Origin of the sequence: Stenotrophomonas sp. 2619, assembly GCF_040548725.1 — a bacterium.
Classification (GTDB): Bacteria; Pseudomonadota; Gammaproteobacteria; order Xanthomonadales; family Xanthomonadaceae; genus Stenotrophomonas; species Stenotrophomonas maltophilia_AP.
The window spans coordinates 169,611-224,318 of record NZ_JBEPSF010000005.1 but is presented as its reverse complement, the minus strand read 5'-3'; the positions used below and the strand labels follow the sequence as shown (position 1 = coordinate 224,318).

The window sequence follows — 54,708 nt, the reverse complement described above, 5'->3', positions numbered from 1 at the left end:
ACGCTGCGGGTGAACTCGGGCCTGGTCAACCATTTCAACGCGCACAGGTTCTACGTCTACAGCTTCCAGTGGCAGCCGCAGGGCAAGGACGCGGTGTGGAACCAGGTGCCGCTGCTGGCCAAGCCGGATGCGGCGCCCAGCGAATTCGTGTTCAAGACCACCGCGACCGCGGACTTCCCGTTGAGCGACGCCCGCGTGGTGCAGGCCGGCGGCAAGACCTGGCTGTCCACGGCTCAACTCAAGTATGAGGACACGCCGTACGACGACAACGCCAGCGTAGAAGTGAAGCGGTATGAGCTGGTGCGCCAGCCGGACGAAGACCGCTGGGTGTTCGTACTGCGCAGCACCCGCAACGTTGGCAAGAAAACCGTCACCCAGGCGCTGGCAGCGCCACCGTCCCCCTGAGCGTCGAGCCCATGACCACGTACATCAGCGCGGTATTTCACAAGGACATCCGCACGGTGGAATTCACCGCTGCGAACGGCGACAAGATGTTGCGCACCGGCGGTACGTTGGCGTGGCTGCTCAACAACCCGGGCAACCTGCGGCCAGGCGGCAAGTACGTCAGCATGATCGGCCAGGCCGACACGGCCAGCGGCAAGTTCGCCATCTTTTCCAGCGTCGAGGAAGGCCGCAAGGAGAAGCGCGCCCTGCTGCGCCGCAAGTACAACGACATGACGCTGTACAACGCGATGCACACCTACGCCCCGGAAGGCGAGAACGACACGGCCAAGTACCTGGCGTTCGTGCGCAAGAAATCCGGCGCCACCGACCAGACCGTCATCAAGGACATGACCGACGAGCAGTTCAACGGCATGGTCGCGGCGATGGAGCAGTACGAAGGCTTCAACGCCAATGCGGACACCCGCAAGGAAAAGATCGTGCACGCCACCCAGGTGTCGCTGTCCGATGGCGCCAAGCCGCTGCCGTCCTTCCCCGTGGTGGCCAAGACCAGCACCGGAAAGGAGAAGAAGCTGACCACCAACGCCTATGGCGTGCTGCCGGCCTTCATCACCAGCAAGCCGGGTGAGATGGTGCAGCTGTTCGCCGAAGAGGCCGGCAAGGTGGGCACCAAGATCGGCGAGTTCGTGCTGGACCAGGCGTCGACGTCGCTGCTGTTCGCGCGGCCACTGGTGACCGCGCTGGCCGGCTCGCAGCCACACAACCCGGACGGCGGTCCGCGCGATACCAAGCGCGCGCCGATCCGCTATGTGATCCAGCCAAAGGACACGCTTGGCACGGTGGCCAGCAAGTTCAAGACCAGCGTGGACGAACTGGTCAGCAACAACCGGATCCGGGACCGCAACAAGGTCTTTCCGGGCGAGGTGATCTGGATCTACGGGCCGGCGCCGCAGGGCAGCACGTCCGGGGCGGCCGCCAACGATGCCGCGCCAGCCGCCGCCAAAAACAGCTATGCGATCAAGCGCGGCGACACGCTGTCGGGCATCGCCGACCGCCACGGCGTGTCGGTGGACCAGCTCATGGCGGCCAACCCGGCGATCAAGGACCGCAACAAGATCAGCCCCGGGCAGTCGATCAACCTGCCGAGCGGCGCGAAGAAGGCCGAACCGGCGTCCACCGCCGTGACCAAGCCCAAGACCAGCCAACCGCCCGCCTCGAGCAAGCCGAGCGGGCCGGCACCCAGCCTGGTCAAGCCGCCGCCGGTGGCCCCGCCCAAGCAGCCGGCCGTGAAGCCGCCAGCGGCGGTGGACACCCGGCCGGTGCGCAGTGCGGAGAACCAGGCCCATCCGATCGCGTTGGTGCCGTATTCCCAGCAACGGGCGCCGTGGATCGAGCACGCCTACGCGCAGGCCAAGAAGTGGTCGGGCAAGAAGGAAGCGGTGATCACCAAGACGATCAACTTCCACGAGGAAATCGGCTACGGCAAGCAGTTCAAGACCATGGCTGGCGGAGACAACGCCTGGTGTGCCTCGTTCGTGAACTACTGCATGCGCAAGGCCGGGTACCCCATCTCCAGCCCGCATCCGTACCGCGCCCGCTCCTTCGCCGCCGATACCACCAACTACGTGCAGATCGATGCACCGGTGTTCGGCGCGATCGCGCTGGTCAAGACCAGCCACGTGGGCTTTGTGTACGCGCTTGATGGCAGCAGCCCGATCCTGCTGGGCGGCAACCAGAGCGACCAGATCAACTTCGTCAAATACAATCCTGCATCGCTGCGCTATTACGTGCCCAAGGCCTACCTGGCCTTCGCCAACAAAGAACTGAAGGACCCGAAACTCGATGCGACCCACGCCAAAACCCTCAATGACGCCCTCGGCATCGTCGTCGTCGTCAAAGCCAGCGGCAATGAGCGTTGACCGCAGCGGCTGGCTCGCCGTGGCCTGCGCGCTGGCGCTGGCCGCATGCGGCGGCCCCGGCAAGGCGGCGACGGATACCGGTGCCGCCCCTGAAGGCCCCGCCGCGACCGCAGCGACGGCAGCGCCTGCGCAGCCGGCTGCCGGTGGGTTTGCCGTCCTGCCCGCCCTGCCCGGCAGCGAAACCGACGGCCTGGGCATCCGCGAGCCGCTGAAGCTGGTGCATTACCGCGACACCGCCGGTGAAGGTCTGCTCGTGCTGACCCGCACCGATACCCGCACGCACGACGCCGAGAGTGACCAGGACATGGACGTGGCCACCCTGACCGCCACCCTGTACGGCCGCGCCACCGCCGACGCCCCCTTCGTGCAGCGTTGGCAGAGCGAAAGCCCGACCGAGTGCGAGGGCCTGGACCTGGACGCGGGCTACTTCCTCGACCAGGTCGGGGCCAGCGACCTGGACGCCGATGGCGTGGCCGAGCTCACCCTGGCCAGCCACAGCTTCTGCGGCGGCGGCGTGGACCCGCAGCAGATCGTGATCGAGCTGCGCCGCGACAACGATGTCTACCGCATCGACGGCGAATCGCTGGTCACCATCGAAGGCGACGCGCCGTTCGGCGGCGAGCGCCAGGACAGCGCCTCCTACAAGGATGCCCCGCCGCTGTTCCAGAAGCACATGGATGCCGTCTGGAAGGCCGTCTATACGCGGCGTGGCGGTCAGGATGCAACCACGCCGTAATCGCGCGGGCACACCGCTTCGTGCGTCCCGGAACGGCTGGCCTGCCGTTCTCTGCCTGCTGGTGTTGGCCAGCAGCGGTGTGGCGGCAGCCAGCACGGAACGCCCGGCCCTGTCCCAGCGCAGCGCGGCCTCGATCAGCGACGTCGCGGGCCGCGGCAATGACGTGGTGTTCAAGCGCGGCACCCGTGCGGTGCGGATACGGCTGGGATCGCCGGTGGTTGGCGGGTGAACTGCGCCCACACCCGCGCGCTCGCCTGGGGCAGCCCCTGGGACCAGATGACGCCCGGCACCACGCCCTACTCCAATGTGTTCCTGCTGGACCTGCCGCAGGCGCGGATCCTGGCCCGCTTCTCCATCGTGCACGGGCCTTATGAAACTGCCTTCAGCGCGGATGGACAGTGGGCGCGGGTGGACGACATCGTCCTGCGCCAGCGCGATGGCGAGCGCGCAACGGTCACGGTGGCTGCAGCGGAGCAGGCCGAAACGTGCCCCTCCATCGACGGTCAGCCGGCGCCCACCGACTGACGTAGCCACGCCCCCGGGGCGCGCTCAGCCGATCACGATGTAATCGCTGACCAGCGTGATCTCGGCATGCGCGCCCGGCTGCAGCTGCACGTAGCGGCCGCCCACCTGGTCGATGGCGATGCAGTCGTCCACGTCCAGCACCGCGTCGGTGTGCGGCTTGATCCAACTCGCGTCGCGCAGGTGTTTGGCCTTCTGCCTGGCGTCGGCCACGTCGCCGGCGACCAGCAGCAGGTAGTCGTGCGCCTCGCCCAGCGCGCCCGGCACGTAGCCGCCCAGGTTGACGAAGAACAGGCGCGGCGCAGCGGGGCCCGGGGCGACGTCGCCGAAGCGGACCTGGTGCCCGTCCACCCCGTCCACCGCCAGCCAGCCGTCCACGTGCAGGCCCTTGGCGTCGCCGAACCATTCCCGGCGCAGTTGCGGGTAGGCATCTTCGGGGCGGTCGACATTGGCGAAGGCCACGTCATGAACTTCGATGCGCGCCCGCGCATGGCGCCCGCCCAGCATGAACACGTGCAGCACTGCTTTCTCCCGGTCTTTGCAAGGGCGTGCAGTGTAGCGTTGCCACCACGCGGAGATCGCGGCGGCAGTGGTATCGTCAGCGCCTGAATCCGCAGGAGCGACCCCATGCATTTCCCTTCGCGCAGCCTCACCTCCGGCCGGCTGGCCGCCGCACTGGCCCTTGTTGCGAGCCTGGCGCTTGGCGCCTGCGTCAGCACCCCCGGCCCGCAGGTCAAGGGCCCGGGCCTGTGCAAGGCCGATGGCCTGGACTGGGCGGTGGGGAAAGCGGCCGACGAAGCCACCATGCGCAAGCTGTCGGCGCAGAGCGGTGCCGGGCTGGTCAACCCGATCGGCCCGGAAACAATCACCACCCGTGACCTTCGCCAGGATCGCCTGCGCGTGTTCATCGACAAGCAGAACGTGATCACCGCCGTTCGCTGCGAGTGATGCCCCGCGAGTAGAGCCACCCCATGGGTGGCTGTGCCCGGGTGGCTGTGCCATCGGATTGCGGGAGTGCCCGGGTGGCCGTGCCATCGGATCGCGGGAGTTCCGTGCAGCCACCCATGGGGTGGCTCTACCCGGTTGCGCAGTCGCAGCCGTTCCAGTGGCGGGTTTTGGGGGTCTGGCCGATGCCCGGGTTGAACGTGTTGCTGGGGTCCAGCTGCTGGTAGAACGCTGCCAGCGCCGGCTTGGCCGGGTACAGGTGGCCGACGTTGTGTTCGGCCGGGTATTCGGCACCACGCGCGTCCAGCAACGTCCACATGGCGTGCTCGATCGCCAGCGGATCTTCGCCCTTGCGCACGATGTAGTCCTGGTGGAAGACGTGGCAGAAGAAGTGCCCGTAATACAGCTTGCCGGCCAGCTTGGCGTCGATGGCCGCCGGTAGCTGTTCCACCCACTGGCGGTCATCGCGGCGCAAGGCCACGTCCAGGGCGACGATATCCTCCACCGCGTCGCGATGGACTTCGCGATACCGCACTGCCGCGCCCGCCACCGCAAAGCGGTGCAGGAACGCCTTGCGGCCTTCATCGGCGGTGCACCGGAAGAAGTCGCCCTCGGCGGCGGCGAAGTGCGCGCGCAGGAAGGTCTCGGTGGCCGCCGCATCCGCGGCCGATACCTTCAGCAGCAGGTGGTGCTCGTAACGGTCACGGAACTGCGTCATGCGCGGCGGCAGGTGCCGCGGCAGCAGCCGCGTCATGGCCTGGATGACGCGGTCGGTTACCCCGCGCAGGCCAACCGACTCGAACCAACCGTCGATGCGGCTTTTCAGCGCGAACGCGGCCGGTACCCGCGCGGTGCCCAGCCGATCGATGAGCAGGAAGGTGTCCTTGCCGTAGCGCTCGCCGATATCAAAGGCGTCGCGATGCAGGTACTCGCCGGAAATCGGCAGGCGCTCAAAGGCCGTCAGCAGATGGCGGCGGACCGCGGTGAGATCCTCCATCGCGTTGCTGCCGATGTAGAACACCTCGGCCTGTTCGCGCGCGAAGGTATCCAGGCGTACCGCAAACACCGCCAGCTTGCCGGCCGACCCGGCCGCTTCGTAGTGGCGTGAGGGGTCGGCGTTATAGCGGGCCGGGGTGGATGCATCGACCTGACGTACCTGCTCGGCATAGCGCGGATCGGAGGCGGCGCGGTCCGTGTCGTTGTCCACGTCGGTGCGTGCGTAGTCGCCGCGCTGCAGCCGCTCCAGGATCTGCTCGGGGGTGTCGCCCAGCGCGATGCCGAGATGATTGACCAGCTGCAGCCGCCCGTCCGCGTCGACCTGGGCGAACAGCGCCATCTCGGTATACGCCGGACCTCGCCGCACCAGCGCGCCGCCGGAATTGTTGCAGACCCCGCCCAGCACCGAGGCGCCAATGCACGACGAGCCGATCACCGAGTGGGGTTCGCGGTCCAGTGGCGCCAGTTCCTTCTCCAACCGGTCCAACGTCGCCCCGGGCAGACAGACCACCTGTCGGCCCTCGTTGATCAGTTGCACGCCGGTCAGGCGTAGCGTGTTGATGATCACCACCGGCCGGTCGTAATCCGCGCCATCGGGCGTGGAGCCGCCGGTCAGGCCGGTGTTGGCGGCCTGCATGATGACCACGGCATCGGCGGCCACCACCGCCTGCAGCACGCGCCACTGCTCCAGCAGAGTGCCCGGGCGCACCACCGCCAGCACCGGGCCATCACCGAAGCGGTAGCCCTTGCGGAAGCGCCGGGTCGGCTTGTCGCCGCACAGCACGTGCGCATCGCCGACGATCGCGCGCAGCTGCGCCAACAGCGTCACTGCGCCCTGGGATGCAGTGTTCATGGCGCGGCCGCGAGGCGACGGGTGACGTCCACCAGCGAATCGCGGCTGATGTCGGCGATGGTCTTCGCCCCGGTGAGGGTCATCGCCACCCGCATTTCCTTGGCCATCAGGTCCAGCAGATGGGCGACGCCGGCCTCGCCCTGCGCGGCCAGCGCATAGACGAATGCACGGCCCAGCAGCACGCTGTCGGCACCGAGCGCGAGCATGCGCACCACGTCCAGGCCGGTGCGGATGCCCGAGTCGGCCAGGATCTTCAGCTCGCCCTTCACCGCATCGGCGATCGCCGGCAAGGCCCGCGCGGTCGACAGCACGCCGTCCAGCTGGCGGCCGCCGTGGTTGGAGACCACGATGCCGTCGGCGCCGAACCGCACTGCATCGCGCGCGTCGTCCGGGTCGAGGATGCCCTTGATCACCATGGGCCCGGTCCAGAATTCGCGGATCCACTCCAGGTCTTTCCAGGAGATGGACGGGTCGAAGTTGGCGCCCAGCCAGCCGATGTAGTCCGCCAGCCCGGTCGGGCTGCCGCGATACGTGGAAATGTTGCCCAGATCATGCGGACGGCCGAACAGGCCAACGTCCCACGCCCAGCGCGGGTGCGTCATCGCCTGCAGCATGCGCCGCGCCGGCGCATTCGGGCCACTCATGCCCGAATGCGCATCGCGGTAGCGCGCGCCCGGCGTGGGCATGTCCACGGTGAATACCAGCGTGGCCACCCCGGCCGCCTTGGCCCGCTCCAGCGCATTGCGCATGAAGCCGCGGTCCTTGAGCACATACAGCTGGAACCACATCGGGCGGTCGATGGCCGGTGCCACCTCCTCGATCGGGCAGACCGACACGGTGGACAGCGTGAACGGAATGCCGCGACTGGCCGCCGCCCGCGCCGCCTGCACTTCACCGCGGCGCGCATACATGCCGGTCAGCCCGACCGGTGCCAGCGCCACCGGCATCGCCAGGTGCTCACCGAACAGCTCGGTGTCCAGACGCAGCTCGGCCATGTTGCGCAGCACGCGCTGGCGCAGCGCGATGTCGGCCAGGTCGGACACGTTGCGCTTGAGCGTGTGTTCGGCATACGCGCCGCCATCGATGTAGTGGAACAGGAACGGCGGCAGCCTGCGCTGCGCGGCCGCGCGGTAATCGGTGGAGGCGGAGATGATCATGGGAATCAACCGTGGGCAGAAGGAAGCCGCGAGGCGCGCGTGCGCCGGGCCTCGTTGTCGTCAAGCGTGCGCAGCGAGGTGTGCACGAATTCCAGATGGGCGTGTGCGGCGGCACGCGCGCGTTCGGGATCGCCAGACAGCACCCCCTCCATCATTTCCCGGTGCTGCACCGACAACGGTTCGAAGGTGCGTGGCGAGGTGTACAGCTTTTCGCGGCTCTGCGAGATGTTGGTCTGCAACAGCTCGAACAGGCCGCGCATCACCTGCAGCAGCACCAGGTTGTGCGAAGCCTCGGCAATGGCCAGGTGGAAGGCCGCATCGGCGCGCGCCTCACCGGCCGGATCGTCCTTGCCGTGTGCGGCCATCATGGTGTCGAAGGCGTCGCGGATCTTCGCCCGGTCCGCATCGGTGGCGCGCAACGCGGCGTGCCAGGCGGTGGCGCCTTCCAGCGCGTGGCGGATCTCCAGCACGTCGAAGCGATACTCCGGGTCGCCCTGGAACAGCGGCAGGTATGGCATCAGCGGTTCGTCGATGGCCTGCCGGGCCCGCGCGGCGGGTTCGGCCACGTAGGTGCCACCGCCTACCCGCGCGGTCAGCAGGCCCTGGCTGGCGAGTTGGGCGATGGCCTCGCGCAGGGCGGTGCGCGACACCCCCAGCTGCACGGCCAGTGCCCGCTCGGCCGGCAGCCGATCCCCCGGCTGCAGGTTCTGCGTGCTCACCAGGCCACGCAGCTGCGTGGCCACCTTGTCGGACAGGCGTTCGTTCTTCATGCCGTCATTGTCGCCCGCGTGGCGTGATCCGCGCATGGCTCAGGGAATCATCCAGGTGAGCCAGTACGCCTGCAGCGTGGTGATGATGCCCACCATCACGGTGAAGATCAGGCTGTGCTTGACCGTGAAGCGGAACAGGTCGGACTCCTTGCCGGCCAGCCCCACCGCCGCGCAGGCGATGGCGATGGACTGCGGGGAAATCATCTTGCCGGTCACCCCGCCGGTGGTGTTGGCCGCCACCAGCAGCACCTCGGACACGCCGATCTGCTGGGCGGTGGTGGCCTGCAACGCCGAGAACAGCGCGTTGGACGAGGTGTCCGAGCCGGTCAGGAACACGCCCAGCCAGCCCAGGAACGGCGAGAAGAAGGTAAAGGCCTTGCCGGTATGGGCCAGGGCCAGCGCCAACGTGGCCGACAGCCCCGAGTAGTTGGCGATGAAGGCAAAGGCCAGCACCATGCCGATCGAGTAGATGGGCACTTTCAGCTCGTTGGCGGTCTCACCGAAGGTGCGCAGCGCCGCGGCCGGGCGCATTTTCAGCAGCACGATGGCCAGCACCGCGCCAAGCATGATGGCGGTGCCGGTGGCCGATACCGCATCGAACTTGTACACCGCCTCGTACGCGCTGGGCGATGGGACGATGGGCGGCATCTTCTGCACCAGCTGGTCCAGCCCCGGCACCGGCAGCTTCAGCACCCAGTGCTCCAGCGGCCCGCCGGGAGCGAACAACGCCTTGAACGGCTTGATGCTCCACACGGTGACCATCGCGGTGAGGATCAGGAACGGCGACCACGCCTTGATGATCTGCCCGGTGCTGTAACGCGGGGCGTCCAGCGCCTGCGCTGCGGCCTCGGCACTGGTTTCGGTATCGAAGCGGAAGATCCGCACCGGTTTCCAGCGGCGCAGGAACAGGGTCAGGCACACCAGCGAGGCCAACGAGGCGGTGATGTCGGGCAGTTCCGGCCCGATGAAGTTGGAGGTCAGGTACTGCGCGATGGCGAACGAGCCGCCGGCCACCAGCACTGCCGGCCAGGTTTCCTTGACGCCGCGCCAGCCGTCCATGATCGCCATGATCCAGAACAGCACGATGATGGTCAGGAACGGCAGCTGGCGGCCGGCCATCTGCCCGATCTCGAACGGATCCAGGCCGGTGACCTGGCCCGCCACGATGATCGGAATGCCCATCGCGCCGAAGGCGACCGGCGCGGTGTTGACGATCAGGCACAGCCCGGCCGCATACAGTGGTTTGAAGCCCAGCCCGACCAGCAGCGCGGCGGTGATCGCCACCGGCGCACCGAAACCGGCCGCCCCTTCCAGGAACGCACCGAAGGCGAAGCCGACCATCAGCATCTGCAGGCGCTGGTCTTCGGTGACCGAGAGGATCGAGGCACGGATGATGTCGAACTGACCGGTCTTGACCGAGACCTTGTACAGGAACACCGCGCCCAGGATGATCCAGGCGATCGGCCACAGCCCGTAGATGAACCCGTACGCGCCGGCCGCGAATGCCTGCTGCACCGGCATGCGGTAGAACAGCAGCGCCACCGCCAGCGCGATGGCCACGGTAAGCGTCCCGGCCAGCCAGCCCTTCATGCGCAGCACGGCCAGGGCGACGAAGAAGAAGGCGATCGGCAACAGCGCGATCAGGCTGGACAGCCACAGGTTGCCAGCGGGGTCATACAGTTGTTGCCAAGGCTGCATCGGCGGATCTCAACGGGACGGACGGAAGGCCGCGCAAAGAAGTGCGGGGCCGGCATGCTTTTCTACCCCCCGCCCTTATTGGTACGACCAATAAGTATCAGAAGGGTAGAAAGTGTCCGCATTGAAACGCCAATTGCGCGACAGGCCTATTAGACCATAGGTCTATGCCCTGTATTTTGGTATGACCATTAGCTGCAACCGCAGTCGCTGGCCGGGCCCTTCAACTCCACCCCGTTGCCGTCCGGGTCGTACAGGTACACCGACAGACCATCGCCTTCGGCACCGTAATTGCTCTCCGGCTTGCCCCGCAGTTCCACCGCGTGCATCTGCAGATGCGACCGCAGACGCTCCACATCGAACGGTTCCACGCGCAGGCACAGATGCTCCAGGTTGCGCCCCTGCGCACCCGCCGCCGCGCCACCGGGCGTGCCGAGCTTTCCGTCCACGGCGACCAGATCGATCATCGACGTGCCGGCGTGCAGGTGCACCATGCCCAGCGACGGTCGCTCCCGCGCCACCGTGCAGCCAAGCACATCGCGGTAGAACGCCACCGCACGCGGCAGGTCCTGCACGCGCAGCACGATGTGGTCGATATGCTGGATCTGGAAGGGACGGTCGCTGCTCATGATGCCTCCAGTTTCTTGGCGATCCGACTGAACACCGCCAGCACGATCAGACACAGAATGCTGACGCCGATGGCAATGACGTACTCGCCGATGCCTACCGCGATGCCGATCGACGCCGACATGATCAGCGAGCTGGCCGTGGTCAGGCCGCTGACCTGGTCATCGCGCGTCCCGCGCAGGATGGTGCCGGCCGCCACGAAACCGACGCAGGCCACCACCGCTTCGATCAAACGCACCGGATCGACCTGCAGCAGGTCGCGATAGCGCTCCTGCTGGAAGTGTTCGGCGATGCTGTCGCCGAGGCCCACGATCAAGGCGGCCGCGCCGGCAATGAGCATGTGGGTACGCAGCCCGGCCGCGTGTTTGCCCATCTCGCGTTCGATGCCGATCAAGCCACCAAACACCATGGCTGCGGCAATCCGCAGCAGTATCGATAGATCCTGTTCCAGTCCCATCCGTACGTCCTCGCCTGTTCGGCCCAGCCTTGCGTGGCGGACGTGGCAGCGCCGTGAAGAGGCGCGTGAGGCGGATGTGCACGGTCAGGCGGCAGTGGGTTGCCGCCATGACCGCCGGGCACCGGTTACTGCGCCAGGTAGCCGCCGTCGATGGCGTAATACGTGCCGGTCGCGAACGAGGCATCGTCGCTGGCCAGCCAGGCCACCAGCGCGGCCACCTCATCGGGCTGGCCGAGACGACCCAGTGCATGCTTGCTTTCCAACGCCTTCCTGACCGTCGGGTCCATCTTGTCCAGCAGCGGGGTGGCGATGAAGCCGGGGCCGACCGCATTGACCCGGATCCTGTCGCCGGCGTGCTCCCACGCCGCGGTTTGGGTCAACCCGACCACCCCGTGCTTGGCGGCCACGTAGGCAGCGGAATTGTTGAACCCCACCTGCCCCAGGATGGAGGCCATGTTGATGATGCTGCCCCCCTTGCCGCCGCTGCGCATGGCCTGGATCTGCGCACGCTGGCACAGGAACACACTGGTGAGATTGACGTCGATGACGCGCTTCCAGCCGTCCACCGGGTAGTCGCCACTGGTCGCCGACGGGCCGCCGATACCGGCGTTGTTGACGGCGATATGCAGGCCGCCCAGTTCCTGCACGGTGCGCTGTACCGCCGCTTCAACGGCCTTTTCGTCGGTCACGTCCAGCGCGATGCCGATCGCCTTGACGCCCTTGCCGCGCAGCGCCTCGGCGGTCTTCTGCACCGCGTCGTCCTTCAGATCCCACACCGCCACCGCTGCGCCGGATGCTGCGAGCAGTTCGGCGGCGGCCAGGCCGATGCCGGACACGCCACCGGTCACGATCGCCACCTTGCCCGTGAGCTGATAATCAATCATCGCGTTGTACCTCTGGTTGGAATATGTCGCAGGAAACACCTGCATCCCGCACTACGCTACGCCGGCCGTGCGTTACGCAACGTGCACACAGACGCCCGCAACAATGCTTCCCATCGCTGCAACGCACCTGTGCCTATGCTGGCGGTCGTACGCCCACATTCTGTTTGTCCAGGCTGCACCGACGCAGCCCTCCCCCCAAAGGTATGCCCATGACTTCCACCAGTGACGGCCCGTTGTTCACCCCTACCCGGCTCGGCGCGATTGCGGTGGCCAACCGCATCGCGATGGCCCCGCTTACCCGCAACCGCGCCATCGAAGGGCGCGTGCCCAATCCCCTGGCGATCCAGTACTACGAACAGCGCGCCAGCGCTGGCCTGATCATTGCCGAGGCGACCCAGATCAGTCCGCTGGGCCAGGGCTACCTGGACACCCCCGGGATCTACAGCCAGGGCCAGATCGACGCCTGGAAGAAGGTCACCGACGCAGTGCATGCGCGCGGCGGCAAGATCGTGCTGCAGCTGTGGCACGTCGGCCGGATCTCGCACACCAGCCTGCTGCCCGAAGGTGAGGTGCCAGTGGCGCCGAGTGCGCTGCCGGCCAAGGCCAAGACCTTCACCAGCAAGGGTTTTGAGGATGTTTCGGCGCCGCGCGCACTGGAACTCTCCGAGATTCCCGGCTTGATCCAGGACTACCGCCAGGCCGCGCGCAACGCGATCACCGCTGGCTTCGACGGCGTGGAAGTGCACGCCGCCAACGGCTACCTGATCGACCAGTTCCTGCGCGACGGCAGCAACCAGCGCACCGACGAATACGGTGGCAGCATCGAGAACCGCACGCGCCTGCTGGATGAGGTGGTGCGTGCGATCGCATCGGAGATTGGCCCCGAGCGTACCGGCGTGCGCCTGTCGCCGGTGACCCCGGCCAACGACGCCCACGATTCGCAGCCGCAGCCGTTGTTCGAACGCGCGGTGGAGCGCCTGGATGCGATTGGCCCGCTGGCGTTCATCCACGTCATCGAAGGCGCCACCGGCGGCCCGCGCGACAACATCGCGTTCGACTACGCCGCGCTGCGCGCGAAGTTCAAGGGGGCGTGGATCGCCAACAACGGCTACACCAAGGACACCGCCGAAGCCGCCATCGCCTCCGGCTACGCCGACGTCATCGCCTTTGGTCGTCCGTTCATTGCCAACCCCGATCTGGTCGAGCGCCTGCGCCTGGGCGTTGCATTGTCCGACCTCGACCCGGACACCCTGTACGGCGGCGGCTCGCGCGGCTACACCGATTACCCGAGCGTCTCGGGCGCATGACGCAGGCACCGACCCGGTAGAGCCGACCGTTGGTCGGCTGTTCTGGCGGGTAGAGCCGACCGTTGGTCGGCTGCACACGCATCCGGATCCGCGCGCGGGGAGCCGACCAACGGTCGGCTCTACCGGTGTTTGGGCCATCCGCGTGGAGCCGACCAACGGTCGGCTCTACCCGGGTCCTGCCGGGGTCAATACACCGGCAGCGAGATGAAGCTGGCCTGCTGCGGCGCGTGCCACACCTGCTGCGTCGCCTTCTGGTAATCGCCCGGCTTGGCCAGGTAGATGTTCGGCACGAAGGTCTGCGGATTGCGGTCGTACAGCGGGAACAGGCTGGACTGCACCTGCACCATCACCCGGTGGCCCGGCTGGAACACATGGTTGGCCGTGGGCAAGCCGAACCGGTAGTCCAGCACCTGGTTGGCCGCGATCGCCTTGGGCGCGCTGAAACTCTCGCGGTAGCGCCCGCGGAAGATCGCCATCGACACCGCCAGTTCATAGCCGCCCATCTCCGGCGTGGACGGGGTCTGGTCGGGGTACACGTCGATCAGCTTCACCACCCAGTCGGCATCGCTGCCGGTGGTCGCCGCGGCGAGGTTCACCTGCGGCGCACCGCCGATGCGCAGCGGTTCGGTCAACGGTTCGCTGACGAAGGTCAGCACATCGGGCCGCCCGTCCACGAAACGCTGGTCCTTCACCAGCCAGCTGGTCCACATGTCGCGGTCGGCGAAGCGCACCGGGCGCGGCACGAACGGCACCGGCTTGGCCGGGTCGGCCACGTACGCCTCATAGGTGGCTTCGCCCGGCTGCGGCGCCTCAAAGGACAGCTTGCCGCCCGCGCGCAGGTACAGCGGCTTGCTCCGGGCGGCGGTGCGCGGCCACTGCTGCAACTTGTCCCAGTGGTTCTCGCCAGTGTTGTAGATCAGCACCGGCGGCGTATCGGCCTTGGCCGCGCCGTCCACCAGGTACTGGTCGAAGAACGGCTTGAGCACGTCGCGGCGGAACTGCAAGGCGGTGTCGCCGTCGAACTTCAGCGCGCCCAGGCTGCTGCCGTCGTAATTCACCTGGCTGTGCCGCCACGGGCCCATCACCAGGTAGTTGAGCGTGTTGCTGCTGTCGCGCGGCTCCATCGCCGCATAGCTGTGCACCGCGCCCCACATGTCCTCCTGGTCCCACAGGCCCTGCAGCCACATGGTGGGCACCTTCAGCGGGGTCTTGGCCATCTGCGCGTCCAGCGCCTGTTCCTGCCAGAACGCATCGTAGGCCGGGTGCTCGATCAGCTTGTGCCACCACGGCAGCTGGTCCAGTCCGTTGGCGCGCGCGTAGTCGCCGGCCGAGCCGGCACGCAGGAAGGTGGTGTAGTCGTCGTAGCCGACGCTGGGAATCGACGGCCCCTTGCCGCGCTTGGCCAGCTGGCCGGTGAAATAACCGAAATTGACCTGGCGGAAGGCGCCGTAGTTGAGCCAGTCATCGCCCATCCAGCCGTCGATCATCGGACTCTGCGGCGCGGCCACCTTCAACGCCGGGTGCGGATTGGTCAGCGCCATCACCACGGTGAAGCCTTCATACGAGGAGCCCAGCATGCCGACCTTGCCGTTGCTTTCCGGCACGTGCTTGACCAGCCAGTCGATGGTGTCCCACGCATCGGTGGCATGGTCGACCTTGGTGCTGTTGAGTGGCCCGCGCAGCGGCCGGGTCATCACGTAATCGCCTTCAGAGCCGTACTTGCCGCGGATGTCCTGGAACACCCGGATGTAGCCACCATCAACGAAGACCTCATCGCCCTGGGGCAGGATGTCGCGCATGTTCGGCGAATCGATGCGTTTGGCGCGGTTGGCCGCGTCATACGGCGTGCGGGTCAGCAGGATCGGGGCGTTTTTCGCGCCCTTGGGCACCACGATCACCGTGTAGAGCTTTGTACCGTCATGCATCGGCACCATCACCACGCGCTTGTCGTAGTTGTCGGCAGCGGTGGGGGTCACAAATCCCTTGGCCGGGATATCCGGGGTCATCGGCGCGGTCTGCGCCGAGACGCTGGCGGCAACCATCAGGCTCAACAACACGACAGGCACGACACGGACACGCATGGGCTCTCTCCCGGCAGGTGGCGGCGAACAATCCCTGAAGCCTAGCGCCGCCCGCGCCGCGCCGGTAGATGCCGATGGTCCCGACGGACCGCCCGCGCCCGCATTCAGCCATCAACCACCGTTTCGTGCAAAGCCACGCGCGCCACCGCAGAATGGCCTCGGGGTCCACGGCGGCACTCGCCACCGGACCAGGCGGCTGATGATGAAGAACCACTACACACTGCAGGCACTGGTGCGCGCCGAGCTGGCGTCACGCGAGGAAGAGCAGCGCATCTACTTCCAGATGCGCGATGCCGTTGCCGCGGGCACCCCATTCCAGCCCATCGCCGACCTGGAAGCGCTGGCGGGTGTCCTGCAGGGCGACAGCTGCTACGTGGCACACAACGTGGTGACCTGGAAAGGGCGCACCGCCGTGTTCGGCGGGCGCACCTTCCGGGCCACGGCGGCCGATGTGGTCGCCTTCCTGCGCGGCGCAATGCCGGCCGGCGATGTGCGGCCGCTGCTCATCGCGCCCTGCTTCAGCGCGCGACCCGACTGCGTGGTGTTGGTCGACGAAGACCAGCTCGGCCTTTACCGCGTGTGCTGACTCAGGCGCTGGCTGTTTCATGCAGCGCCAACCAGCGCCATTGCCCGTGCTCCTGGCGAAGCACGGCCAGCGATTCCCGCCAGCGCAGTGCGCCCTCCTCCACCCCCTGGCCTTCGCGATAGCGCAGCATGGCCAGCGGCGACGGTAGGGCCGTGACCTGCACCGACTCGATGGCGATCACCAGCCCGGGGCGTGCGCCGTGGCTGCCAGCGAACAACGCCTGCACGGCGTCGCGATCCAGACGCTGGCCGGCGACGCCTACCATGCTGAAGTCTTCGCTGAAACGCGCCATCAGCGTGTCCAGTGCAGACACCGGGATACGCGCGTTGAACCAGTCTTCGATCAGCACATGCAGTGCGTGGATTTCATGCAGGGCGGAAGTGTCGGTCATGCGGAGGTCCTCAAGGTCAGGGTGGACGCCGGCAGGCGCCAGAGCAGAAGCAGCGGCAGCAGGCTCATGCCGGCCGCCAGCAGCAGGGTCAAGGTGAAGGCGCGGTCGGGCGTCAGCGACGACAGCACCGCCAGCACGCACGCCAGCAGCGCGGCGGCCAGGCAGAAACTGAGTTGGCGGTTGAGATTCCAGAGCGCGCTGCCCGGCAGCAGTTCGTCGTCGGCCATGCCTTGGAACGCGAGCGTCTGCGCGCTGCTGCTGCACAGGCTGCCGCCCAGCCCCATCAGCGCGAATGCCAGCACCGGCAGCCACGGCTGACCGGCCTGGATGCCGATCAACAGCACGATGCCCACGGCCTGGCACAGCATGCCCGCGCTCAACAGCGGCCGCGCACCGATGCGCGGCAGCCAGTGCCGCGTAGTGGCGATCGCGCAGGCCGAGGCCATCGCCCAAGGCAGCATGAAGCCGCCGATGGCCGCCGCGGTGTAGCCCTGCCGATGCAGCAGCAGCGTTGCCACCAGCTGGGTGCCGATGAACGTGCCCGGCACCAGCAGGTACACCAGCATGGCCAGGCGCAGCGTGGGGTGTCGCAGCAACGTCCAGTGCAGTACCGGCTGCGCGGTGCGTCGCGCGGTACGCGCATAGAGCACGAGCACGGCCGTAGCGGCGATCAGCAACCCGATGCCCAGCGTGCGCTGCTGCGCCTCGGCGATCTGGCTCAGGGCCACCAGCAGCAGGCTCAGGCCCAGCGAACCCAGCACCAGGCCGCGCCGGTCCAGCCGCGGCAGCGCCAGCGGCGCCTCGGAGCGGACCCACGCGGCAGCCAGCAGCAGGGTCAGCGCGGCCAGTGGCACGCTGGCCAGCACTACCCAGCGCCATGACCCCAGCCCGACCAGCCAGCCGCCCAGGGTCGGCGACAGCGCCGGCACCAACAGGGCCACGGCCATGATGCGTGCGGTGAGGCGGCCACGTTGTTCCGGTGGGCAATGCCGGTAGGCCATCGCCTGCCCGACCGGAATCAGCAACCCGCCGCCCAGTCCCTGCAGCAGCCGCCAGCCGATCAGCGCTTCGATGCTGGGCGCAGTGCCGGCCAGGATCGCGCCCAGCGCGAACACCGCCAGCGACAGGCACAGCAACCGGCGCTCGCCCAGCCGCGCAGCCAGCCAGCTGCCCAGCGGGATCACCAGGGTCAGGCCCAGCATGTAGGCGTTGCCGATCCACGCCAGCTGCGGCACCGAGGCGTGTAGTTCGGTTGCCACGGCCGGATAGGCCACCGTGCCGATGAACATGTTGACCAGGTCCAGCGAGAACCCGAGCAGGTACAGCAGCTCCACTTTGGCGCGATAGGTCATGCGGCACTCCGGTTGCGAGGCGGCAGCATGCGCGCTGGGCGGCGCTGGATAAACCGAACATCCAATGCAAGACTGTCAAACCATTTTTGACACACAAGGTGCGCGCGATGGTCAGCCTGGACCGCTTCGAGACCTTCAAGGCCGTGGTCGATGCCGGCAGCCTCACCGCGGCCGCGCAGCGCCTGGGCCAGAGCAAGGCGGTGGTGAGCTTCAATCTGAAGCGGCTGGAGCAGGAACTGGGCGTGACCCTGCTGGTGCGCAACACCCGCAGCCTGGCGCTGACCGAAGCCGGCGAGCGCTTCCACCAGCACTGTGTGGCGATGCTGGCCACCGCCGAGCGGGCCATCGAAGAGGCACGCAGCGAGCAGCTGCAGTTGCGTGGCACGCTGCGCCTGACCACCACGCCCGAATATGCGGCCGCCAAAGTGGTGCCGCTGCTGGAGGGATTCCGTGCCCTGCACCCGCAGCTGCGGCTGCACCTGTCGACCACGCCGGCGCATGCCGACCTGATTCCCGAACGTTTCGACCTGGCGATCCGCTTGGGGCGCATGGCCGATTCCGAGCTGCGCGCCACCCTGCTCGATGAGCATGCGTTGTGTGCGGTGGCCGCGCCGTCGGTGTTGGCGGGCTTGCCTGATGAAGCCGCGCGTGACGACCCGGACTGGGTGCGTACGCTGCCGCGGTTGGGCTATCCGCGTCTGGCGGACCTGCCGTTGATCGCCCCTGATGGCAGCGACCAGATGTTTGCCAGCAACCCCGCCGATGCGGTGGTCACGGTGGACAATGCGTCCACGCTGCGTGCGTTCGCGCTGGCCGGGGCCGGGGCGACGGTGCTGCCGCAGTGGTTGATTGCCGAGGATCTGGCGTCAGGCCGGCTGCTGCCGATCCTGCGCGGGCACCGCTTTCCGCGCCAGGGGGTATATGCGGTGTTTCCCAACACCGCACATCCTTCGCGACGGGTGCAGCTGTTGCTGGCGCACCTGCGCCAGCACTTACCCGGTTGATCGCGGCAGGTACCGACCGTAGGCCGGTACCTGCCGTTGCTCAACGCACTACTTCATCACCGAGCACGAACGCGCTGGTTTCCACCGGCTCGTTGGCCGAGCGCGACAGCTGCAGTTCGTAGCGGCCTTCGGCGATCTTCCACTGCTTGTCGGCGGTGTCGAAGCTGGCCAGCGTCTTCGGCTCGGCCTCGATGCGGATCCGGCGCGATTCGCCCGGCTGCAGCGTGACCTTCTGGAAGCCGATCAGGCGGATCGGCGTGGCGCTGCCTTCAGGCATCTTCAGGTACAGCTGGGCCACGTCCGCACCGGCAACCTTGCCGGTGTTGCGGATGTCCACCGTGGCCACCAGGCGCTGGCCCATCGAGGTGGCGCTCAGGTTTTCATACGTGAAGGTGGTGTAGGACAGGCCGTGGCCGAACGCGAACTGCGGGGTCAGACCCTTCGCCGCGAACCACTTGTAGCCAACGTTGGCCCCTTCGATGTTGTAGTCGATGGTGTCGTCCGGCTTGTGCTTGGGGTTGAAGCCCAGGCCGTTCACTTCCGGGCGCGGCAGCTGGCTGGCATCCACCGGCCATGTCACCGGCAGGCGGCCGGACGGGTTGACCTTGCCGGTCAGCAGCGCGGCAATGCCTTCGCCACCCCGGATGCCCGGGTACCACGCCTGCAGTACCGCCGGCACCTGCTGCAGCCACGGCAGCTCGACCGGGCCGTTGGTTTCCAGCACCACCACGGTCTTCGGGTTGGCCTTGGCCACCCCGGCGATCAGCGCGTCCTGGTTGTCGGGCAGCTTCATGTGCGGCAGGTCGACCGATTCGGCCGACCACTGCGTGGCAAACACGATCGCCACATCGGCGGCGGCGGCAGCGCGCGCGGCGGCGGCCACATCGCGGCCGTCCACGTATTCGATGCTGGCGTCCGGGCGCTCGGCGCGCAGGGCTTCCAGCGGCGAGGACGGATGGAAGATCACCGGGCCCGGCCAGGTGGTCGGCAGCACGCCCGGCACCGCATTGGTGCCCTTGGCGGTCCAGCCCACCATCGACGAGCCACCGCCGCCGATCACGCCCTTGTCGGCGTGGCCACCGATGATGACGATGCGCTTGATCTCCGGGCCCAGCGGCAGCACGTTGTTGGCGTTGCGCAGCAGCACGCTGCCCTCTTCCACGGTGCGCTGCGCGGCGGCGAAACCGGCGGCGTCATCGATCGGCTGGTGCTGCGGCGGCAGGTCGAAATTGCCGTTGGCGAACATCGCGCGCAGGATCCGCGACACCATGTCGTCCAGACGCGCACGCGGCACCACGCCGCCATTGACGGCCAGGCGCAGCGGTTCATCGAAATATACGGCCTTGTCGAACACTTCGCCGGCCGACTGCTGGTCCAGACCGGCCAGCGCCGCCTTCGAGCCGCTGTGCACGCCACCCCAGTCGGACATCACGAAACCGGGGAATTTCCACTCCTGCTTGAGCACCTGGTTCATCAGGTAGTCGTGCTCGCAGCCGTAGATGCCGTTGATGCGGTTGTAGGAGCACATCACCGAACCGGGCTTGCCGATGTCCAGTGCGATTTCGAACGCCAGCAGGTCCGATTCGCGCATGGCCTGCTCGCCGATCTCGGCGCTGTGGAAATTGCGCGAGGTTTCCATGTCGTTGAGCGCGAAGTGCTTCATCGTCGACACCACGTGCTGGCTCTGCACGCCGCGGATCGACTCGCCGACCAGGCGACCGGCCAGCAGCGGATCTTCACCGGCGTACTCGAAGTTGCGGCCGTTGCGCGGATCGCGCTGCAGGTTGACGCTGCCGGCCAGCAGGATGTTGAAGCGCTGCTGCCAGGCCTCGCGGCCCATGGTGGCGCCACCGGCGAAGGCGACTTCCGGGTTCCAGCTGGACGCGGTGGACGGGCCGGACGGCATCGCCGTGGCGTGGTCGCCCTTGCGGATGCCGCCCGGGTTGGTCACGCCCACGCCGGCATCGGCCGACTGCTGCGACGGAATGCCCAGGCGTGCCACGCCCGGCACGAAACCGGCCGAACCGACCGCGCCTTCCGGCAGCGGACCGCCATCCTTGCCCAGCCCGAAGTAGCTGTGCAGCATCTGGAACTTCTCGTCGTCGGTCATCTTCGCCACGATCAGCCGGGCGCGTGCGTCGGCGTTGAGCGAGGTGTCCATCCACGGCGTGTCGCCGCCGACCGGCGCGGCGTAGCCCAGGGTCAGCAGCTTGCCGGCGATGGCCGGGCTGTCGGCATCGATGCGCAGCTTGACCGCGGTGCTGGAGGCCGACTGGAACCCGTTGGAGCGGGCCACGTCGCCGTTGGCGTCGAAGCCGTTCACGGCGGCATCGTTGGCACCCAGCAGTACGGCCGGCGCGCCCACGCGCGAGGCATCGATGAGCTGTTTGAAGCGCGCGCCATCGGCGGCGGCGGTATGGGTGTACAGCGCCACCACGTGGCGGCCGTCATTCAGGCGCAGGTAGTTCATGCCCGGGGCTTCGATGCCCGACTCCGCTTCCACCGGCAGACGCGAGATCACGATGCTGCCACGGCGCTCGGCCGACGCCGGGTCCGCACTGACGAAGCGGTAGGTGTAACCCAGCTGGTCGGCCAGCGCTTCCAGCGGATCCGGCACGTGGCTGGTGCCGCTGGTGTCCGCTTCGCGGTGCACGTTGCCGATGGTCAGCGCGTCCACGTTCATGGCCTGCAGCTGGGCCGCAACGTCGGCGGCATTGAGCCATTTCGGCGCCTGTTCCAGGCTGAGCACGGTGAAGGCGTCGGTACCGGCGGTGGCGGCGGTGGGCGCGGCCCAGGCCGAGGCGGCCAGCGAGAGCGTGATGGCGGCCGTCAGGGCCAGTGGCTTTGTAATCGTTTTCATAAGCGGGCGAAACACCTTTGCTTGCGCAAAAAATCCAGGGAGTCGTGCCGCAGAAGGGTGCAGCGCCAAGATGGCGGATGCCGGCGCCTTGCAGGCCGGTATCGGGTACTACCAGGCAATGCAGCTACGACCAGGCCCCTCCGCCCGTCGATACAGCCACCCTGCCCGGTGGGCGCCGCAGGCGGCACCCATCCGGAGAAGAGTCGTCCACCCTGTTCATCCCTGTCAACAGCGTGTTCAGTTTCGTCGGCGTAGGGCCGCCCCGTCGATCACGGCGTGGCGGGCTTGACGACGTGCGTTGCCGCGGCCGCCAGCACCCGCCCTTCCCTGTCCTGCGGCAGCAGCGGCGCCAACGGCTGGCCGTCGGCCAGGGTGAGCAGCTGCGAACGTGGTTCATGTTCGGCGAACAGGAACGCTTCGCCCCACTGCCGCAGCGCCACCACCAGCGTGAACAGCGCCTGCCCTTTCGGTGTCAGGACGTAGTCGTGGTACCGGCTGCCATCGGCCGCCGGCTGCTGGGCGAGCACGCCGGACTCCTGCAGCGCCTGCAGGCGCTGGCTGAGCATGCTGCGCGACATGCCCAGGCTGCGTTGGAAATCACTGAACCGGTGCACCCCATCGAAGGCATCGCGCACGATCAGCAGCGACCAGCGGTCGCCGATCAGGTCCAGCGCACGGGCCACCGGGCAGGTGGCGTTGGGCTCGTCGTGCATGGGGCACCTCCCTAAGTGGTTTTATTTTAGAACCAGATCATCCAGAATCAACTGGTTCTATTTTGAGACCATCAGATGTTCGTCGCCGCACCGCTGCCCCGTACCGCCACGCCCCTGCTGTTGTTGTTCGCCTGCGCCGCCGGGCTCAGCGTGGCCAACGTCTACTACGCCCAACCGCTGCTGGATGCGCTGGCCGCCGACCTGCACATCGGCACCGCCCGGATCGGCGCGGTCATCGCCGCCACCCAGCTCGGCTCGGTGATCGCGCTGCTGTGGCTGGTGCCGCTGGGTGACCGGTTGGAGCGCAGGCGCCTGATGGCGGCGCAGAGCGTGGCGCTGGTCGTGGCCCTGCTGGGCGTCGCCCTGGCCGGCAACGCCACCGCGCTGTTGCTGGGCATGCTGGCGGTAGGCCTGCTCGGTACCGCGATGACCCAGGGGCTGATTGCCTATGCCGCCGCCGCGGCGGGCCCGCATGAGCGCGGCCGCGTGGTGGGTGCCGCGCAGGCCGGCGTGGTGATCGGCCTGCTGCTGGCCCGGGTGGTGGCCGGTGGCGTGGCCGACCTGGCGGGCTGGCGTGCGGTGTATGTACTGTCGGCGGTGCTGATGGTGGTCAGCGGCGCGGTGCTGTGGCTGCGCCTGCCACGGCTGCCGGTGGCCGATGCCGCGCCCCGGATCGGGTTGATCACTCTGCTGCGCCAGCAGCCGGTGCTGCGCCGACGCGGCGTACTCGGGCTGTTGCTGTTCACCGCGTTCGGGCTGTTCTGGAGCAGCATGGCGCTGCCGTTGAGCGCACCGCCGCATGCGCTCAGCCATACCGCCATCGGTGCGTTCGCACTGGTCGGCCTGCTCGGCGCGTTGGCCGCCGCGCGTAGCGGGCACTGGAGCGATCGCGGCCATGCCGACCGTGTTTCCTTTGCTGCGCTGCTGCTGTTGCTGTTGAGCTGGGCCCCGCTGGCGGCGTTGCCGCTGCACCTGGGCTGGCTGGTACTGGGCGTGCTGTTGCTGGATCTGGCGGTACAGGCACTGCACGTGACCAACCAAAGCCTGATCCTGGCCGCCGCGCCCAACGCGCAGGCGCAGGTGATCGCCGCCTACATGCTGTTCTATGCGGCCGGCAGCGGGATCGGTGCGCTGCTGGGCAGCAGCCTGTATGCCGCGTATGGCTGGAGCGGCGTCTGCACTGCCGGCGCCCTGGTTTCGTTGCTTGCGCTGGGCGCGTGGTGGACGGTTTCCGCTACCCTGCGCAGCAGGTGCAAGGGGTGAACGATGCGGAGTGTGCGGTGAATGCGTCCACGGCAGTGAACGGGCAGTGGTCTGGCGCAGTGTTGCTTGGCCCGCATTTCGCCGTGCTGCAGGGCCATGCCGGTGCCACCGGTGCGCATGCCCACTACGCCCACCAGGTGCTGCTGGCCGAGGCCGGGCAATGGACCGTGGAGAACGAACACGGGCTGCAGCGCGGCACGCGCCTGGTGCTGCCTTCGTTCCAGTCGCATGCGGTGCGCGGCGTGCCGCTGCGCGGCTGCACGGTATGGATTGAACCCAGCCATGTCGACCTGCAGAAGCTGCAGGCCCAGCTGCCATCGCTTCCCTGCGATCCGCAGGCCTTGCTGCCCTGCCTGTCGGCCCTGGTCGCGCGCGCGCCGCTGGACCGCCGGCTGCAGGCGGCACTGTCCGCACTGGACGCGCGGCTGCCCGAGCGCATCGCGGCCCCGGCCATTGCAGCGGCCGCACACCTGTCCGAAAGCCAGTTGCACCGCCGCTTCCAGCAGGACCTGGCGGTGTCGCTGCGTGGCCTGGTGCTGTGGCGCCGGTTACGCCAGGCGCTGGTGCAGGTGATCGAGGGACACAGCCTGACCACCAGCGCACATGCCGCCGGCTTCGCCGACCTTGCGCACTTCTCGCGCAGCCTGCGGCGCATGTTCGGCGTGCAGGCCGGCCACCTGGCTGGCCTGCACCTGCAGCATTATCGCGGCGACTGATCCAGCCCCGGCGGCGGCGGCGGTTCCGGCGCGTGCGGCAGCGCGCGGAACGGCGCCAGCAGTTGCCCCAGGTAGCGCCGTGGATAGGCTGGCTGGCTGCCAATCCCCAGGTCGTCCACGCGCATCCGGTAATCGGCATCGAAAGCCGTCCCCAGCAGGTGGTCCCAGACGGTCAGGAACAACCCGAAGTTGACGTCGCCTGCCTTGCCATAGCGCATGTGGTGGAAGCGATGCAGCGGCGCCCACGCCATCACCTTGCCCAGCCAGCCCGGCCGCATGTCCACGTTGGAATGCTGCAGCAGCAGCTGGATGGCAATGGCGAAGGCCAGCACGGCCGCCACCGGGTACGGCATGCCCAGCAACAGCAGCGGCAGCACCCCGCCCAATGCTTCGGCCGTCTGGTGCAACGGGTGTTTCATCAACCCGTTGAACCCATACATGCGGGTCACGCTGTGGTGGACCGCATGCAACCGCCACAACCAGGCCCAGCGATGGCTCGCGTAATGCACCAGGGTGATGCCCAGGTCCGCGGCAACAATCGCCAGCACCACCTGCGCGACAACACTCCAGTGCGTCGGCCACAGCTGCCACGGCACCCACGCGGCCACCAGCGGAATCGCACCGATCGCCAGCAGGTTCAATCCTTCGTTCACCAGTGCGTGGAGGGCGTCGCGGCCCGCATCGCCCTGGGGGGCGTTGAAGGCCGGGTCATAGGGCCAGCAGCGCTCGGCCAGCCACGACAGCGCGATGGCCAGGCCCAACCCCGGCAGCAGCCACAGCGCCGACCCCGCTGCATAGCCCACCCACCACGTGGCCATTCCCACGAATCCCCACAGCATTCCCGGCGCATACACCGCCAACCACCATCGCTTCATCGACCTGCTCCATACAAAGGAGCGGCCATGCTCGCGACAACGGCGCAGCCCGGCTTGAACAAACCGCGCATCCCGCCGCGACCACCGGAGCGGCCAGTGACTGAAGCGTTCATCACCCCGGCTGCGTTCAAACTGCCGGCGCGCGAACCGTTAGCATTTTTACTAATTGCCGGTAGGATTGTCGGTCTCAGCCCCTGACACCGCCCCTGCCGATACTGCCCGCCATGCCCCGCCTTGCCGCCCCTGCCCACCTGCGCCAGCCCTCCCGGGAGGTGCGCTGATGGGCGCGGTTGTAGCCCTGGACCAGTTGCTGGAAAGCCGGCAGGTCTGGCGCGGCAGGCCGCAGGCCATGCCGCCGGCCACGGCCCCACACCCTACCGGCCACCCGGCGCTGGACGCCCGCCTGCCCGGGGGCGGCTGGCCGCCAGCGGCGCTGTCGGAGGTGCTGCTGGCCGCGCCGGGGCAAGGCGAGCTGGCGCTGGTCTGGCCCACCCTGGCGCGGCTGAGCCAGCAGCAGCAGACCATCGTGCTGGTTGCCCCGCCCTACCTGCCGCATGCGCCGGGCTGGGCCGGTGCCGGGCTGGCCTTGAACCAGGTCCAAGTGGTGCGGGCAACGCCGCGTGATGCTTTGTGGGCCGCCGAACAGTGCCTGCGCTCTGCCGCCTGTGCGGCCGTGCTGTGCTGGCCGCAGCAGGCCGACGACCGCGCCCTGCGCCGGCTGCAGGTGGCCGCCGAAACCGGCCAGTGCCTGGGGTTCGCCTTCCGCGACCTGCGCCAGGCACGCAACGCCTCGCCGGCGCCGCTGCGGCTGCAGCTTGAGCATGGCCAGGTGCGCGTGCTCAAGTGCCGCGGCGGCATGGCCCCGGCGCAGCCGTTGCCGCTGGCCCTGGCGCATTGAGCGGCTGCCGTGCACTGGGCCTGCCTGTTGCTGCCACAGCTGGCGCTGGATGCCGCCCTGCGCCAGCAGCCCGATCCGTCGGTGCCACTGGTGCTGCTCAGCGGTCCGGCGCAGCGCCGCGTACTGCATGCGGTGAGTCCGGCGGCGCGCCAGCTTGGGCTGCGCCGCGGCATGCTGCTGTCGGCTGCGCAGGTCCTCACCCGCGACATGCGCACCGTCGAGCACGACCCGCACGCCGAACAGGCCACCCGGCAGTTGCTGGCCAGTTGGCTGTATGGCATCAGCTCGCAGGTCAGCCTGGCCTTCCCGCATGCGCTGGCGCTGGAGATCGGCGCCAGCCGCGCGCTGTTCGGTGACTGGCCCGCGATCGAAAAGCGCCTGTGCGAGGGCCTCAAGGACCTCGGCTTCCGCCATCGCCTGGTGGCCGCACCCAACCCGCATGCGGCCTGGGTGCTGACCCGCGTGCATGCACGGCTGGGGGTGGAGGCCCAACAGCTGGATGCCACGTTGGCGCAGGTGCCGATTGAACACAGCGGGCTGCCGGCCGAGGCGGTCACGGTGCTGGCACGCTCGGGCCTGCGCACGCTGGGTGCGGCCTTCCAGTTGCCGCGCGACAGCCTGGCGCGGCGTTTCCCGCCGACGGTCCTGGCCCACCTGGATGCGCTGCGCGGGATCAGCACGCCGCCGCTGCGCTACTACCAGCCGCCGGACCGCTTCGACGCACGCATCGAGTTCGAGTACGAGATCGAGTCCACCCAGGCGCTGCTGTTCCCGTTGCGCCGGCTCACCGGCGATTTGGCGGCCTTCCTGTGTTCGCGCGATGGCGGCGTGCAGCGCTTCACGTTGTGGTTCGAACACGACCAGCACCCGGACACCTGCCTGGCCATCGGCCTGCTCGCGCCCGAGCGCGATGCGGCCATGCTGTTCGAACTGGCGCGCAACCGGGTGGACCACCTGCAGCTGCCCGCCGGCAGCCGTGGCCTGCGCCTGCAGGCCGACCACCTGCCGCCGTTCGTGCCAGCCGCACGCGACCTGTTCGACCCCCGCCCGCAACAGGCAATGCCCTGGGAACAGGTACGCGAGCGGCTGCGCGCCCGGCTGGGCGATGACGCGGTACAGGGCCTGGGGCTGCGCGCCGAACATCGCCCCGAACGTGCCAGCGGCGATGCCCACGGTGCGCCCAAAGGCCCGCCGCCGGTCCTGCCCGTGCGCCCGGGCTGGTTGCTGCCACGCCCGCAGCCACTGCTCGACCCGCACCTGCGCATCGTGTCCGGGCCGGAGCGGATCGAATCGGGCTGGTGGGATGAAGGCGATATCCGCCGCGATTACTACGTGATCGAAACCGGCCAGGGCCAGCGCGGCTGGGCCTATACCAGCGCCGATGGGCGCGGCGGGCCGTGGATGCTGCACGGCTGGTTTTCATGAGCGCCGCCCTGCCCGACTACGCCGAACTGCATTGCCTGTCGGCCTTCAGCTTCCAGCGCGGCGCGTCGATCGCCGAGGAACTGTTCGCACGCGCCAAGGGCCAGGGCTACCGTGCGCTGGCGATCACCGACGAATGCTCGCTGGCCGGCATCGTGCGGGCCTGGCAGGCAGCGAAAAAGCACGACCTGGCGCTGATCACCGGCGCGGAGTTCCAGCTCGACGACGGCCCCAAGCTGGTGCTGCTGTGCACCGACCTGGCCGCCTATGCCGGCCTGTGCCAGCTGATCACCACCTGTCGCCGACGCGCGCCCAAGGGCGAGTACCGCTGCCTGCGCGAGGATCTGGATGCGCTGCCCGACAGCCTGCTGTGCCTGTGGCTGGACCGCGCGCCCAACGCCGATGACGCCGCCTGGCTGCAGGCGCGCTTCGCACGGCGGCTGTGGCTGGCGGTGGAGCTGCACCGGGAGGCCGATGACAGGCAACGCCTGGCCGCGCTGCAACGCTTCGGTCGTGACCACGCCATCCCGCTGGTGGCCAGCGGCGATGTACACATGCACGTGCGCCGCCGCCGCGCCCTGCAGGACACCCTCACCGCGATCCGCCACCACTGCACCATCGCCGATGCCGGCTGGCGGCTGTTTGCCAACGGCGAACGGCATGTGCGCACCCGCCAGGCGCTGGCCGCGCTGTACCCGCCGGCCTTGCTGGCCGAAACCGTGCGTATCGCCGACCGCTGCCACTTCGACCTCAAGCAGCTGCAGTACACCTACCCGCGCGAACTGATCCCGGCCGGGCACGATCCGGCCAGTTGGCTGCGCACGCTGGTGGAGGACGGCATGCAATGGCGCTGGAAGACAGGCGCCACGGCCAAACAACGCACGCAGATCGAACACGAACTGGACCTGATCCACAAGAAACAGTACGAGTCGTATTTCCTCACCGTGCACGACATCGTGCGCTTCGCGCGCAGCCAGCAGATCCTATGCCAGGGCCGCGGCTCGGCCGCCAATTCGTCGGTGTGCTACGTGCTGGGCGTGACCGAGATCGACCCCAGCGAGATGGAACTGCTGTTCGAGCGCTTCATCTCCGAAGAGCGCGACGAACCGCCGGACATCGACATCGACTTCGAACACGAGCGCCGCGAGGAAGTGCTGCAGTACGTGTTCAACCGCTACGGTCGCGAACGCGCTGCATTGACCGCGGTGGCGATCAGCTACCGTGGCCGCAGCGCGGTGCGCGACGTGGCCCGCGTGCTCGGCCTGCCGCCGGACCAGGTCAACGAACTGGCCGCCTGCCTGGACCGCTGGAGCAGCCACGAGCCGCTGCCCGAGGCCCTGCGCGAGCGCGGCTTCGACCCGGACACGCCGCTGATGCGGCGGGTGGTGGCGTTGACCAGCGAACTGGTCGATTTCCCGCGCCACCTGTCCCAGCACCCGGGCGGTTTCGTGATTTCCGAGCACCCGCTGTCCACGCTGGTGCCGGTGGAGAACGCGGCCATGGCCGACCGCACCGTGATCCAGTGGGACAAGGACGACCTGGACGCCACCGGGCTGATGAAGGTGGACTGCCTGGCGCTGGGCATGCTCACCGCCGTGCGCAAATGCCTGGCCATGCTGCACGCGCACGGCGCGCCCTTGATGGGCATGGCCGATATTCCCCCCGGCGACACGAAAACCTACGACATGATCTGCCGCGCCGACACCCTGGGGGTGTTCCAGATCGAATCGCGTGCGCAGATGGCCATGCTGCCGCGCATGCAGCCGCGCTGTTTCTACGACCTGGTGATCGAAGTGGCGATCGTGCGTCCCGGCCCGATCCAGGGTGACATGGTCCACCCCTATCTGAACCGGCGCAGGAAGCTCAAGGAAGAAGGCATCGAGGAAATCGACTACCCGCCCGAGCTGGAGAAGGTGTTCAAGCGCACCCTCGGCGTGCCGTTGTTCCAGGAGCAGGTGATGCAGCTGGCGGTAGCCGCGGCCGGTTTTACCGCAGGCGAGGCCGACGCGCTGCGCCGTTCGATGGCGGCCTGGAAACGCCATGGCGGGTTGGAGCCGCACCGCGACCGCCTGCTCACCGGCATGGCCGCCCGTGGCCACAGCCGCGAATACGGCGAACGCCTGTTCGAGCAGATCAAGGGCTTCGGCAGTTATGGCTTCCCGGAAAGCCACGCGGCCAGTTTCGCGCTGATCACCTATGTCAGCTGTTGGCTCAAGTGCCACCACCCGTCGGCGTTTGCCGCCAGCCTGATCAACAGCCAGCCGCTGGGGTTCTATACCCCCGACCAGATCCTGCAGGACGCGCGCCGCCACGGCGTGCCGGTACTGCCGGTGGATGTGTGCCACAGCGACTGGGACTGCACGCTGCTGCCGCCCACGGCGCCCGACCGCCCGTTCGGCATCCGCCTGGGCCTGCGCCTGGTCGATGGCTTCAGCGAAGCGGTGGCCACCGCGCTGGTACAGGCACGCGCGCGGCAGCCGTTCGACAGCGTGGCCGACCTCAGCCAGCGCGCGCGGCTGGATCGCCGCCACCAGGGCCTGCTGGCCGATGCGGGGGCGTTGAAGGGGTTGAGCGGCCATCGCCATCGCGCGCGCTGGGAAGTGTCCGGCGTGGAAAAACCGTTGCCGCTGTTCGACACCGCGCGGGCCACCGTGGAAGCCAGCGTGCCGTTGCCGCCGCCCAGTGCGCTGGAGGACATGCAGGCCGACTACAACAGCACCGGCACCACCCTGGGCCGGCACATGGTGGCCTTCATCCGCGCGCAGCTGCGCCAGCGCCGCTGCGCGCGCTCGGACGAACTGGCCGCCCTGCCGCATGGGCGCGCCGTGCGGTTTGCCGGGCTGGTGCGCATGCGCCAACGCCCGCAGACCGCCAGCGGGGTCACCTTCCTGACCCTGGAAGACGAATGCGGCATGGTCAACGCCGTGGTCTGGCGCAAGACCGCCGACCGCCAGCACCGGGTGCTGGTGGAAGCGCGGATGATGCAGATCGACGGCCGACTGGAACGCGTGGATGGCGTGCAGCACCTGATCGTGCGGCAGATGTACAACATCGATTCCCTGATCGAAGGCGTGCGCACGCACAGTCGGGACTTCCATTGATGCCGCGCCGCAACACGTGACCAACTTCACGATCACTGCAAATACAGACTTTCCCGACTGGTGTCGCAATCAATCATTGCGGTATGGTCGCGAGCTTCCAAGGATCTGGAGCCGCCAATGTCACGCGCACTCACCCTCACCACGCTGGTTGTCTCCAGCCTTGCGCTTGTCGTTTCCGCCTGGACCGGCATCCGCCTGCACCAGAGCCAGGCCCACGACCGGGTGATCACCGCACGCGGGCTGGTCATCCAGGACAGCGCCGGACAGGCCCGGGTGATTCTTGGCGCACCGGTGCCCGACGCGCTCAGCAAGGGCATCTCGCAGGGGCCGCGCGCATCGCCGCTGTCAGGGCTGATCCTGCTCGGCGCCGACGGTTCCGAACGCGGCGTCTACGGCACTGCCGATGTCGGGGATGAAGCCATGCTCACCCTGGACGATGCCAGCGGCACCACCGAAGTATTCAAGGTCACCGCCAACCCGGATCGCGGTGCCACCCTGGTGATCAAGCACCAGAACAGCACCGGGGCCATGCTCACTTCCTGGCAGGGCAAGCCGGAGTTGATCTTCGTCGGCGACAACGGCCAGTCGCACTACGTGCGCCCGAGTACCCCCAGCGCGCCGTGATCCTCCAGCGCCTGGCGTAGATCAAGCGCAACGCGGCGCGCGTCGCCGGCGGCCAGCATGGCGGTGGTGATGCGCAGGCCGTGCACGCCCGGCTGCACGGCAAACACCTCGCCGCCGCGCAGCTGCCACCCGCGCTGGGCCAGCGCCAGCACCAGCGGCTGGCTGTCGGCGGCAAGCGGCACCCACAGGTTCAACCCATCCATCACCGCTGGGGTCTGGATGCCCTGCTCGCCCAGTGCCTGCTGCAACACCTGGCAACGCTGCGCATAGTCGCGCCCGGCCTTGGCCACGCGCGCCATCAGCCGCGCCGAGCCCAGCGCCGCGGCTGCCGCATCCTGCAGAAGGTGGCTGACCCAGCCGGTGCCGGGGGCCATGCGCAGGCGCAGGCGTGCGGCGGTGTCGGCGTCGCAGCCCAGCATCGCCAGGCGCAGGTCCGGCCCGAGCGCCTTGGATAGCGAACGCACCAGCACCCAGCGCCGCGTGCGCGGGGCGATCACCGAGTGGTACGGCTGCTGCGACAACAATGCGAAATGATCGTCCACCAGCACCAGCACCTGCGGATGCCGTTCCAGCACCTGGCGCAGTTCGCGCGCGCGGCGCTGGCTGAGGCTGGCGCCGGTCGGGTTGTGCGCGCGCGGGGTCAGCAGCACCGCACGCGCACCGGCATCCAGCGCCGCCGCCAGCGCCGCCGGCACCATGCCGTGTTCATCGATGGCCACCGCCAGCGTGGCGTGCCCGCCGGCGCGCAGGGTGTTGAGGCTGCCGAGAAAACATGGATTCTCCACCGCCACGCGGTCGCCGGGCACCAGCCAGCTACCCAGCACCCGCTCGATCGCATCGACCGCGCCATGGCTGAGTTCCAGCGCATACCCAGGCGGACAATCCGGGTCCAGCTGCGCCCGTGCCAACCGCTCCAGCTGCGGGTCGATGGTGGGGGTGCCGTACAGGCGCGGAGCCCGTTCCGGCAACAACCCCCGCAGGTCCGGCAGCCACTGCGGGTCGGGGTTGCCACTGGACAGGTCGTGCAACGCCGAACCGCCCATGCTGCCCTCCTGGGCACCGACCGCCGGCGGCGCGGTCACCACCGTGCCGCGCCGGCCCTGGGTCTGCGCCAGCCCGGCCGCGTCCAGCCGCTTGTAGGCGGCGGCCACCGTATTGCGGTTGATCTGCAGCTGCAGGGCCAGGTCGCGGACCGGCGGCAGCAGCTGGCCCGGTACCAGCGCCCCACTGAGGATCTGCTGGAGGATGCTGTCGAACACCGCGCTGGCGGTCTGGCCGGTGATTTTCATTTTGTCCTATGCCAATATACGGATCGTCCCGGGACAGTGTTGCACGTGCCGGACCGCCCGTGCAGCCGCCCTCGCTTCAGGAGCTCCCCATGCCCATCGCACGCCCCGACTGGCCGCAGGCCACCACCGTCGACGCCATCGCCCACAACCTGGAGGCGGTGCGCCACCGCATCGCGCGTGCGTGCGAACGTGCCGGCCGCGATCCGGCCGGCGTGCGCCTGTTGCCAGTCAGCAAGACTGTCGACCAGGCACGGCTGCGCCTGGCCTGGGACGCCGGCTGCCGCGAACTGGGCGAGAACAAGGTGCAGGAGGCGCAGGCCAAGGCCGACGGCATGGCCGACCTGCCGATCCGCTGGTCGGTGATCGGCCACCTGCAGACCAACAAGGCCCGCGACGTGGCGCGCTTCGCCAGTGAGTTCCAGGCACTGGACAGCCTCCGCGTGGCCGAAGCGCTGGACCGCCGGCTGGCGCTGGAACAGCGCACGCTGGACGTGTTCGTGCAGGTCAACACCTCCGGCGAGGCCAGCAAGTACGGCCTGGACCCGATCGCGGTGGCCGACTTCGTGCAGCAGTTGCCGGCCTTTCCCCGGCTGCGCGTGCGCGGGCTGATGACGCTGGCGCTTTTCTCGCCCGACCCGGACCAGGTGCGTCCGTGCTTCGTCCGCCTGCGCGAACTGCGCGACCGCCTGCGGCCCGGCCTGCCCGAGGGAATCGTCCTGGACGAGTTGTCGATGGGCATGTCCGGCGACTTCGACCTGGCCATCGAAGAAGGCGCCACCGTGGTGCGCGTGGGCCAGGCCATCTTCGGCGCGCGCGCCACCCCGGACAGTTTCTACTGGCCCACCGCCGCCGCCGAGGGCACGTCATGAAGGCCGTGGCGATCCAACACGTCGCGTTCGAAGACGCGGGGATACTGGCCCCGTTGTTGGCCGCACGCGGCTGGCAGCTGCAGGTGCTGCAGGCCGGCATCGACCGCCTGGACGACGCCGAGAGCGCCGACCTGCTGATCGTGCTGGGCGGCCCGATCAGCGCCAACGACGTCCACGCCTACCCGCATCTGCGCGTGCTGCATGCCCTGCTCCGCTCCCGCCTGGCCGCGCACCGCCCGACGCTGGGCATCTGCCTGGGCGCGCAGCTGGTGGCACGCGCACTCGGCGCCAGCGTGACGCCGATGGGCGCGAAGGAAATCGGCTTCGCGCCGTTGTCGCTGACCGATGCCGGGCTGGCCTCGCCACTGCGGGCCCTGGTGGGTATCCCGGTGCTGCACTGGCATGGCGAAACCTTCACCCTGCCCGACGGTGCACAGCGCCTGGCGGCCACGCCCGCCTGCGCGCAGCAGGCGTTCGCCATCGGCCACCACCTGCTGGCCCTGCAGTGCCATCCCGAGGTCGACGCCACCCGCATCGACACCTGGCTGATCGGCCATGCCGACGAACTGCAGGGTGCGGGTATTGATCCCCGCACCCTGCGCGAACAGGCCGCCCGGTACGCCGCGCCACTGGCGGCCGCCGCACGAGACCTGTTCGCCGCGTGGCTGGATGCACTGCCGACGCCAGCGCCTGGTGCCGATGCGGCCTTTGCCGGGGCGGTGTCCGCATGAGCAGCCACCGCCTGATCGTGCACCAGCATGGCGTGCTGCTGGGCCACTTCGACAGCGCCGGTCCGCAGGCCCGCCGTCACCTGCATACCCTGGCCGCGCAGTTGCCGGCCGCCGCCGGGTTCCAGCTGCAATGGCAGCAGGCCATCGGCGAACAGCGGCTGTTGAGCAGCGGCCCGGCGGGCCTGAAGGTACTGGGCAGCGAAGTGGTCTACCAGGACATCGCCACCCCCGCAGCATAAGGACACGCGGCCAGCTTGTTCCGCCCACGCCACCGCGCCTACCATCCCGCCAGAGGCCTTCCGCGGTGGCAGGCCCACCGGCGGGCGGAGCACCTCATGGACAGCTATGACGCAATGGAACGCTACATGACCATCGCGCGCTATCTCAGCCTCTTCGCGCTGCTGGCCCAACTGGTCTTGCTTGGCCTGCAACTGGCGGCCTACCGACGGCACCGTCATGCGAGCTTCCTCGTGCTCAGCCTGGCCAGCATCATCGGACTGGCCTATGGAGTGGTGATCGGCCTGCCGTACTTCACCGCCAGTGCCATGCCGCATGTCTTGTCCCTGATCACGGTGGGGGGCGTGATTGGCATAGCGGCCACGCTGCTGGGGATCACCGGCACGGTGCTACTGTTCCGTACCTATCGCGAGCTGGTCGAGGACAACGCGCGCGTCAAGGCCCGGCTGGCCCTGCTCGAAGCACAGCAGGCCGGCCCGCCACTGCCGGCCGCTGCACCCGGTTCGTCGCTGGGTACGTAAAAACAGCGGCGTCAGAGCTCGACGGGATGTGCCAGTGTCTGCATGTGCCGGGCATGCTCGCCTGCCTGCACGTGCAGCCAGGCCCGGAACGACAGGAACCCCTGGTGCGTCGCCGAGCGCGGTGGATACACCAGCCAATGCGACCAGCGCGTCTTCAAGCGGTGCGGCGACAAGGCCACCAACTGGCCCGAATCGAGCAGCAGCCGCGCCCGCGTCACCCGCCCCAGCGCTACCCCGAAGCCGTCCAGGGCCGCGCGATGGTGTGACTCTGAATCGTTGAGCATGGCCACGTAGCGGCGCGGCGGATCCTGGCCGATCTGTGCGAACCAGCGCTGCCATTCGCCATCGGGATCCCCCAACAGCGGCCATTCCGAGAGCGGGCGCGCATCCACGCCGCCCATGCGCTCCACCAGTGCGGGGCTGGCCATCGGCATCAACCACTCATCGAACAACGGCTCGGCGTGCACGCCCACCCACTGCCCGGCCCCTACGCGCAGCGCGGCATCGCACTGCACGTTGCGTTCGAAGTCCGTCAGGCGTTCGCTGGATTCCAGGTTGAACTCGATCTCCGGGTGCGCGGCCACGAACGAGCCCAGCCGCGGCACCAGCCAGTTGGAGGCCATCGAAGGCAGCGCGCTGACCGTGAGCACGCGGTCGTGGCGTGCACCGAACGGCTGGAAGACCTGCTGGATCGCATCCAGGTGCGGCCCGACCTGCTCAAGCAGGCGCTGGCCCTCCGGCGTCACGCCCACCCCACGGGGCTGCCGCAGCAGCAGCGGATAGCCCAGCCGCTGCTCGAGCTGGCGCATCTGGTGACTGAGCGCGCTGACCGTCAGGTTCAACGATTCCGCCGCCCGGGTCAGGTTGCCCAGGCGCGCGGCGGTGACGAAATTCTGCAGGGGCTGCAGGGGCATGCGGGACATGTCGACTTGAATCCTGTTCAAGGCCAGCTTGCGGAAATGTCGCTTTTTCGCTTCGCATCGTGCACCTATCGTCAACGCTCCTCAAGTGGAGCGTCGATCATGAACATCTACAGCGGGCTGTTGTTCCTGCACGGGCACATCGCCAATGTCGACCTGGCGCGCCAGTTGGCGGGCGTGGAAACGGCGCCCGCGGCGCCCTCCCCATCGGGTAAACGGGAGGCGGCATGCGGCGCAGCCAGAACGGGCGACGAGGCGCGTCCGGGTGCGCCACGGCAACCGGACCCGTGCGCCAATGCGTGAGCGGGCGGGCGCGGGTGCAGCCACGCATGGCGTGGCTCTACCGGGGGGCGGCCTTGGGCGCCGGCAGCACGCGGGGCTGCTGGTCGTACCAGTCGCGTGCGCCGGCCAGGTGCCACTTGCGCTGCTCGCCATCCAGTTCGATGCCTGCGCCCAGAACGCCCCAGCGCAGGTACAGGTTGCCCCGGCGCCGGGCCTGGGCCAGGTCGAGCCGCGCCCGCAACGACAGCCGCTCGTTCTCGGCCTGCAGGTCATCCACCCACATTTCGCCGCTGCGCCAGCGCAGCTGCCCGCTTGCCTGCACTTCACCGGAATCGAGCATGCCCAGCACCCAGCGCGGGTAGGCGCTGCGTTCGGCGAACACGCCCAGCAACGGCCCCGCGTCGCGCAGGCGCAGGTCGGCCTGGGCGGTAACCTCAAACGGCGCAGCCGCGTCGATGTGGCCCTGGCGCAGTGCCACCGTGCCCCACCAGTTGGCCTGTCCGCCAGTGTCGCCAACCTGGATGTTGCGCAGCGCCACCGTGGTGCCGCCCAGGTCGAACTGCTTCGCATCGAAGTCGGCCCGCTTGACGCGCGCCTGCAGCTGCGCATCGCCACGCAGGGCGATGCCGGCCACCTGCAGCTGTGCACCACGGCCGCGCAGGTCGGCCCGACCGGTACCCACGCGGCCGGACGAATCCAGTTCCACGTCGCCACTGAGCAGGCCGGTGCCGCCGAGCAGGCGCACATTGCCGGTGCCGCCGCCCAGGTAGCGGTTGTAGGCGGTCAGGTCAGGCACCCGCGCATCGTTGAAGCGCAGCCGCGCGCGCATGCCGTCACGCAACTGCTGCAGGCGCGCGTCGCCGCGCAGGGTCAGCGCCATCGCGCGGCCATCAAACAGCAGCGCCTTGGGCGCGCCGGTCGGTGCGGCGCGGAACTCGGGAATCTTGACGTCCAGCTGCGCCTGCGCCGGTTCACCGGCCACGATGCTGCCGTGTGCATTGGCCTGCCCCAGCAGCCGCACCCCGGCCACCTCGGCCACGGCCGCCACCTGCGGGATGTCCAGCGTACTGCCCGCGGCCAGCTGGCCATCGGCAATCTTCAGGTCGCCTTCCAGCAGGCCGCCGCCATCCAGGTGGAACCACGGCTTGCGCACGAACAGATCGGCGATCCAGTTCAGTGACTCGAACTTCCATGCGCCCTGCACCTGCCCGGTCAGCCGCGGCAGCAGTTCGGCCGGGGCGCGGAACGGGATGTTACGGCCGGTTATACGCAGGTCGGCATGCAGTTCGCTGCCGGTTTCCGGGTCGCGGGGCAACCGCGCCTGCACGCGCATGTCCTGTGCCACATCCAGCTGCAGCGCCAGCAGCCCGCGATCGTCGGCGTTGACCCCGGCATGCACCGGCACCCGCCACACCACCCGGCTGCCGGGTTGCAGCGCGCCCCGGTCCAGCACCAGGTCGCCGGTAAGACGGGCGTTCGACGGCGCGCTGCCGACACTGACGTGCGGCCCGCCGGTGTCGATTTCCACGGCGCGGCTGCGCGCATCCACCTGCAGCTGTGCCCAGGTGATGTCCAGCTTGCGCAGGCCCGGCGCCTCGTCACGGTAGTGGCGCGGGAAATGGAACCGCGCCGCAAGATGGGCGTCATCGAGCACCCGTACCCCGCCCACGGTTACCTCGGCCTTCTCGAACCCGGCCGTGGAGTCGAACAATTCAGACGGCCCGCCCTTCAATTGCTTGAGGAAGCCGACCGTGCCGTGCCCCTGCCCGGCGATGAAGAGCGTGCCGAAACGGCCGCTGCGGATGCTGTCGCTGTGGATCGCATCGAAGCGCAGCGTCCAGCCGCGGTCGCCGCGCGGCGGCGGCGGAATGCCCTTGTCCACGCGCTCGACCTCGGCCTCCACGCCCGTGGCCTCGATCCGCGGTATGCGCACCTCGCGGCGGAACAGCGCCGGCAGGTCGATCCAGGCGCCCGCGCGGTCGGCACGGAAAATGTAGACCGTGTGCCCGGCCTGCCCGCGCATGCGCACGTTCCAGACCACGGCGTGCCCAGGCAGTAGGGTCAGCGCCGGCCCGGTCTGCATGCTGAATTTTTCAGGCTTGCGGTTGGTGACCGCATCGAACAGCGGCGTATTGAGGAACACGTTGCCGGCCATCAGGTACAGCGCATACAGCGCCAGCAGCGAGAACAACGCCACGCGCCATGGCCGGGGCCAGCGCCGGACGCGCTCGGGAATCAGGGGCATGTAGATACGCGCGCGGAAGCAGAATGACCCCTGCACTATCGCCATCCGGCTGGCGCAGTCGCGTGAAGGCCAGCCCCGCAATCGGCACACGGCCTCGCGTTTCCGCCGGCCCGCACGCCTGACGGCTCAGTCCGGCAGCTTGGCGATCACCTTGATTTCCACGTCGAACCCATACAACCAGGTCACCCCGATGCCGGTCAGGGTCGGATACGGCGCCTGGCCCCAGTACTCGGGCACGATCGCCCAGACGCGTTCGAAGATCGCCTCGGGATCGACCAGGAACACGGTCACGTCGACCACATCGTCGAACGTACAGCCGGCTGCGCCCAGCACGGCGTTGAGGTTGTCGAATGCGCGTCGCACCTGATCCTCGAGCACCGGTTCGGGCGAGCCGTCCTCGCGGCTGCCGACCTGCCCGGACACGAACAGGAAGCCATTGGCGCGGACCGCCGGCGAATAGCGGTTGCGTTCGTACAGGGCCTGCCGGCCCGGCGGGAATACCACGTCACGGGTTGCCATCGTCTTCTCCAGCGGCCATGCGGCCGATCCATTGCACTGCCGCCACGGTAGGCCGACGCGGCCCGGTGATAAACGCCCCACACCGGCCATCACTGTTTGTAGAATCCAAACAATTCCTTCCGGACGCCCCGCATGGACCGGTTCGACGCAATGCAGGCGTTCGCCCGGGTGGTGGAAACCGGCAGCTTCACCAAGGCCGCGCAGAGCCTGCACATGAGCCGGACCACGGTCACCCAGCTGGTGCAACAGCTGGAGGCGCGGTTGCGTGTGCGCCTGCTCAATCGCACCACCCGGCAGGTCAACCTCAGCGCCGACGGCGCGGCGTACTACGAGCGGGTGGTGCGCCTGCTGGCCGACATCGACGATGCCGAAACCAGCTTGTCCGGTGCCGCCGCCACGCCGCGTGGGCGCCTGCGGGTGGATGTGCCCGCACCCTTGGCACGGCTGGTCCTGGCGCCGGCGTTGGCCAGCTTCCATGCACTGTATCCGGAGATCCAGCTGCATCTGGGCGTCAGCGACCGCCATGTCGACCTGATCGACGAACGCGTGGACGCGGTGATCCGTGGCGGCGAGATCACCACGCCGTCGCTGGTGGCCCGTCGCATCGGCGACCTGCAGGCCGGCCTGTACGCCGCGCCGGCCTACCTCGCGCAGGCCGGCACGCCGTTGGACCCGCACGACCTGGAAAGCAGCCCCCATCGCATCGTCGGCTACCTGCGCGCGCGCAGCGGCACGGTGCTGCCCTATGCCCTGCGCCGCGACGACCAGCAACGCCACGTGCACGGGCGGTATCTGCTGGCGGTCGATGATGGCAACGCCTATCTGGCCGCGGGCGTGGCCGGGCTGGGCGTGCTGTGGCTGCCCGACTACATGGCCGCCGCGCACGTGGCCAACGGTGAACTGGTACGCGTGCTGCCGGACTGGCAGCTGGCGCCCATGCCGCTGTATGTTGCGTTTCCGCCGAACCGCCACGTCAGTGCCAAGCTGCGCGTGTTCATCGACTGGGTGGCGGCGCTGCTGGACACCGTCGCCCCGGTCCAGACGCTGCCCCCGCGCTGACCGTGCCGCCACTGACCCGCCCGACCGAGACCGCAATGCCCCGTCGCTTCCGTGCCGCCCTGCTTGTCACCCTGGCCCTGGGTGCGCCAGCCGTGGCGCAGACCAGCGCGCCGCCGACAACGCAGGACCCGGCGCTGACCGCCTTGTTGGACTGCCACTTCGGCTACGCCCAGCAGCACTTCCGCAGCACTGCCAGCGCCACCGAAATCGCCACGGCGGCCGCCTCGTACTGCGAGCCCGCCTTGCAGGCGGCCGGTCTGGGCACCTACCTGCGCGCGCTGGATGCCGGGTTGCCGGCAGACAGCGCGGAGGCCTCACGCATCGGCATGCTCGACGAGCTTCGCGGCATGCTGCCCGGCTTCACCATCGACAAGGTCCTGCAGTTCCGCGCCGCCAGCGACGCGCCCTGAGCCGGCGCGCGCCTTCACCCACAACCCGAACTCCTTCATCACCTCGACCACCGGCTGCAGCCGTCGGCCGTCGTCGGTGAGGGCGTATTCCACCTTGACCGGCACGGTGGGATACACGGTGCGGCGGATCAGCCCGGCCTCTTCCAGCGCACGCAGGTCCAGGGTGAGCATGCGCTGGGAGATCGCCGGCATGTCGCGGCGCAGGTCGTTGAAGCGCTTGGCCCCGTCGAGCAGATAGGACGCGATCAGCAGGCGCCAGCGTCCGCCCAGCAGGCGCATCGCTTCTTCCACCGAACAGCCCGAGACGTTGTCTTTCATGGTGGCTCCTGCAGGGGGCGACAGGTATACGTTATGTACCTACACCACACAATAGTGCCTTCTTCCGTTTTTATACCGCGCGCCTAGAATGCGGCCGGACGCCTCACAGCGAGGCCCCATTCCTGTTGCCGGATACCCCGATGAAGCTCTATTACCTGCCTGCGGCCTGCTCGCTCGCCCCGCATATCGTGCTCAATGAACTGGGCCTAGATGCCACCCTGGTCCGGGTGGACCCGCGCAGCCATCGCACCGAACACGGCGAGGACTACCTGCAGGTCAACCCGCTGGGCTACGTGCCGGCACTGGCGCTGGACGACGGCAGCGTGCTGCGCGAAGGCACCGCCATCCTGCAGTACCTGGCCGACCAGCGGCCCGAAGGCGGCCTGGCTCCTGTCCAGGGCAGCATTGAACGCTACCGCCTGCAGGAATGGCTGGGCTTCCTTGGCACCGAGATCCACAAGGGCTTCATTCCGCTGCTGTACCCGGTGGCCGCCGGCAAGTACACGGAGACGGCGCGACCGAAACTCGACCAGCGCGTCGCCTGGATCGACGCGCAACTGGCCGACCGCGACTACCTCATGGGGGAGCGCTTCAGCGTGGCCGATGCCTATCTGTTCGCCTTGATCGGCTGGGGACAGGCAGCGTGGCTCACCTCGTACTACAAGGCGGACATCCATTTCGACCGGTTTCTGCATCTGCAGCGCTGGTATGGCCGCGTGCGCGCGCGGCCGGCGGTGCAGCAGGCACTGGCCGCTGAAGGGCTGCAGTAGCGACCTGCTGGCCGCAGGCCGGGTCGACCCGTGGCGCTACTGCCGCCACATCAGGATCAACACCATCATCAGCAACATGGCGCCCGCGCCGATGCCCAGCAGGCCAAGCTGGATATCGGCCATCCGCGAGATGCGCGCGTCGCCCAGCTGCCGGTGGCGGCGCAGGAACAGGAAGCGCGCATAGTCCGCATTGCCGTGGTGATGCCGGCCCAGGCCGAAGGTGTGCGGCTGCCCGAGCGCGGTGTACACCTCGGGGTGATCCCGGCGCAGCCACAGCAGCATCACCACATTGAATGGCAGGCTGGCGATGATCAGCAGAAATGCGATCAGCAGCAGCCGCCCCAGGATCTCTTCCATACCTGCTCCCCCGAGCGTAGCGCGCGCGGCCATCCCCGATGGCGCAGGCGCGATGATAGCCCAGGGTGAGGCCTGTCGAACCGACGTCAGCGCCCGGCCACCGACGCCGACGTCCGCGACCGCGGCAACGGCTGGATGGCCAGCGTATCGCCACGGCAGACATCCACCGCGTGATACACCGCGCGGCGGCCGTTGCCGAAGGTCATGCGCAGGTCGAAGCGGCAGGCCTGGTCGCCCAGGCGGACCACGCTGCTACCGCCGCCACCGGGCAGCACCGCGATCGGGCGCGCAACGAACGCATCGCTGCCGGCCGGCGCCACTTCCAGTGCCACCACGCTGTCATGGGCGCGGTTGAGCAGGCCCAGGTAACGTGCGTCGCCGGCGTTCGCGTCGGCGGCAGCGAAGAGTGAAACGGCCAGCAGCGGGCAGATCAGGACGGGGCGGATCAGATTCATGGCGGCATCTCCGGGGTGGTGAAGGACACCCGCATCAGGCGCTTCCCGCCCACTGCCGCCAACCGATCCGGGACCAATCGTCGCCACGCGCGGGCCAATCGTAATGGGCCGTCATGGCGCTTCCCGCCCCCTCCCCCCACGCCTAAGATGAGCCTGCCGCACACGCGCGGCGCAGGACCCCAGCATGCTCATCCGCCTTGGCAGCACCCAGATCCGCCTGTCCCGCTACATTGCCCTGTGGACGATGGTGGCCCTGGTGTTCGCCATGCAGAACGCCATCAACGTCGGCATGCCCCGCACCGACTGGCCCTTCTGGGATCTGGCGCGCTGGTCGCTGATCCAGTGGTACACGTGGGCGGCGCTGGCCCCGACGGTGTTCCGTCTCGCCGAACGTTTCCCGATGCGCGGCACCGGGCGCCTGCACGGGCTGGGCGCGCAGGTGGTGGCCAGCCTGTGCGTGACATTCGCCGCGATGATGCTGGGCGCACTGGTCTCCACCCTGTTCGAGCCCAGCGGGTTTGCCGAGCAGCTCGGGTATTTCCTGGAGCAGCACTTCGCCATCGGCCTGCTGACCTACTGGACCCTGTTTGCGATCCAGCAGGCCCTGCACTTCCACGCTGAAAAGGCCCGGCGCGAACTGGAGGCCAGCCAGCTGGCCACGGAACTGGCGCAGTCGCGCCTGCTGTCGCTGAAGGCGCAGCTGCAGCCGCACTTCCTGTTCAACACGCTGCACGCGATCATCACCCTGCTGGACGAAGACACGCTGTCGGCCGAAGACATGCTGCTGCGCCTGAGCGAACTGCTGCGTGCCTTCCTGGAAGACTACGACGGCCAGGAAATCACCCTGCGCCAGGAACTGGACCTGATCGAGCTGTACCTGGGCATCCAGCGCATCCGCTTCAAGGACCGCCTGACCACCCGCACCTACATCGCCCCGGACACGCTGGACTGCGCCGTGCCCAGCCTGATCCTGCAGCCGCTGGTGGAGAATGCGCTGCGCCACGGCATCGGCCAGCGCGTGGGCAGCGACACCGTCGAAATCGACGCGCGGCGCGACGGCGACGTGCTGTGCATCGAGGTGCGCAACCGCAACAGCACGTTGTCGACCGAGCCGTCCGAGTCGGCCGGCCATGGCATCGGCATGTCCAACACCCGGCTGCGCCTGAAAGAGCTGTATGGCGATGCCGCCGAGGTCCGGCTGGACATGCTCTGGCCCGAAGGCGTGGCGTGCCGCATCCGGGTGCCGTTCCGGGTGCTGGAGAGCGCCGACGACGCACCCGAGTTCACCCCCGGGGTGACGCCGGCATGACCCTCAGCGTACTGGTGGTCGACGACGAACCGATCGCGCGACATGCGATCGTGCGCCTGCTGCGCGACGATGCCGACATCGAGATCGTCGGCGAATGCGGCGACGGCGTGTCCGCGGTGGCGGCCATCCGCGACCAGTCCCCGGACCTGGTGTTCCTGGACATCCAGATGCCCGCCATCAACGGCATGGACGTGGTGGCCACCATCGGTGCCGAACGCATGCCGGCCACGGTGTTCGTGACCGCCTACGAGCAGTACGCGGTGAAAGCGTTCGAGGCCAATGCGGTGGACTACCTGGTCAAGCCGTTCAGCCGCGAACGCTTCGCGGCCACGCTGCAGCGGGCCAAGGCCCGGCTGTCGGCCGCGGCCGGGGTGGGCGCGCAGGCGTCGGTGCAGATCCTGCAGGCGCTGGATTCACTGCGCCAGCGCGACGATTACCTGCAGCGACTGCCGGTGCGCGTGGACGAGCACGTGGTACTGGTGGCGGTGGATGACATCGTCTGGATCAAGGCGGCCGGCAACAACGTGGAAATCCACCTGGCCGATCGCGTGCATGCGCTGCGCGACACCATGGCCAGCCTCGCCGCGCGCCTGGACCCGCGCCACTTCGCCCGCGTGCACCGCTCGGCCATCGTCAACGTGCGCCGGGTCAAGGCGATCCATCCCTGGTTCAACGGCCACCACGTGGTGACCCTGGATACCGGCCAGCAACTGCGCATGAGCCGCTACCAGAACGAGGCGTTCCTCAAGCTGGTCTCCACACGCACCCCGTAGCGCCGGGCTCTGCCCGGCTGCGAAACACCCGCGCCCCGTAGAGCCGGGCTCTGCCCGGCTGCGAAGCACCCGCGCCCGTCCGGCCACGCACAGCACGCATCACGCAACCAGCCCACGCTCCTCGGCGCGCAGGGTCAACACCTCCACCCCGTCGGCGGTCACCAGCACCGTATGCTCGGCCTGCGCTGACAGCTTCCCGTCGCGCGTGGTCACGGTCCAGCCATCCTCGCTCATGTCGATCGCCGCGCGGCCCTGGTTGATCATCGGCTCGATGGTGAAGGTCATGCCCGGCTCCAGCACCAGCCCGTCACCACGCCGGCCGTAATGCAGCACCTGCGGTTCCTCGTGCATTTCCTGGCCAATGCCGTGGCCGCAGAATTCCTTGACCACGCTGTAGCCGTGCGCCTTGGCGTGCTGCTGGATCGCAAAGCCGATGTCGCCCAGCGTGGCGCCGGGCCGCACCACGCCAATGCCTTTCCACATCGCCTCGCGGGTCACCCGTACCAGGCGCCTGGCCGCATAGTCGACCTCGCCGATCAGGTAGGTCTTGCTGGAATCGGCGATGTAACCGCCCTTCTCCAGGGTGATGTCCAGGTTGACGATACTGCCGCTGCGCAGCACGGCATCGGCCGACGGCACGCCATGGCAGACCACGCTGTCGATCGAGCTGTTGAGCACGTAGGCGAACCCGTACTGGCCCTTGCTGGCCGGGCGCGCCTGCAGTTCGTCCACGATGAAGCGCTCCACCCAGTCGTTGACCTGCAGCGTGCTCATGCCTTCCAGCGGCAGCCGGTCCAGCGCCTCGAACACCTGCGCCAGCAAACGGCCGGAGGCGCGCATCAAGGCCTGTTCTTCCAGCGTCTTGATCATGCCTCGGCCACCCGCAACGCCCCGGGTGCCACCCCAGCCGCACGCAGTTCACGGCTGACGATCTCCTGGTAGCTCATGCCGGGGTTCATCTCGCACAGCATGCCAATTTTGATCCAGAAGCCGGCCTGGGCGTTGATCGAGCGGCCGGAGACGCCGCTCGCGCGGCGTAGGTTGTCGTGTAGTTCGTCGTCGATGTTGACGATGCCCATGCGGGTCTCCCAGGCAATGAAGATACGCACCATATATGTTTCGTATATTGCTTGCAATGCCACCCGTCGCCGCCCCATTCGCTTCGTGCGAGCATGCTTTTCCCAAGACAGCAGCCCCTCTCACGGAGCACTCGCATGGGCAGGATCCTGGTGATGTCGTCGGCGGCCGTGGTCGCACTGGTGGCGGGCGCGGTGCTGTTAGGCTATTCGCCGTCCACCTGCAGTTGCGTGAGCCCGTACGACACCCTCAAGCACAGCGCCGGATTGAACCTGCCGGGGGTCCCCGTGCCCGCCGCGACAGTGGAGGCGGGCCTGAACCGCACCATGCGCGGTCGCTCGGCCGATCCGGCCTCGGTCGACTTTCTGAGCTACGACTGCCAGGCCCCGTTGGCCGACCGCCTGGTCTGCCGCGTGCGGGTCGAGGAATCGCCGCTGCTGGCGCGCGGCCTGGAAGTGACTTACCACGCCGTCCAAGGGCACATCACCCACGTGTCGGTCGCGCGCGCCGTCTGGCTGAGCTACTGATCAGCAGTACGCCGTCGCCTCGATCTCGAACAGCATGCCGTCCAGCGCCAGCCGCGGCACGGGAATCAACGTGCAGGTCGGTGCCCGGCCCAGTGGCCAGCGTTGGCCGATCTGCGCGGACAGAATGCCCAGCCGGTCCTGGTCATGGTTCACCACCAGCACCGTGAGTTTGGCCACGTCGGCCAGGCCGGCACCGGCGGCGGCCAGGGCCAGCGCCAGGTTGTCCAGGGCCTGTGCCACCTGGACCTCGAAGCGCGGCGAGAGCGCGCCGTCTGCGGTTTCCCCGCCCTGCCCGGCCACGTGGATCACCCGGGCCGGCAAGCGCACGACCGCCACGTGCGAGTAGCCGTTGGCAGTGGGGTCATACAGACCCGCGGGATTGATGAAGCCGAACAGGCCGGCGGGCGCGGCGGGGGTGTCACTGAACATGGGGCATGCATCCATGGAGGGAGCACGCAGTGTTCGACCTCAACCTGGGTTGAGGTCAACAATGCACGGTGGAATGCTGCAGTCCACGCCGCGCCAGTGGAGCGATGCCGCCTCAGGTCCAAGCCGGGTCGGCGGTGAAATCGATGGTCAACCAGAACTCGCTGCCGCGCGCGTCCAGGCGTTCGGCGATCTCGTCACGCAACCGGTCCACGTTGCCGATGTTGCCGATGACCGTTTCCGGATGGGTCAGGATGTGGATCTCGACGAAGCGCATGCGCCCCATCTTGGCCACGTGGCTGGTGAAATCCAGATAGCCGTGTTCGGCCACGAACGCCTGCATGACCGCCTGCACACGTGCATCCAGCGTATCCGGCGCCACCTGCAGCACCTCGCGCATGGCCTTCCAGGCACTGCGCAGCGGCACCGGCAGCACCGCGATGCTGATCGCCGCCAGCACCAATGGGTCCAGGTAGGGAATCCAGTGTGCGTGCTCGCCGCCGCGCAGCAGCAGCGCGATCACGAATGCCAGCACCACCGCCAGGCTCATCAGCCCACTCAGCAGCCAAGCCCGCACATCCAGCCACAGCAAGGAGGATTGCAGGCGCAGCGCGCGGGTCCGCACGAAGGCTGCCATGGCCAGGTTGCTCACACACAGTACCGCCGCCCACGCCAGCGCCGGACCGGCCTTGACCTCATGGCCGCCAGTGGTCAGCCCGATGATCGAATTGGCCAGCGCGTAGATGCAGGCCAGCGACAGGATCGCCCCGCCCAGTGCCTCCACCATCGGCTCCAGGTGCCAGTAGCCGTACTGGAAGCGCGGGCTTTCTTCCCGCGCCACCAGCCGCAGCACTGACAGCGCCACCAGGGTCAGGGCGACGTCGACCAGGCTGTACACGCCGTCGAACAGGATGGCCTGCGACCCCACCAGCAGGCCACCGGCAAAGCCGGTGGCACTGACGGCCAGGGTCACCGCGATCGAGAATGTCAGGACCCGCTGCTCGCGTGCTGTATCCATCGCTTGCCGAGGGCCTGACCACACTCAGACCTTCAGCACCTCCACCTTGTAGGTTGGCGTAGCGCCATCGCGGTCGATGATAAGCCCATGCACGTCCGACTCGAAGCCCGGGAAGCGGGCGTTCTGCTCGCGGGCGATGCGCAGCGACTGGATGATCGGCTCGTCGCTGGCCCCGAAGCGCTCGCCCGGCATGATGGTCGGAATGCCCGGTGGGTACGGCACCAGCATGGTGCCGGCGATACGGCCGCTGATCGCCTCGATGTCGACCCGCTCGATCTGCCCACGCACCAGGTGGTCGTAGGCCTCGGCCGGGGTCATCACCGGCTCGGGCAGGTCCACGTACATTTCGCGCATCACCTTGGGCACGGCGAACTCCCGGTTGAACTCATGCAGCGCCTGGCACAGGTCGCGCAGGCCCCAGCCGGCATAGGCCACCGGGTAGTCGGCAGCCAACCCCGGCAAAGCCCGGCTCAGCGGCGCATTGGCGTCGTAGTGCTCCTTGAACGCCATCAGCTCGGTTACCAGCGTGCTCCACTTGCCCTTGGTGATGCCCATCGAGAACAGGAACAGCACCGAATACAGGTTGGTCTTCTCCACGGTGATGCCGCGCGTCCACAGGAACTTGCTCAGCACCGCGGCGGGAATGCCGCGCTGGCCGATCTCGCCGTCGATCGACAGCCCCGGGGTCAGCAGCGTCACCTTGATCGGGTCGATCAGCACGTAGTCTTCGACCAGCCCGTCAAACCCATGCCAGTGCGCGTCGGGCTGCAGGTACCACTCTTCGCGCTTGGCCACCAGCGGTGCCGGCGCATCCCCCTTGGCCAGGGACCGCTCCAGCTTGTCCGGCTGCCACACACTGAACCACCAGTCGTCGCGCCCCAGGTCCTCGCGCACGTGCAGCATCGCGCGGCGGAAGGCGATCGCCTCGTCATGCATCTCCTGCACCAGCGACTGCCCGGCCGCACCTTCCATCATCTTGGAGGCCACGTCGCACGCGGCGATCACGCCGTAATGCGGGCTGGTGGTGGTGTGCATCATGAAGGCTTCGTTGAACCGCTCCGCATCCAGCTCGCGGGTGGCCGCGTTGCGCACGTGGATCATCGAGGCCTGCGAGAACGCGGCCAGCAGCTTGTGCGTGGAATGGGTGGTGAAGATGATCGCGTCCTGCTCGCGCGGCTTGCCCTTGGCCATGCCGTAGTGATTTTCGTAGAACGGATGGAACGCTGCATACGCGTACCAGGCCTCGTCGAAGTGCAGGAAATCGACCGCGCTGCCGATCTCCTCGGCGATCTTCTCGGCGTTGTAGCACAGGCCGTCATAGGTGGAATTGGTGACCACCGCGATGCGCGGCTTGGAGCCGGCCTTGAACGCCTTGCTGGCCAGCGGGTTGGCGGCGATGGCTTGGTGCAGCGACTCGGGCGTGAACTGATCCAGGCTGATCGGGCCGATGATGCCGTGCGCGTTGCGGCTGGGGGTGAAGTACACCGGGATGCCGCCGGTCATGATCAGCGAGTGCAGCAGCGACTTGTGGCAGTTGCGGTCCACGAACACCACGTCGCCGCGGCCCACGGTGCCGTGCCAGACGATCTTGTTGGCCGTGGAGGTGCCGTTGGTGACGAAGAAGGTGTGGTCTGCGCCGAAGTTGCGCGCCGCTTCGTCCTCGGCCTCCTTGATCGGCCCGGTGTGGTCCAGCAGCGAGCCCAGCTCCGGCACCGAGATCGACAGATCGCTGCGCAAGGTGTTCTCGCCGTAGAACTGGTGAAACGCACGCCCCACCGGCGACTTGGTGAACGCCACGCCGCCGGCATGCCCCGGCGTATGCCAGGAGTAGTTCGATTCGGCCGTGTGGTGGATCAGCGCCTTGAAGAACGGCGGCAGCAGGTTGGCCATGTAGTCTTCGGCCGCCCGCATCACCTGGCGCGAGATGAAGCTCTTGGTGTCCTCGAACAGGAAGATGTACCCATGCACGTACTTGAGCAGCTTGCTGGGCACCTTCTCGATGGTGCGGCGCTCGCCATACAGGAAAGCCGGCAGGTTGCCGCGGCGCGCGCTCTGCTCGCGCAGGAAGCCGAGCAGGCGCTGGAACTGCTCGGGCTTGTCCTCGGTACCGTCGATGGAGATCAGCACCGCCGAGGCCGCCACATAGGTCCGCGCGCCGGCCTGGGCGTCGGAAAGGGTCAGGCCGCAGAGCACGCGCTGGTCGTTCTTGCGCAGCTCGTCGACCAGCGCACGGATCAGGATGCCACCGATGCGCGGCGACTCGTAATCGTCATCGATGACGATGATGGGGTAATCAAGCGACTTGAAATACACAGGCATTCTCCTGGGGGAAGATCACGAAAGCGTCGTGCGAACGGCGGCGTCCAGCGCGGGCAGCTGGCCACGCTGGCGGCGGCGCTCCTCGCTGAAGAACGGGTAGAACACCGTGATGAACAGCACGAACAGGAAGGCGTACTGGACGATGCTGCCCGACGACCCGAAGATCGCCCACAGGCAGTACACCACCGTGACACTGGTCAGCAGCCAGAACGCGCCGGTATGCACCAGCGTGTGCGAACGCTCGACCACGAAATAGCAGGCCACGCACGAATAGATGTAAGGCAGCAGGGTCAGCACCACCGCAGCGGAGGTAATCACGTCGAACTGCGCCGACGCGGTTTCCGAGGTCGAGGTGACCAGCACCGCCAGGGTCATCAGCACCGCCACGATCAGCACGCCCTTGACCGGCACGTCATCCTTGTTGGTCTTGCTGAAGATGCTTGGGAACAGGCCGTCATCGGACGCAGCCTTGGCGCTTTGCGCGGTCAGCAGGATCCAGCCACCCAGCGAGCCGGCCGCGCCGACGAAGGCGCACAGGCTGACCAGCGCCCCGCCCCACCCGCCCACCGCATTGGCGGCGGCCAGCGCGAACGGCGCATCGGACACCTGCAGGTCGCCGTTGGGCACCATGCCCATGATCACCGAGGAGCTGGCGATGTAGGCAATGGCCGCCAGGAACACGCCGGCCAGGGTGGCACGGGCCACGTTCTTTTCCGGGTTTTCCACCACGCCAGCGGTGACCGAGGCCGACTCCACGCCGATGAACGCCCACAAGGTGAGTGCGGCGGCGCTGGAGATGGCGCCGAAGTTGGATTCACCGGACACGTTGTAGGCGCCCTTGAAGATCGTCGGGTCGAAGAAAAACCAGCCGAAAATGGCGATGCCCAGGATCGGCACCAGCGCGAAGCTGGTGGTCACCGTCTGCAGCTTGCTCACGAAGGACGGGCCGATCACGTTGGCGAAACTCAGTGCCCAGACCAGCGCCAGCACCGCCAGGCAGCGCGGTAATGGTTCGGACAGGATCGGGAAGAAGTAACTGAAATAGCCCACCGCCGCGATCGGAATGGCAACGTTGCCGATCCAGTTGGCGAACCAGTAGATGGTGTTGGTCTGGAAGCCCATGTACGGGCCGAACCAGTCGCGCGCATAGGCGTACGGGCCACCGGCCTTGGGCGCCAGCTTGCCCAGCTTGGCGAACACGAAGGCCAGCAGCAGCGCGCCGGCCGTGGTGATCAGCCACCCCCAGATCGACGCCGTGCCGATCTTGGCCAGGCTGGAGGGCAGCAGGAACACCCCCGAACCCATCATGTTGCCGGCCACCAGGAAGGTGGCACCGACCACCCCGATTTTCTTTGCTTCTGCCATGACGGTTTCTCCTTTGCCAGGCATGGGCCCGGTCGCGCCGGGCGGTAGGGTCTACTTGATGAAGTTGTATTGCAGGCTGCCCTGCAGCCGCACCGTGTCGCTGCGTTGCCCGCGTTGTTGTTCCAGTTGGCCGTACAACAGTTCCATGCCCATGGTCCAGGACGGCGCCGGGCTCCACAGCAGGTTGAATACGCCGTAGCGGCTGCGGCGGAAGGCGTCGTCGGCGAGCGCCGCGTTGCGCTCGCCACTGAGCTGGCCGTAGATCAGGTTGGAGCGCCACATCGGCGTCCAGTAATGGGTGTAGCCGACGAAACCGCCGTGTAGCCGCAGCAGCGCCAGGCGCCCATCGTCGGCCACCACCGCATCCATGCCCGAGCCGGTCAGGTCGGCGGTATAGCGGGCAATGCCCTTGCCACCCAGCGCGCCAAACAGCAGCAGGTCCTGCTCGCCCACCGCGGCCGAGCCACTGAGCTGCAGGCCACCGCCGATGCGGCGATCATCACCGGCGTCGCCGTCGTAGGCCAGGCTGCGCGCCACCAGGCCGACTTGCAGGTGTCCCCAGTCGCGCTCCATGCGCGCGGTGAGGGTGACGTCCGGGGCCTGGTCCACCGCGCGGACGCCCTCGGCAGGCGCGCTCAACTGCGTGTCGGGATCTTCGGCGGCCAGGGTCAGGGTGTTGCCCTTGCCGAGCGGGAAGCTGTGGTGGATGCCGGCCACCAGCAGGTAGCCGGCCGCGCCGGGGCCGGCGAAATCCAGCGTGTCGGGCAGGCTGTCGGCGTCCATGAAACTGGAATAGCCGTAACCGGCGTAGGTATTGCCCAGCTGACCATAGGCGTGGCGCAGGCGGAACTGATAGCTGTCGCTGCTGCCGAAGAAATCATTCTCCAGGTAGAAGCGCAGGTTGCCGTGGGTAGTGGGCCGACGCGCTTCAAAGCTGAAACGGGTCTGCTTGGCATGCATGTTGAAGTTGGACACATCGCGATGCGCGCTGCCCACCGGGATCGACGACGGAATGAACTGGTCCTCGTCACCGGCCGCGCGTGCGTCGGCGATGGCATCCAGCTTGGCGTAGCCGCCGATGCGGATCAGCGTATCGGTGCCGGGAATGGCGAAGAACCCTTTCAGCTCCGGATCGGTCGGGCCGGCGGCACTGTCCGGGCGCGACGCCGCCGAGGACGGGTCGGACACCGAATCACGTGGCGGCAGGATGGCCTGCCCGCCGCCCGGCACCTGCACTGCCGCGGGCGATGGCAACGCGGCCGGGGTGGCCTGCGCTATCGCGGCAGGCGCGGGCGTCGGCGCGCCCGGTTCGGACTCCAGCGCATCCAGGCGCTTTTCCATCGTTTCCAGTGTCTGCCGCAGGGTGCGGATCTCCTGCCGCAACGCATCGGCCGAATCCTGTGCACGGGCAGGCGCAGCGACCACCACCGCAGCACACGCAAACGTCAGTACAGCCAGGCGCATCACGTTCTCCATGAACCGCGAACAGCCTTGCCGTGCAACGCCGCTACGCCTGCGCGCGCGCCCTTGCCCGGCAACCCGGTACTGCAATGCAGGCGCAGCACACCGATGGCATGCGTCGGCGAACCGATCGCGTGCACACCGTGGTGAACACACCCGCGTGGGATTCCCTCCTCATCCCGGGAGGCGTGACGGAAACAACCCGCCTGCCAGCGCCCTGAGTAACAATGGCCGAGTGAGCACGTCGTGAAGTCTGCCGGTCGTTGTGATGGCAACGACGCAGGCACACGCATGCCATGGCGAGGAGTGAAGACAGAGGAATACATGCGCACAGGCTAGTGCGCCTGTCGTTTTCGGCCTTGATTCAGATCAAGTGCACCGCATCGCCTCTGTGCAGGCCCCTGCAACACACGCGGGGCGTGCGTACATCCTCCCTACATGGGCAGGCCTGCAGGCGCGCGCGCCGGCGTTGCACCGGCGCGCGTTTCAACCGATCAGGCAGCGGCTCAGCGCTTGCCCATCACCAGGTCCATGTCCTGGCCCTGCGGCATGCCGGAGCGGCGCTGCAGCATGCCCTTGTCGTCCTTGAACAGGATGCCCGGGGTGCCCTGGAAGCCCATCTCGATCATCAGCTCCTGGTTGGCATCGAGCTTGTTGGCCACGTCCGGGCTCAGCTTCGCCACCGGCTTGATGCCGCCCTTGTCGAAGTTGTGCTCGTTTTCCAGCAGGGCCGCGCTCGGGTTCGGTGCGGTCAGGATGGCAGCGGCCTTGGCCGGGCTGTCTTCGCGGATCACGCCCACCATGATGTGGCGCAGCTGCACCTTGCCGCTGTCCACCCACGGCCGCGCGGCTTCCCAGAAGCGATGGCAGTACGGGCAGTTGGCATCGCTGAAGGTGTACACCACGCGCGGCGCGTCGGCCCGACCGTCGCGCACCCAGGCGCTGGCATCGAGCTTGTTCCACATTTTTTCCGACATCGGCTTGGCCGCCAGCTTCTCCAGCGGCGCCGCGCTGACATCCTCGCCATTGGCGTCGAACAGGCTGCCCACCAGAACGTGCTTGCCATCGGGCGTCACGTAGGCCGCGGCAGGCTGCTGGCCGCCGACCACGCCGGCGAAGCCACGCAGGCCGCCTGGCGCATCGAACTCGCCCACCACCTCGAACCCATGCTTCTGGATGCCCTTGAGCACCGCCGGGTACTCACCGACCTTGGCGGCGGCAACCGGCTTGGCCGCGTCCGGGGCCTTGGGCGACTGGGCCTGGCTGCACCCGGCCAGGCCCATCAACAGCGCAGCGGCAAGCAGCGAGCCCAGTGCGGGCGGCGATTTCAACAGCATGGCAACTCCTGGTAGCAACAGAATGAAAGGCGCCGCGCGTTCAACGCAGCGCATCGAGCCGGGCCTGCAGCCCGGCTGCACTGAGTTCCCCCATGTGCAGGCCCTGCAACCGGCCACGTGAATCGAAGAACAGGGTAGTCGGATATGCGTGCACCTGCAGCCGTTCGGCGGTGAGGCTGTCCGGGTCGAGCAGCACATGCTGCAGCACCAGCCTCTGGCTGGACAGGAACTGCTGCACGTCTTCGACACTTTCGCCCTGGTTGACGAACACGAAACGCACGTTGGGTTCGCGTTGTTGTGCCGCGGCAAAGATCGGCATCTCGCGCCGGCAAGGCGCACACCAGGTGGCCCACAGGTTCACCACCACCGGTTTGCCTTCGGTATCGGCCAGCGCCACCGGCTGCCCCTGCAGCGACTGCAGGCTCAGTGCGGGCAAGGCGATCCGCGCCTGCTGCAGGTGGGCCATGCCGAACGACAACGCCGCCCAGCACACCACGCCCGCCACGGCACCGGCCCATACCGGCCTGCGCAGCGCCGGCGTGCGGCGCAACCGCCATGCTGCCCAGCCCATACCCACCAGCACCGCCACGACCGGCAGGAAACCGCCATCGCCCAGCCGCACCAGCGCCCACGGGTCGGCGGCGTACGCGCGCCAATGCAGCACCGCAAACCCGACGCGCCCACCCAGCAGCGCCAGGAACACCATGTCCAGCAGCAGCGCGGTGGGCGTGGGTTGGCCCTTCTCCGGCGGCGGCCTCAACCATCGCGCCACGCCAATGGCCAGCAGCCATGCCAGCACCACCCACACTACGCCCAGCGGTACCGGGCCAACACTGCTCATCATCCATCCATCTCCACCGCTGCTGCATGTCATGCCGGCGCGGTTGTTGGTAGTACCCCGGCGGCATGGTCACAGCCCGGGGTCCATCCGGCAAGCGGCACGCGCACATGCGACAAC

The 54,708-nt window shown here is 68.2% G+C and carries 56 protein-coding genes (1 of these 56 cut by a window edge); 26 read left to right on the top strand and 30 right to left on the bottom strand.

What is annotated here, in order from left to right:
• The 5 genes in view from ABIA71_RS07505 to ABIA71_RS07485 are tightly spaced (at most 11 nt apart) and all read left to right on the top strand, a layout consistent with a single transcriptional unit that may run on beyond the window.
• Positions 1–405, top strand: partial view of a hypothetical protein gene (locus ABIA71_RS07505; protein ID WP_354284400.1) — the 3' portion only. Its footprint begins 105 nt before the window's first position; 405 of the gene's 510 nt are visible here — the last part of the coding sequence; its start codon lies off the left edge, out of view; its stop codon occupies positions 403–405.
• An 11-nt stretch (positions 406–416) separates the two neighbouring features.
• Complete coding sequence (locus ABIA71_RS07500) at positions 417–2,321, top strand: TIGR02594 family protein (RefSeq protein WP_354284398.1); 1,905 nt, start codon at positions 417–419, stop codon at positions 2,319–2,321.
• Positions 2,311–3,057: a M949_RS01915 family surface polysaccharide biosynthesis protein gene (locus tag ABIA71_RS07495; RefSeq protein ID WP_354284396.1), complete on the top strand. Its 747-nt coding sequence runs from the start codon at positions 2,311–2,313 to the stop codon at positions 3,055–3,057. The genes ABIA71_RS07500 and ABIA71_RS07495 overlap by 11 nt, the downstream gene beginning before the upstream one ends.
• Entirely contained in the window at positions 3,041–3,286 is a 246-nt protein-coding gene (locus tag ABIA71_RS07490) for a hypothetical protein (protein ID WP_354284394.1), read from the top strand. Before ABIA71_RS07495 ends, ABIA71_RS07490 begins: the two co-directional genes overlap by 17 nt.
• On the top strand, positions 3,283–3,582 hold the full coding sequence (locus tag ABIA71_RS07485) for a hypothetical protein (protein WP_354284392.1): 300 nt from the start codon (positions 3,283–3,285) through the stop codon (positions 3,580–3,582). The genes ABIA71_RS07490 and ABIA71_RS07485 overlap by 4 nt, the downstream gene beginning before the upstream one ends.
• 24 nt (positions 3,583–3,606) lie before the next feature.
• Here the strand turns inward: ABIA71_RS07485 and ABIA71_RS07480 are convergent, their stop codons facing one another.
• On the bottom strand, positions 3,607–4,101 hold the full coding sequence (locus ABIA71_RS07480; RefSeq protein WP_354284390.1) for a DUF1543 domain-containing protein: 495 nt from the start codon (positions 4,099–4,101) through the stop codon (positions 3,607–3,609).
• A 105-nt stretch (positions 4,102–4,206) separates the two neighbouring features.
• Between ABIA71_RS07480 and ABIA71_RS07475 the strand changes: the two genes are divergently transcribed.
• On the top strand, positions 4,207–4,527 hold the full coding sequence (locus tag ABIA71_RS07475; RefSeq protein ID WP_354284388.1) for a hypothetical protein: 321 nt from the start codon (positions 4,207–4,209) through the stop codon (positions 4,525–4,527).
• A 127-nt stretch (positions 4,528–4,654) separates the two neighbouring features.
• On the opposite strand, the gene dld is transcribed toward ABIA71_RS07475, so the two are convergent.
• The 7 genes from dld to ABIA71_RS07440 all read right to left on the bottom strand — a co-directional run bounded on the left by dld (position 4,655) and on the right by ABIA71_RS07440 (position 11,963).
• Positions 4,655–6,373 (bottom strand): D-lactate dehydrogenase, encoded by a 1,719-nt coding sequence (dld, locus tag ABIA71_RS07470; protein ID WP_354284386.1) that lies wholly within the window; start codon positions 6,371–6,373, stop codon positions 4,655–4,657.
• On the bottom strand, positions 6,370–7,530 hold the full coding sequence (gene lldD / locus ABIA71_RS07465; protein WP_354284384.1) for an FMN-dependent L-lactate dehydrogenase LldD: 1,161 nt from the start codon (positions 7,528–7,530) through the stop codon (positions 6,370–6,372). Before lldD ends, dld begins: the two co-directional genes overlap by 4 nt.
• 5 nt (positions 7,531–7,535) lie before the next feature.
• Complete coding sequence (gene lldR / locus ABIA71_RS07460; RefSeq protein WP_354284410.1) at positions 7,536–8,300, bottom strand: transcriptional regulator LldR; 765 nt, start codon at positions 8,298–8,300, stop codon at positions 7,536–7,538.
• A 39-nt stretch (positions 8,301–8,339) separates the two neighbouring features.
• Positions 8,340–9,998: an L-lactate permease gene (lldP, locus tag ABIA71_RS07455; RefSeq protein ID WP_354284382.1), complete on the bottom strand. Its 1,659-nt coding sequence runs from the start codon at positions 9,996–9,998 to the stop codon at positions 8,340–8,342.
• Positions 9,999–10,186: 188 nt separating this feature from the next.
• A complete protein-coding gene (locus ABIA71_RS07450) occupies positions 10,187–10,624 on the bottom strand; it encodes a VOC family protein (RefSeq protein WP_354284380.1) in 438 nt (145 codons plus the stop codon).
• On the bottom strand, positions 10,621–11,079 hold the full coding sequence (locus tag ABIA71_RS07445) for an MgtC/SapB family protein (RefSeq protein WP_159496966.1): 459 nt from the start codon (positions 11,077–11,079) through the stop codon (positions 10,621–10,623). Before ABIA71_RS07445 ends, ABIA71_RS07450 begins: the two co-directional genes overlap by 4 nt.
• Positions 11,080–11,204: 125 nt before the next feature.
• The gene (locus ABIA71_RS07440) at positions 11,205–11,963 is read right to left on the bottom strand and encodes an SDR family NAD(P)-dependent oxidoreductase (RefSeq protein ID WP_354284378.1); all 759 of its coding nucleotides are present in this window, start codon (positions 11,961–11,963) and stop codon (positions 11,205–11,207) included.
• Positions 11,964–12,172: 209 nt separating this feature from the next.
• On the opposite strand from ABIA71_RS07440, the gene ABIA71_RS07435 reads away from it, so the two are divergent.
• The gene (locus tag ABIA71_RS07435; RefSeq protein WP_502961212.1) at positions 12,173–13,270 is read left to right on the top strand and encodes an alkene reductase; all 1,098 of its coding nucleotides are present in this window, start codon (positions 12,173–12,175) and stop codon (positions 13,268–13,270) included.
• A 185-nt stretch (positions 13,271–13,455) separates the two neighbouring features.
• On the opposite strand, the gene ABIA71_RS07430 is transcribed toward ABIA71_RS07435, so the two are convergent.
• Positions 13,456–15,351 carry a CocE/NonD family hydrolase gene (locus ABIA71_RS07430; RefSeq protein ID WP_354284374.1) on the bottom strand — a complete coding sequence of 632 codons (1,896 nt, stop codon included), beginning with the start codon at positions 15,349–15,351 and terminating at the stop codon, positions 13,456–13,458.
• 202 nt (positions 15,352–15,553) lie between these two features.
• Between ABIA71_RS07430 and ABIA71_RS07425 the strand changes: the two genes are divergently transcribed.
• Positions 15,554–15,937, top strand: a complete 384-nt coding sequence (locus tag ABIA71_RS07425; protein WP_354284372.1) for a hypothetical protein — start codon at positions 15,554–15,556, stop codon at positions 15,935–15,937.
• 1 nt (position 15,938) lies between these two features.
• Here the strand turns inward: ABIA71_RS07425 and ABIA71_RS07420 are convergent, their stop codons facing one another.
• Together ABIA71_RS07420 and ABIA71_RS07415 are read right to left on the bottom strand one after the other, a co-directional pair.
• Positions 15,939–16,328, bottom strand: coding sequence for a DUF4440 domain-containing protein (locus tag ABIA71_RS07420; RefSeq protein WP_354284370.1), 390 nt, complete (start codon positions 16,326–16,328; stop codon positions 15,939–15,941).
• On the bottom strand, positions 16,325–17,680 hold the full coding sequence (locus ABIA71_RS07415) for an MFS transporter (RefSeq protein WP_354284368.1): 1,356 nt from the start codon (positions 17,678–17,680) through the stop codon (positions 16,325–16,327). Before ABIA71_RS07415 ends, ABIA71_RS07420 begins: the two co-directional genes overlap by 4 nt.
• A 107-nt stretch (positions 17,681–17,787) precedes the next feature.
• Here ABIA71_RS07415 and ABIA71_RS07410 point away from each other — a divergent pair, with 107 nt between their 5' ends.
• A complete protein-coding gene (locus ABIA71_RS07410; protein ID WP_354284366.1) occupies positions 17,788–18,684 on the top strand; it encodes a LysR family transcriptional regulator in 897 nt (298 codons plus the stop codon).
• A gap of 40 nt (positions 18,685–18,724) precedes the next feature.
• Here the strand turns inward: ABIA71_RS07410 and ABIA71_RS07405 are convergent, their stop codons facing one another.
• Both ABIA71_RS07405 and ABIA71_RS07400 read right to left on the bottom strand, forming a co-directional pair.
• Positions 18,725–21,544 (bottom strand): beta-glucosidase, encoded by a 2,820-nt coding sequence (locus ABIA71_RS07405; RefSeq protein ID WP_354284364.1) that lies wholly within the window; start codon positions 21,542–21,544, stop codon positions 18,725–18,727.
• 269 nt (positions 21,545–21,813) lie between these two features.
• On the bottom strand, positions 21,814–22,257 hold the full coding sequence (locus tag ABIA71_RS07400) for a winged helix-turn-helix transcriptional regulator (protein WP_354284362.1): 444 nt from the start codon (positions 22,255–22,257) through the stop codon (positions 21,814–21,816).
• A 75-nt stretch (positions 22,258–22,332) separates the two neighbouring features.
• Between ABIA71_RS07400 and ABIA71_RS07395 the strand changes: the two genes are divergently transcribed.
• Positions 22,333–23,520, top strand: a complete 1,188-nt coding sequence (locus ABIA71_RS07395; RefSeq protein WP_354284360.1) for an MFS transporter — start codon at positions 22,333–22,335, stop codon at positions 23,518–23,520.
• A gap of 17 nt (positions 23,521–23,537) precedes the next feature.
• Positions 23,538–24,236, top strand: a complete 699-nt coding sequence (locus ABIA71_RS07390) for a helix-turn-helix transcriptional regulator (protein WP_354284358.1) — start codon at positions 23,538–23,540, stop codon at positions 24,234–24,236.
• Here ABIA71_RS07390 and ABIA71_RS07385 read toward each other — a convergent pair.
• The gene (locus tag ABIA71_RS07385; protein WP_354284356.1) at positions 24,221–25,111 is read right to left on the bottom strand and encodes a sterol desaturase family protein; all 891 of its coding nucleotides are present in this window, start codon (positions 25,109–25,111) and stop codon (positions 24,221–24,223) included. The genes ABIA71_RS07390 and ABIA71_RS07385 overlap by 16 nt on opposite strands.
• Positions 25,112–25,391: 280 nt before the next feature.
• On the opposite strand from ABIA71_RS07385, the gene imuA reads away from it, so the two are divergent.
• The 4 genes from imuA to ABIA71_RS07365 all read left to right on the top strand — a co-directional run bounded on the left by imuA (position 25,392) and on the right by ABIA71_RS07365 (position 31,156).
• On the top strand, positions 25,392–26,009 hold the full coding sequence (gene imuA / locus ABIA71_RS07380; protein ID WP_354284354.1) for a translesion DNA synthesis-associated protein ImuA: 618 nt from the start codon (positions 25,392–25,394) through the stop codon (positions 26,007–26,009).
• Between the two features lie 9 nt (positions 26,010–26,018).
• Entirely contained in the window at positions 26,019–27,434 is a 1,416-nt protein-coding gene (locus ABIA71_RS07375; RefSeq protein ID WP_128095454.1) for a Y-family DNA polymerase, read from the top strand.
• Complete coding sequence (locus ABIA71_RS07370; RefSeq protein WP_354284352.1) at positions 27,431–30,532, top strand: error-prone DNA polymerase; 3,102 nt, start codon at positions 27,431–27,433, stop codon at positions 30,530–30,532. Before ABIA71_RS07375 ends, ABIA71_RS07370 begins: the two co-directional genes overlap by 4 nt.
• 117 nt (positions 30,533–30,649) lie before the next feature.
• On the top strand, positions 30,650–31,156 hold the full coding sequence (locus ABIA71_RS07365) for a hypothetical protein (protein ID WP_354284350.1): 507 nt from the start codon (positions 30,650–30,652) through the stop codon (positions 31,154–31,156).
• Here ABIA71_RS07365 and ptsJ read toward each other — a convergent pair.
• Entirely contained in the window at positions 31,123–32,445 is a 1,323-nt protein-coding gene (gene ptsJ / locus ABIA71_RS07360; RefSeq protein ID WP_354284348.1) for a MocR-like B6 salvage transcription factor PtsJ, read from the bottom strand. The genes ABIA71_RS07365 and ptsJ overlap by 34 nt on opposite strands.
• Positions 32,446–32,534: 89 nt before the next feature.
• On the opposite strand from ptsJ, the gene ABIA71_RS07355 reads away from it, so the two are divergent.
• From ABIA71_RS07355 to ABIA71_RS07340, 4 genes are all read left to right on the top strand, one after another.
• Positions 32,535–33,314: a YggS family pyridoxal phosphate-dependent enzyme gene (locus ABIA71_RS07355; RefSeq protein WP_354284346.1), complete on the top strand. Its 780-nt coding sequence runs from the start codon at positions 32,535–32,537 to the stop codon at positions 33,312–33,314.
• A complete protein-coding gene (locus tag ABIA71_RS07350; protein ID WP_354284344.1) occupies positions 33,311–34,045 on the top strand; it encodes a glutamine amidotransferase in 735 nt (244 codons plus the stop codon). The genes ABIA71_RS07355 and ABIA71_RS07350 overlap by 4 nt, the downstream gene beginning before the upstream one ends.
• Entirely contained in the window at positions 34,042–34,284 is a 243-nt protein-coding gene (locus tag ABIA71_RS07345; protein WP_354284342.1) for a hypothetical protein, read from the top strand. Before ABIA71_RS07350 ends, ABIA71_RS07345 begins: the two co-directional genes overlap by 4 nt.
• 96 nt (positions 34,285–34,380) lie before the next feature.
• Positions 34,381–34,803 carry a hypothetical protein gene (locus ABIA71_RS07340; protein WP_354284340.1) on the top strand — a complete coding sequence of 141 codons (423 nt, stop codon included), beginning with the start codon at positions 34,381–34,383 and terminating at the stop codon, positions 34,801–34,803.
• 11 nt (positions 34,804–34,814) lie between these two features.
• Here ABIA71_RS07340 and ABIA71_RS07335 read toward each other — a convergent pair whose 3' ends face one another.
• Complete coding sequence (locus tag ABIA71_RS07335) at positions 34,815–35,726, bottom strand: LysR substrate-binding domain-containing protein (RefSeq protein WP_354284338.1); 912 nt, start codon at positions 35,724–35,726, stop codon at positions 34,815–34,817.
• A 99-nt stretch (positions 35,727–35,825) separates the two neighbouring features.
• Here ABIA71_RS07335 and ABIA71_RS07330 point away from each other — a divergent pair, with 99 nt between their 5' ends.
• Positions 35,826–36,026, top strand: coding sequence for a hypothetical protein (locus ABIA71_RS07330; RefSeq protein ID WP_354284336.1), 201 nt, complete (start codon positions 35,826–35,828; stop codon positions 36,024–36,026).
• Between the two features lie 37 nt (positions 36,027–36,063).
• On the opposite strand, the gene ABIA71_RS07325 is transcribed toward ABIA71_RS07330, so the two are convergent.
• Complete coding sequence (locus tag ABIA71_RS07325) at positions 36,064–38,250, bottom strand: translocation/assembly module TamB domain-containing protein (protein WP_354284334.1); 2,187 nt, start codon at positions 38,248–38,250, stop codon at positions 36,064–36,066.
• 126 nt (positions 38,251–38,376) lie between these two features.
• Positions 38,377–38,769: a RidA family protein gene (locus tag ABIA71_RS07320; RefSeq protein WP_354284332.1), complete on the bottom strand. Its 393-nt coding sequence runs from the start codon at positions 38,767–38,769 to the stop codon at positions 38,377–38,379.
• Positions 38,770–38,901: 132 nt separating this feature from the next.
• Between ABIA71_RS07320 and ABIA71_RS07315 the strand changes: the two genes are divergently transcribed.
• Together ABIA71_RS07315 and ABIA71_RS07310 are read left to right on the top strand one after the other, a co-directional pair.
• Positions 38,902–39,828 (top strand): LysR family transcriptional regulator, encoded by a 927-nt coding sequence (locus tag ABIA71_RS07315; RefSeq protein ID WP_354284330.1) that lies wholly within the window; start codon positions 38,902–38,904, stop codon positions 39,826–39,828.
• Between the two features lie 35 nt (positions 39,829–39,863).
• A complete protein-coding gene (locus ABIA71_RS07310) occupies positions 39,864–40,238 on the top strand; it encodes a hypothetical protein (RefSeq protein ID WP_354284328.1) in 375 nt (124 codons plus the stop codon).
• Here the strand turns inward: ABIA71_RS07310 and ABIA71_RS07305 are convergent.
• Positions 40,143–40,556, bottom strand: a complete 414-nt coding sequence (locus tag ABIA71_RS07305; RefSeq protein ID WP_354284326.1) for a winged helix-turn-helix transcriptional regulator — start codon at positions 40,554–40,556, stop codon at positions 40,143–40,145. The two genes, ABIA71_RS07310 and ABIA71_RS07305, sit on opposite strands and share 96 nt — an antisense overlap.
• A gap of 140 nt (positions 40,557–40,696) precedes the next feature.
• On the opposite strand from ABIA71_RS07305, the gene gstA reads away from it, so the two are divergent.
• Entirely contained in the window at positions 40,697–41,326 is a 630-nt protein-coding gene (gene gstA / locus ABIA71_RS07300) for a glutathione transferase GstA (RefSeq protein ID WP_354284324.1), read from the top strand.
• Between the two features lie 36 nt (positions 41,327–41,362).
• Here gstA and ABIA71_RS07295 read toward each other — a convergent pair whose 3' ends face one another.
• Positions 41,363–41,683, bottom strand: coding sequence for a hypothetical protein (locus ABIA71_RS07295; protein WP_354284322.1), 321 nt, complete (start codon positions 41,681–41,683; stop codon positions 41,363–41,365).
• A gap of 86 nt (positions 41,684–41,769) precedes the next feature.
• Positions 41,770–42,138 carry a hypothetical protein gene (locus tag ABIA71_RS07290; protein ID WP_354284320.1) on the bottom strand — a complete coding sequence of 123 codons (369 nt, stop codon included), beginning with the start codon at positions 42,136–42,138 and terminating at the stop codon, positions 41,770–41,772.
• 184 nt (positions 42,139–42,322) lie between these two features.
• Between ABIA71_RS07290 and ABIA71_RS07285 the strand changes: the two genes are divergently transcribed.
• Together ABIA71_RS07285 and ABIA71_RS07280 are read left to right on the top strand one after the other, a co-directional pair.
• Entirely contained in the window at positions 42,323–43,447 is a 1,125-nt protein-coding gene (locus tag ABIA71_RS07285) for a sensor histidine kinase (protein WP_354284318.1), read from the top strand.
• On the top strand, positions 43,444–44,220 hold the full coding sequence (locus ABIA71_RS07280) for a LytR/AlgR family response regulator transcription factor (protein ID WP_354284316.1): 777 nt from the start codon (positions 43,444–43,446) through the stop codon (positions 44,218–44,220). The genes ABIA71_RS07285 and ABIA71_RS07280 overlap by 4 nt, the downstream gene beginning before the upstream one ends.
• A gap of 99 nt (positions 44,221–44,319) precedes the next feature.
• Here the strand turns inward: ABIA71_RS07280 and map are convergent, their stop codons facing one another.
• Together map and ABIA71_RS07270 are read right to left on the bottom strand one after the other, a co-directional pair.
• Positions 44,320–45,090: a type I methionyl aminopeptidase gene (gene map / locus ABIA71_RS07275; protein ID WP_354284314.1), complete on the bottom strand. Its 771-nt coding sequence runs from the start codon at positions 45,088–45,090 to the stop codon at positions 44,320–44,322.
• Positions 45,087–45,299, bottom strand: a complete 213-nt coding sequence (locus tag ABIA71_RS07270) for a ParD-like family protein (protein WP_038687903.1) — start codon at positions 45,297–45,299, stop codon at positions 45,087–45,089. The genes map and ABIA71_RS07270 overlap by 4 nt, the downstream gene beginning before the upstream one ends.
• Before the next feature lie 135 nt (positions 45,300–45,434).
• On the opposite strand from ABIA71_RS07270, the gene ABIA71_RS07265 reads away from it, so the two are divergent.
• Complete coding sequence (locus ABIA71_RS07265; RefSeq protein WP_354284312.1) at positions 45,435–45,824, top strand: hypothetical protein; 390 nt, start codon at positions 45,435–45,437, stop codon at positions 45,822–45,824.
• On the opposite strand, the gene ABIA71_RS07260 is transcribed toward ABIA71_RS07265, so the two are convergent.
• From ABIA71_RS07260 to ABIA71_RS07230, 7 genes are all read right to left on the bottom strand, one after another.
• Entirely contained in the window at positions 45,825–46,253 is a 429-nt protein-coding gene (locus ABIA71_RS07260) for a Rid family hydrolase (RefSeq protein ID WP_354284310.1), read from the bottom strand. It lies immediately after the preceding gene.
• 112 nt (positions 46,254–46,365) lie between these two features.
• Positions 46,366–47,268: a cation diffusion facilitator family transporter gene (locus ABIA71_RS07255; protein WP_354284308.1), complete on the bottom strand. Its 903-nt coding sequence runs from the start codon at positions 47,266–47,268 to the stop codon at positions 46,366–46,368.
• Positions 47,269–47,292: 24 nt separating this feature from the next.
• Positions 47,293–49,581, bottom strand: a complete 2,289-nt coding sequence (locus ABIA71_RS07250) for an Orn/Lys/Arg family decarboxylase (protein ID WP_354284306.1) — start codon at positions 49,579–49,581, stop codon at positions 47,293–47,295.
• A gap of 21 nt (positions 49,582–49,602) precedes the next feature.
• Positions 49,603–50,952, bottom strand: a complete 1,350-nt coding sequence (adiC, locus tag ABIA71_RS07245) for an arginine/agmatine antiporter (protein ID WP_354284304.1) — start codon at positions 50,950–50,952, stop codon at positions 49,603–49,605.
• A gap of 51 nt (positions 50,953–51,003) precedes the next feature.
• Entirely contained in the window at positions 51,004–52,416 is a 1,413-nt protein-coding gene (locus ABIA71_RS07240) for a DcaP family trimeric outer membrane transporter (protein ID WP_354284302.1), read from the bottom strand.
• 503 nt (positions 52,417–52,919) lie between these two features.
• The gene (gene dsbG, locus ABIA71_RS07235; RefSeq protein ID WP_354284300.1) at positions 52,920–53,750 is read right to left on the bottom strand and encodes a thiol:disulfide interchange protein DsbG; all 831 of its coding nucleotides are present in this window, start codon (positions 53,748–53,750) and stop codon (positions 52,920–52,922) included.
• Between the two features lie 40 nt (positions 53,751–53,790).
• A complete protein-coding gene (locus ABIA71_RS07230; protein ID WP_354284298.1) occupies positions 53,791–54,591 on the bottom strand; it encodes a redoxin domain-containing protein in 801 nt (266 codons plus the stop codon).
• Positions 54,592–54,708: the final 117 nt, after the last annotated feature.

Bases quoted from the DNA above. Each gene is read 5' to 3' on its own strand.
- ABIA71_RS07310 (WP_354284328.1), top strand. From the start codon at position 39,864: ATGCCCCGTCGCTTCCGTGCCGCCCTGCTTGTCACCCTGGCCCTGGGT.
- ABIA71_RS07395 (WP_354284360.1), top strand. From the start codon at position 22,333: ATGTTCGTCGCCGCACCGCTGCCCCGTACCGCCACGCCCCTGCTGTTG.
- ABIA71_RS07355 (WP_354284346.1), top strand. From the start codon at position 32,535: ATGCCCATCGCACGCCCCGACTGGCCGCAGGCCACCACCGTCGACGCC.
- adiC (WP_354284304.1), bottom strand. From the start codon at position 50,952: ATGGCAGAAGCAAAGAAAATCGGGGTGGTCGGTGCCACCTTCCTGGTG.
- ABIA71_RS07270 (WP_038687903.1), bottom strand. From the start codon at position 45,299: ATGGGCATCGTCAACATCGACGACGAACTACACGACAACCTACGCCGC.
- ABIA71_RS07410 (WP_354284366.1), top strand. From the start codon at position 17,788: ATGGTCAGCCTGGACCGCTTCGAGACCTTCAAGGCCGTGGTCGATGCC.
- ABIA71_RS07445 (WP_159496966.1), bottom strand. From the start codon at position 11,079: ATGGGACTGGAACAGGATCTATCGATACTGCTGCGGATTGCCGCAGCC.
- ABIA71_RS07495 (WP_354284396.1), top strand. From the start codon at position 2,311: ATGAGCGTTGACCGCAGCGGCTGGCTCGCCGTGGCCTGCGCGCTGGCG.
- lldD (WP_354284384.1), bottom strand. From the start codon at position 7,530: ATGATCATCTCCGCCTCCACCGATTACCGCGCGGCCGCGCAGCGCAGG.
- ABIA71_RS07400 (WP_354284362.1), bottom strand. From the start codon at position 22,257: ATGCACGACGAGCCCAACGCCACCTGCCCGGTGGCCCGTGCGCTGGAC.
- ABIA71_RS07295 (WP_354284322.1), bottom strand. From the start codon at position 41,683: ATGGAAGAGATCCTGGGGCGGCTGCTGCTGATCGCATTTCTGCTGATC.
- ABIA71_RS07415 (WP_354284368.1), bottom strand. From the start codon at position 17,680: ATGACCTATCGCGCCAAAGTGGAGCTGCTGTACCTGCTCGGGTTCTCG.
- ABIA71_RS07340 (WP_354284340.1), top strand. From the start codon at position 34,381: ATGGACAGCTATGACGCAATGGAACGCTACATGACCATCGCGCGCTAT.
- map (WP_354284314.1), bottom strand. From the start codon at position 45,090: ATGATCAAGACGCTGGAAGAACAGGCCTTGATGCGCGCCTCCGGCCGT.
- ABIA71_RS07345 (WP_354284342.1), top strand. From the start codon at position 34,042: ATGAGCAGCCACCGCCTGATCGTGCACCAGCATGGCGTGCTGCTGGGC.
- ABIA71_RS07290 (WP_354284320.1), bottom strand. From the start codon at position 42,138: ATGAATCTGATCCGCCCCGTCCTGATCTGCCCGCTGCTGGCCGTTTCA.
- ABIA71_RS07430 (WP_354284374.1), bottom strand. From the start codon at position 15,351: ATGCGTGTCCGTGTCGTGCCTGTCGTGTTGTTGAGCCTGATGGTTGCC.
- ABIA71_RS07440 (WP_354284378.1), bottom strand. From the start codon at position 11,963: ATGATTGATTATCAGCTCACGGGCAAGGTGGCGATCGTGACCGGTGGC.
- lldP (WP_354284382.1), bottom strand. From the start codon at position 9,998: ATGCAGCCTTGGCAACAACTGTATGACCCCGCTGGCAACCTGTGGCTG.
- imuA (WP_354284354.1), top strand. From the start codon at position 25,392: ATGGGCGCGGTTGTAGCCCTGGACCAGTTGCTGGAAAGCCGGCAGGTC.
- ABIA71_RS07405 (WP_354284364.1), bottom strand. From the start codon at position 21,544: ATGAAAACGATTACAAAGCCACTGGCCCTGACGGCCGCCATCACGCTC.
- ABIA71_RS07370 (WP_354284352.1), top strand. From the start codon at position 27,431: ATGAGCGCCGCCCTGCCCGACTACGCCGAACTGCATTGCCTGTCGGCC.
- ABIA71_RS07500 (WP_354284398.1), top strand. From the start codon at position 417: ATGACCACGTACATCAGCGCGGTATTTCACAAGGACATCCGCACGGTG.
- lldR (WP_354284410.1), bottom strand. From the start codon at position 8,300: ATGAAGAACGAACGCCTGTCCGACAAGGTGGCCACGCAGCTGCGTGGC.
- ABIA71_RS07325 (WP_354284334.1), bottom strand. From the start codon at position 38,250: ATGCCCCTGATTCCCGAGCGCGTCCGGCGCTGGCCCCGGCCATGGCGC.
- ABIA71_RS07475 (WP_354284388.1), top strand. From the start codon at position 4,207: ATGCATTTCCCTTCGCGCAGCCTCACCTCCGGCCGGCTGGCCGCCGCA.
- ABIA71_RS07315 (WP_354284330.1), top strand. From the start codon at position 38,902: ATGGACCGGTTCGACGCAATGCAGGCGTTCGCCCGGGTGGTGGAAACC.
- dld (WP_354284386.1), bottom strand. From the start codon at position 6,373: ATGAACACTGCATCCCAGGGCGCAGTGACGCTGTTGGCGCAGCTGCGC.
- ABIA71_RS07260 (WP_354284310.1), bottom strand. From the start codon at position 46,253: ATGTTCAGTGACACCCCCGCCGCGCCCGCCGGCCTGTTCGGCTTCATC.
- ABIA71_RS07230 (WP_354284298.1), bottom strand. From the start codon at position 54,591: ATGAGCAGTGTTGGCCCGGTACCGCTGGGCGTAGTGTGGGTGGTGCTG.
- ABIA71_RS07420 (WP_354284370.1), bottom strand. From the start codon at position 16,328: ATGACCGACACTTCCGCCCTGCATGAAATCCACGCACTGCATGTGCTG.
- dsbG (WP_354284300.1), bottom strand. From the start codon at position 53,750: ATGCTGTTGAAATCGCCGCCCGCACTGGGCTCGCTGCTTGCCGCTGCG.
- ABIA71_RS07425 (WP_354284372.1), top strand. From the start codon at position 15,554: ATGAAGAACCACTACACACTGCAGGCACTGGTGCGCGCCGAGCTGGCG.
- ABIA71_RS07450 (WP_354284380.1), bottom strand. From the start codon at position 10,624: ATGAGCAGCGACCGTCCCTTCCAGATCCAGCATATCGACCACATCGTG.
- ABIA71_RS07285 (WP_354284318.1), top strand. From the start codon at position 42,323: ATGCTCATCCGCCTTGGCAGCACCCAGATCCGCCTGTCCCGCTACATT.
- ABIA71_RS07335 (WP_354284338.1), bottom strand. From the start codon at position 35,726: ATGTCCCGCATGCCCCTGCAGCCCCTGCAGAATTTCGTCACCGCCGCG.
- ABIA71_RS07320 (WP_354284332.1), bottom strand. From the start codon at position 38,769: ATGGCAACCCGTGACGTGGTATTCCCGCCGGGCCGGCAGGCCCTGTAC.
- ABIA71_RS07385 (WP_354284356.1), bottom strand. From the start codon at position 25,111: ATGAAGCGATGGTGGTTGGCGGTGTATGCGCCGGGAATGCTGTGGGGA.
- ABIA71_RS07305 (WP_354284326.1), bottom strand. From the start codon at position 40,556: ATGAAAGACAACGTCTCGGGCTGTTCGGTGGAAGAAGCGATGCGCCTG.
- gstA (WP_354284324.1), top strand. From the start codon at position 40,697: ATGAAGCTCTATTACCTGCCTGCGGCCTGCTCGCTCGCCCCGCATATC.
- ABIA71_RS07490 (WP_354284394.1), top strand. From the start codon at position 3,041: ATGCAACCACGCCGTAATCGCGCGGGCACACCGCTTCGTGCGTCCCGG.
- ABIA71_RS07435 (WP_502961212.1), top strand. From the start codon at position 12,173: ATGACTTCCACCAGTGACGGCCCGTTGTTCACCCCTACCCGGCTCGGC.
- ABIA71_RS07365 (WP_354284350.1), top strand. From the start codon at position 30,650: ATGTCACGCGCACTCACCCTCACCACGCTGGTTGTCTCCAGCCTTGCG.
- ABIA71_RS07240 (WP_354284302.1), bottom strand. From the start codon at position 52,416: ATGCGCCTGGCTGTACTGACGTTTGCGTGTGCTGCGGTGGTGGTCGCT.
- ABIA71_RS07265 (WP_354284312.1), top strand. From the start codon at position 45,435: ATGGGCAGGATCCTGGTGATGTCGTCGGCGGCCGTGGTCGCACTGGTG.
- ABIA71_RS07255 (WP_354284308.1), bottom strand. From the start codon at position 47,268: ATGGATACAGCACGCGAGCAGCGGGTCCTGACATTCTCGATCGCGGTG.
- ptsJ (WP_354284348.1), bottom strand. From the start codon at position 32,445: ATGAAAATCACCGGCCAGACCGCCAGCGCGGTGTTCGACAGCATCCTC.
- ABIA71_RS07330 (WP_354284336.1), top strand. From the start codon at position 35,826: ATGAACATCTACAGCGGGCTGTTGTTCCTGCACGGGCACATCGCCAAT.
- ABIA71_RS07350 (WP_354284344.1), top strand. From the start codon at position 33,311: ATGAAGGCCGTGGCGATCCAACACGTCGCGTTCGAAGACGCGGGGATA.
- ABIA71_RS07280 (WP_354284316.1), top strand. From the start codon at position 43,444: ATGACCCTCAGCGTACTGGTGGTCGACGACGAACCGATCGCGCGACAT.